We start from the raw sequence: 57,474 nt of genomic DNA, 5'->3' as shown, positions 1-57,474 counted from the left end.
CTAGAGCAAAAGTATCCAAATGCAATACCAAAACAACAGAGTAGTAATCCTTTGTCGAACTACCATCTAAAAAGGGGTTTGGACCTGCCAGTTGCAGGCTCTCCACTCCAAGAAATCTCTCCTAGCCCGGACCTAGGACACGTTGGCCTCGTTGGGGCTGATTACATCGGCCTAAAGCCTCGTATGCTCGTCGAAGAGGGCGAGGCTGTAGGCGCTGGAACACCAGTCCTCATGCACAAAGACATGCCTGATGTTCTATTAACCTCACCCATTTCTGGACGCATTAAAGCAATCAATCGCGGTGCTAGACGTGTTTTAGTCAGTGTTGAAATTGAAGCAAGCAATGACGGTTTAGAACCAGTTGACTTCTCTAGTGTTGGAAACATCGACACAAAAGAAGGTATCACTGAGAAGCTATGCAAGTCGGGGCTTTGGACTTCGTTTAGAACGCGTCCCTATTCAAAAGTGCCTGATCCAGCGACTACACCAACTGCAATTTTCATTACTGCAATGGATTCAGAGCCACACGCTCCCAAAGCAGACCTGATTATTTCACAAGCTGCTGATGCTTTTGAAAAAGGTGTAGATGTAATCTCCAAACTTTCTGGCAGTAAAACATATGTTTGCCACGAAAACGGAGCTGACATTCCAGCTGGTACATCTGAAAATGTTGAGAAAGCTAGTTTTTCTGGCCCTCACCCGTCAGGGCTGCCTGGTACACACATAAATATTCTAAACCCGCCAACAACTGAAAAGTTCGTTTGGACTATCTGGTATCAAGACGTTATCGCAATCGGGCGATTGGCGCTTACAGGCAAGTTGGATAGCGAACGCGTTATTTCATTGGCCGGGCCACAAGTTAAGAACCCTCGCCTGATTAAAACAGTATTGGGTGGATCAATAAATGATCTGACGACAAATGAAGTAGATGATTCAGTTCCTCTTCGGACCATCTCCGGTTCAATTCTGAGTGGACGCAGCACAGAAGGCCCAGATGCATATCTTGGCCGCTACGATCGTCAAATCACTGTAATTGAAGAAGACCGCAAGCAAATTCCAGGTGGCTGGATAAGACCTATGGCAAGTAAGTTCTCTTACCAGCCGGTCCTCCTTCCACAACTTGGAAAAAAAGTCTTCAATTTTACTTCCAACTTAAATGGTGGACGTCGTGCAATGGTTCCGACAGGAACATTTGAAGAATTGATGCCGCAGGATTATCTGCCAACACAACTTCTTCGTTCTTTGTTGGTGATGGACACAGATTCAGCTCAAGCACTTGGTGCACTTGATCTTGATGAAGAAGACCTCGCTCTCGTCGGCTTCGCTTGCCCGGCTAAATATGAATATGGTTTAGCGCTGCGAGATTGCCTGACCAAAATTGAAAAGGAAGGGTAAAGCTATGGGGCTGCGCAGTTTCTTTGATAAAATCGAACCGCAATTTCTAAAAGGCGGTAAATACGAAACCCTTTTCCCCATCTATGAGATGGTGGAAAGTCTTATGTTCACACCTAAGACTGTGACTACCGTTGCACCGCACGCTCGTTCTTATGTCGATATGAAACGCATAATGACATATGTCGTACTCGCAACAATTCCATGTATTTTGATGGCCTTCTGGAATACAGGTTTTCAAGTGAACTCTGCTTATGGGACATTTGAACCTTCAGGCTGGCGTGTTTGGATACTTCAAACATTGGGAATAGGTTTGGATGCCAATAATTGGTTCGCCAATATGGCCCATGGAGCCCTTTATTTCTTCCCGATCTATATCACGACACTTGTTGTTGGTGGTATTTTTGAAGTGTTGTTTGCAACAGTTCGCAAGCACGAAGTGAATGAGGGTTTCCTTGTAACTTCAATGCTTTATGCACTGATTTGTCCACCTGATGTTCCTCTTTGGCAAGCTGCACTGGGTATCGTATTTGGTGTTGTTATCGGTAAAGAAGTGTTTGGTGGTACAGGGAAAAACTTCCTAAACCCAGCGCTAACTGGCCGTGCATTCCTTTACTTTGCCTACCCTGCTCAGATGTCTGGTGACACAATCTGGACACCTGTTGACGGTTTCTCCGGCGCAACAAACCTAGGTATTGCCGCACGCGATGGTTATGAAGCTATCATCACTCAAGGCACAACTTGGATGGATGCATTTATCGGTATCGAACAAGGTTCTCTTGGTGAAACATCAGCCCTTGCTTGTTTAATTGGTCTGGCTTTCCTTCTATTCACTAAGATCGCTAACTGGCGTCTTGTTCTTGGTTGTCTTGGTGGAATGATCGCTTTCAGTTACCTATTGAACTTTATCGGCTCTGATACAAACCCAATGTTTGGTATGCCTTGGTATTGGCACCTTGTGACTGGTGGTTTTGCCTTTGGTCTTGCCTTTATGGTGACTGAACCGGTATCCGCCTCCCACACGAATATGGGACGCTATATATATGGTGCACTCATTGGTTTCATGGTGGTTATGATCCGCGTGATCAACCCAGCCTTCCCAGAAGGCATGATGCTAGCCATTCTATTTGGTAACGTGTTCGCACCTCTCATTGACTACTTTGTCGTTCAAGCAAACATTAAGCGCAGGGCGAAACGAAATGTCTGATTCAAACACAAACAACACTAAGAGCAAAAATCCGATCGCTCGCTTTTTTGCGCAACCAGCTGACGCACCAAGCAAGACAATTTTTGTAGCGGTGACGCTATGTCTAGTTGCTTCAATGATTGTGTCTGCTGCAGCTGTAGCATTGCGCCCAACACAAGAAGCCAACCGCCTGAAAGATAAACAGGTAAACGTGCTTCAGGTTGCTGGTGTATATGAAGAAGGCATCAACGTAACTGAAGCTTTCGCAGCATTTGAACCTCACCTTCTTGATATCAAGACAGGCGAATTCACAGACAAGTTCGACATAGCGACATTTGAAGAACTGGCCGCTAAAGATGATCCATCTGTTGTAAAAGACATTTCGGATGATCCAGCTGGCCTTGGAGGCAAACAACAAATGTATCGCGTTGTTTATCTACTTCGTGATGCTGATGGTGGCTTAGATAAGGTAATTCTACCGGTTGAGGGCTATGGTCTTTGGTCAACACTTTATGGCTTCATTGCCGTAGAAGAAAACGCCAACGACATTTTCGGCCTACAATTCTATCAACATGGAGAAACTCCTGGCCTTGGTGCTGAAGTTGATAATCCGCGCTGGAAAGATTTGTGGAAGGGTAAAAAACTTTTCACTGACAAAGGCGAACTTGCAATTACGGTAGCAAAAACAGCTCCTCCTGCAGGTAAAGATTACCACATAGATGGACTGGCAGGCGCAACACTAACATCTGTTGGTGTCGACAATCTGATAAAGTTCTGGATGGGCGAGCAAGGCTATGGCCCCTTCCTTGAGCGCGTGAAATCAGGAGAAATCTGATGGCTCAGACATATAGAAAACAACTCATAGACCCATTGGTCGATAACAACCCGATCACATTGCAGGTTCTAGGTATCTGTTCAGCGCTTGCTGTAACATCTTCCCTAAAAGTTGCCTTTGTGATGACAATCGCTGTGACTTTGGTGACGGCATTCGCATCCATGTTCATCTCAATGCTGCGTAATCACATTCCTAGTTCGATCCGTATTATCGTGCAGATGGTGATTATTGCGTCTTTGGTTATCCTCGTTGATCAGGTTCTTAAAGCTTATGCGTTTGAGATATCCAAAACACTTGCTGTGTTCGTAGGATTGATCATCACAAACTGTATCGTGATGGGCCGCGCTGAGGCATTCGCAATGAAGAACCCTCCCTTTGCCAGCTTTGTTGATGGTGTAGGTAACGGGCTAGGTTATGGTCTAATTCTAATGCTTGTTGGTTTCATCCGCGAGCTATTTGGATCAGGCACATTGTTTGGAATTACAGTACTTCCAACAGTAAACAATGGTGGCTGGTACCTTCCTAACGGACTGCTTCTTTTGCCTCCATCAGCCTTCTTCATTATCGGGCTACTCATTTGGGCGTTCCGCACATGGAAACCTGCTCAAGTTGAAGAGCGTGAACACAAGATCCAAACAATCGAGGCGCACTAATGCAAGACCTCATTTCACTTGCCGTAAAGGCGATATTCGTAGAGAATCTCGCACTTTCATTCTTCCTCGGTATGTGTACTTTCTTGGCTGTTTCCAAGAAAGTATCCACAGCGATTGGTCTAGGTATCTCTGTGATGATTGTACAATCCATCACAGTACCAGCAAACAATCTAATCCTCACCTACTTACTCGCGCCTGGTGCTCTATCTTGGGCAGGTTTCACTGAAGTTGATCTGACTTTCCTTGGATTGATTTCATACATTGGTGTGATCGCTGCGCTTGTCCAAATTCTTGAGATGATTTTGGATAAGTACTTCCCACCACTCTACAATGCGCTTGGGGTATTCCTTCCATTGATCACAGTGAACTGTGCGATCCTTGGTGGATCTCTGTTCATGGTGGAGAGAAGCTATGATCTGACAGAATCAGTCGTATACGGAGCTTCATCTGGATTTGGTTGGGCTCTCGCAATTACTGCAATGGCTGGGATTCGCGAAAAACTGAAATACTCAGACATCCCAGACGGTCTTCAAGGCCTTGGTATCACATTCATCTCTGCAGGTTTGATGGCTCTTGCCTTCATGTCCTTCAGCGGCGTTAAACTATAAGGGAGGCTTGGATATGGAAACTTTTAGTCTCGGAATTATCCTTTTCACGCTTATCGTTTTAGCGTTGGTTACATTAATCCTGACGGCACGTTCAAAACTCGTGTCTACAGGGAATGTAAACATCACGATCAATGGTGAGAAAACAGTTTCAGTTCCCGCTGGTGGTAAGCTTTTGCAAACACTTGCAGCTGAAAAACTATTTGTACCATCTGCCTGTGGTGGTGGTGGTACATGTGCTCAATGTCGCGTCAAAGTGCACGCAGGTGGTGGATCTATCCTCCCTACTGAGCAAAGCCATATCACAAAGCGTGAAGCCGCTTGTGGTGACCGCTTATCGTGTCAGGTTGCAGTAAAGCAAGACATGCAGGTTGAAGTCCCTGAAGAAGTCTTCGGTGTGAAGAAATGGCGCTGTAAAGTGCGCTCAAATGACAATGTGGCGACATTTATTAAAGCACTTGTCCTTGAGCTTCCTGAAGGTGAAGACGTGAACTTCCGTGCTGGTGGTTATATCCAGATTGAAGCACCTCCTCACGCGCTGAACTATACTGATTTTGATATCCAAGATGAGTATAAAGAAGATTGGGATCGCTTTAATCTATGGCAATACAAATCCACTGTTGATGTGCCGGTTGAACGCGCCTATTCAATGGCCAACTATCCAGACGAAAAAGGGATCATCATGCTGAATGTGCGTGTTGCTTCCCCTCCTCCTGGAGCAGAAGGTATTCCTCCTGGTCAAATGTCTTCTTTCATCTTTAACCTGAAGCCTGGTGATGAAGTGACTATCTCTGGTCCATTTGGTGAATTCTTCGCACGTGAAACCGAAAAAGAAATGGTCTTTGTCGGTGGTGGTGCAGGTATGGCTCCAATGCGATCACACATTTTCGACCAATTGAAACGCCTTGAAAACCGCGACCGTAAAATTAGTTTCTGGTATGGAGCGCGCTCCAAGAAAGAAATGTTCTTTGTTGAAGACTTCGACACTCTTGCCGAAGAATTTGACAATTTTGAATGGCACGTGGCGTTATCAGATGCGCTTCCTGAAGATGATTGGGATGGATATAAAGGCTTTATCCACAATGTCTTGTTTGAAGAATACCTGAAAAACCACCCTGCTCCAGAAGACTGTGAGTATTACATGTGTGGACCGCCAATCATGAACCAATCGGTCATCAACATGCTCCTTGAGCTTGGTGTAGACCGTGAAGACATCATGCTCGATGACTTTGGTGGATAGATAAACCAAATAAAAAAAGGCCGAACTCTCATCAAGGAGTTCGGCCTTTTTCTATATGCTTACAAAATTTGGGTAAAATTACTCAGGAAGAGTTTGATAACACACGACCAAATGCCCATCAAAATCGACAAAAGCCTGCTCAACAAATTTGAAGTCTTGTCCTTGTGATATTCTGGGTTCTATGATTTTCAGCCCAAGCGCTTCTAATTGAACAAATTTCTCTTCTAGATCTTCAATACCAATGACAAGCGCTGTCATATGCGGAGCTGATTGAGGCTTCGGCAATTGAATTCCTGTTGCTTCAGTTAAATTCAAAATTCTCTGTTCTGCCGCCTCATGCAAAGAGACAAATCGCAATGATGCATTCTCAGGAAAGTTGAATACCGGATAGCTGTATGAATCCTTGGGGCCTTCACGTACCTCACTCGCCCCTAATCCCAGTATATCGCGGTAAATCGTCAACGACCGCTCAATATCGCTCACAACCAGATTAGGTCGCTTCATGTGGGGCATTTTATGGACAGGTACCGCGCTAACAGTTGATTGCCCGGTATTCGTCGTCGTACAAGCCGCCGCTCCTGTCAGGGCAATCCCCGCCACGGTCACTATTTTAATAAAACTCGAAATCTGATTTTTCATCTCAACACCACCAAATGATATACCATTTACACGGTATATGTTTCATTCAATAGGTCAACTGTCTTGAGGATCAGAAATATCTTTGGCTTGAGTGAAAGCACGAAAAGCCACGATCGAATAATATTTTGGGAAGATTTCGCTATGTTAGAATTTTTCTGCCGAGTGTAATTGAATATTTTTAAATACTATATCGAACACAATACCAACATGTGATGCACAAGTTAGCCACATATACTTTTCTGTAACCCATTTTTCTTTTATGGAGTTAACGTTTAAAATCAAAGGGCTTCCTTCAGTCTCTTCAAATGAACTTACCATGCTTTCAAAATTTTCTGGCTTCACCTGAGACAAAACAAGTTGATCTACAACTGAGTATATTGCATCGCCACGAAAAGATGCTCTAACGACACCACTCAATTTAATCATCAATTCTCCGTCTTTTTCATGAACAATGCCAATTTCGACAAGCTCTTTTTTTATAGACAGGCTAGTAATTTCACAATCGTGAAGATTGTTTGAGAACCCCAAGATCCCATTTTCATCAAACGTTGTCATTTTATTTTCAGTCTTGAATATGAGACCGCCCCGGCGTCTCCATGATTTCTTCAATGTTCAGGCTCTATAGTAAACGAGACGTTATCCGGACTTTCAGCAATTCCAATTTTTGCTGAATTGATAAACAAACACCACCCAACTAAATCACCCGTAAATGTATTCTACATTCGTTTAGCTTGCTAATGCTGCTTCATCAAACCAGCCAGCGCGTCAACATCCACCCTACTCAATTCGGCACTTAAGTCGTTTTCTACATCCACTTGATTGACTCGTTCTATATACAATAGCTCTCCAAGTTCGGCCTCTACAACAAAATGCGCGACTAGTGAATTAGTCTTGATATGACCTGTTGAATTTCCATCCAAGACAATATCGACTTTACCGTCCTCATATTCAAAAACACAAAACTTCCAACTTGATGCATCAATTGGAATGCGTGCTTTTCCCCATGTAAACCGTCGTTCCCACTTTTTAGGAGGTTTAGCGGGCAAAAAAGCCCATCCAGATATATCAGGTGCCTGTCGTACAATTTTTTTGGTCAATTGAAGCGCAGCAGGATCTCCGGCTGGGGAGAATATGAAAGTGTTTGTTTCCCCGACAATATTGAGGCCGATCAATTCCCAACAGGAAATACCCAACTCATTGAGTTGTTTTTCGAAAACAACGAAGTCTTTTTCACTTGAACATTTGGTTCCCACTCGAAACACTAATTCCAAATGATTTGAAAACCAGCTCCAAAAATGTTGTATTTTTGCATCCGTACTCATGTACTAATTGTCTATCTTGCTTGCACAAAAAAATTCCTAATCATTTGAATGCATTATATAAAAAAATTATGCATAATCCAACGAAAATCAGAATGTATGCATAAAAATGAATTGTAGAAGTACGGTATACAACAAATAAGGTAACTCCCCCCAAAATGAGCCCGATTACACTGTAAGGGAATTCCATGGAAGTAAGTACCATTAAACCAATGGTCACAATTAAAAGTACTACTTCCAACCCAATCTTAAACAATCCGCTTTCCTTTTTTTCTCTAAGCAAATCAAATTGAAATCCATTCAAATCTCTTCGATAGCATGGCGCAAACTGCCACTAACAAAAACACAAATATAACTATTTGCGTTGACCTATCTTGTTTCGCCAGCTTCCGCCTTTCGAGCCTCACTACCGATTGGAAGTAAACACTTGATATTACAAGAAAAGGAGCCCACAAAACAGCAAAATCTATTACCTCCTGAGATTGGGCCATCAGAAGTACAAGAAGAATAAATAGAATGGGGTTCACGCCATGAAAGTAATGCCTCATTGGCTTGGGCATGCTGCAGTATAATATATCGATACAGCTGAAGTTGCGCCCATCCCAACCAAATCAATATCAGCGGCAGTTGCTATTTTAACAAAACACGAAATCTGATTTTTTATTTGAATATTCACCTCCCCCAACTCAACTTATGATTTGCCACACTTGGTACATCGTCTAGCGCATTCAACAAAACCAAATATTAAATAAGGCACAAATATACGTCGTCAAATATAGTTTGAAAGAAAAATGGTGCGCGGTACAAGGTTCGAACTTGTGACCCCTACGATGTCAACGAGGTGGTTAAATATTTCTATGTATTTCTTACCTTTTATAAAAGCATATATATCAACAACATAAAAAAATTTTCATTTCTCGGCATATCAAAATATATCTTGAAATTCACCATAAATGAGGGGATATTGAGGGGATGAAACATCTGCCCCCCTCTATATGAAAACGAAATTATCTCTTTCCAACCTCAAAGCGCTAAAGCCAAGTGAGAAGAAATACGTATGCTGGGATAGTGAACTCGCTGGCTTTGGTGCGCGTGTACAACCAACCGGCAAAGTTGTATTTTTCGTACGCCAGTCAAAATTCGCTTTAACTGGCACAACACTAGATATCACTATTGGAGCACTAGGCCAGCCTTGGACACCTGCTAACGCACGTAGCGAAGCAACCCGCCTACTTTTATTACTAAAACAGGGCGTAGACCCCAGAAAACAAATTGAAGATGTAAGCTATACCATCAATAGTTATTTTCAGGTTTTTAGTGACCAAACCAATAGTCGCAAAAAACAAAGCTCCATCGAATTAGAAACTTCATTATTTAAACGACACATCTCACCCTACCTGGGCAAAACAAAACTCAAAGAGCTAAACGCCACACACATTAGTCGCTTCATGAAAAGTGTAGCAAAGCCACGTACAGTGATTGTTGAAAAAACCAAGGCACGCGGCAAGGCAATTATTAAAGGCGGACGACCAACTGCAAATCGCGCATATGATTTGTTATCTGCCATGTTGAACTATGCGGTTTCTAACGACATCATCGATAAGAACCCAGCTAAACATATCTCGAAATATCCCACTCAAAAAAAGGAGCGCTTTCTCTCAGATGAAGAATTGAAGAGACTTGGTGTAGCCATAAGAGTGGAAGAGGCTAACGGAGCAAACGAATACCCGCTCATGGCGATTAAACTACTGCTTTTCACTGGAGCTAGAAAGAATGAAATTCTAAGCCTGAAGTGGACATACATTGACTGGGAAAGAGGAGTCGCCAACCTACCAGACTCGAAAACTGGCGCAAAAACAATTTTACTTTCACCGACCGCAATTGAACTAATGAAAGCAATTCCCAGACTTGAAGGTTCAGAGTGGGTTTTTCCCGCTTCACGAGGAAGTGGTCATTATACCGGCTTACAAAAAGTATGGAAAAAAGTCAGAGAATTTGCACAGCTGGACGATGTAAGACTGCATGACTTGAGACATACCTTTGCGAGTCTCGGAGCCAGCCGAGGTCACAGCCTTTATATAGTGGGAAAAGCATTGGGGCACACAAAACCAACAACTACACAACGCTACGCTCACTTGGCTGACGATCCTGTTGCGAGCGCTGTGATGGACATCAGCGCACACTTCGACAAGAATTTAAATTTCCATTAGCCATGGTGCCTAATGTGTTTTCTAAAACGCGACTAAATTCTAATTTTTTCGGATTCGACAAAATGAACGACCCTTCTTCATATGACGGCAATAGTCACAACGAACACAAATATATTTTAGAAAATGGAGACTCACTCAAATTAGCAGATCGCGTTTGCGAATATGCACAACAGATCAACTACTTGCACACGCTTCTCCGAAAATCAGAGAATATGAGTGATGAAGCTGAAATTCTGAAACAAAAATTGGCGATATCAATGGACGCTGTCACTTATTCTGCCAGGTTAATGAAGGATATCGGCGAAGAACTAAGAGCTCCAGATTTATTCCGCGTATTTTTACCGTTGATGGACAGCCTAAAGACTTTGCACGAAACGGGTTCAGCGCCAAAGCTGATTGCAAGCCGCAAGGGGTATGGGAACCGTCCAGCGGATTCTTTGCAAAAAATAATGTTGAAAGTTTACACCGTTCTGATTTTTAAACTTTACATAAAAGCTGGTTTACAATCTGGCATCGCACAGGAGCGGATTGTAAACATATACAAAAACAATCTCAATTCTCCAGAGCTGAATTCCCAGAGCACCCTCAAAGATTGGGTAAAATACTGCAAGCCCGACAAAAAATGGCATGAAGATTATAAGGCCATTAAAAAACATTTTTTGTTGCAGCAGCAGAAATCTAACAGCAAAGCAGTTCTCAATTTTGGCTTCGCTACTGAGATCTGCACCGACAACAGTGAAGAACTACCAATTTTACCAAAAAATAGAATAGACCAAATGCTAAAAACCGCCATAACAACCAAAAGATCTATTATTTCAAAAGACTAATTAGCCCCACTGTTTTCCGTCCACTGCTTCTGGAAATTTCCTAACATCCATCGGAATTAGCCGCTGGTGAAACAATTAGGAAATTACATGATTTCAGAACTGCTCAATACAAAACAACTCGCCGATAGAACAGGAATAGCCGAAATCACTTGGGCAAAGCGCCGTATGCGCGGCGAACCCCACACACCACCCTACCTTAAAATTGGTCGAAGCGTAAAATATCGCTGGGACGATGTAGAAAAATGGTTAGCAAGTAAATCGTGCTCTAGCACTTCGCAGGAGGTGTAGATGAAATACTTTTCTCCGCCCTCCGACGCTCCAATAATTGAATTTGAAGAATACAGCGTACTACCGAACTTAGATAACGACGACTGGACTAATGAATCATGCTGCCAAGACCTTATCAGCTACCTCGGAGGGTCTTTAGCAGAAGTGCATCAGACACTTCTGAGATCGGGTAATAGGGGGTACTTCCCGCAAAATTCTGAGGTCGTTAAATGGCGTTCAAAGGTGCCCACTCTCATTGCAATAGGGTTAAACATTGAAGAACAGCTCGTTTATTCCTCACACCCACCATATCAAACTGGCATCTTGTATACATTGCATTTCTCTTCAATCGAAGAGGAGAACATCAATGGCTAAGCGCAAACGTAGGATAAACGCAAAAGGTAGAAACGATACTGAGCAGTATCTCCCGATACCCTATTCAATGGCAAACCACCCTACCTTTCGCTCTCTCTCAGGTCCAGCTGTGAAGGTTTGGATCGAATTGAGAAGTAAATTCAACGGTTCAAACAATGGCAAACTATCGCTTAGCTTTCAGGACGCAGCGACCAAACTGGGACTAAGCAAAACGACGGTTGGAAGAGCCTTTAACGAACTGCAGGAAAAAGGGTTCATTGTTAAACAAAAAGCCGGGCATTGGTACGGACGAAAGGCAGCGGAATATCAAATAACCGATAAGCCATACAATGGATCAACAGCAACGCGCTCTTGGCAACAATGGAGGGCACCTAAAGAACGGTAAAATTAGAAATCGGTACTCTTGCGGCTCACTATCTTCGAATATGACCCAGATGAATACCGAGGATTAAATTTGCGAACCAACATGGTACCCGTCGGTCTATTCTAGACATGCTCGACGGAGCCATGTGAGTACTGCCTATATACTCCATACTAGGCTCCTTTAAGAGCCTTGAATGGGTCTGAGAAATACCAAGGGAATTATTCCAAGCAATTATAAAGTAGGCGAAGCATCCCCGAAGGGGATTACCTCACAACAATAGGGTCAAACTTGTAGGGTTCTATTAAAACCATCTACGGAAATCTTTATGATCAGATATACTTTGGACCACTAATTTCCTCAATAGTCCTGAAGTTATCTTCATGCGACATGAAATGGCCCTAAGTCGCCTGATTAACAGTGTTCAATCTTTGCAAATCTCATTTATTGAATTTAGTATTGTGGGGTCAATTAATTCAACTAGCGTTGCGGTGGCTTTTACGAAGACTATCGCAGAACATTTAGTTGTTTGCGTACCTTGAATTATTGCGGCTTTGACTTTTCCAACTCGATGACCAGTTGGTATGTCGCGTGTAAAACAGTGTGTGGCGTCGTTGTAGCTTTTTACGGAGCCATTTTCACAAAGAATGCTCCATTTTATATCCAATTGTACATTTTTATGAGCCGGACTAACCTTAATTCCATCAAAGTCGTGTTCAAATAATTCATCTTGCTCATGTTTAAAAATAGCTTCTCTATCTACAGGATGAAAACCTTGTGCGCTATACATTAGCCAATGCCTAAAAGCAGTAAATTCCTGCAAATACAATAGCTTTGGTGCTAAAACAGTTCCAACGGGGCTACATCGAATGAAACGATTGTAAGTAGCACATAATTCGTGATTTTCACGCGTGATATTATATTCAATCACATATGCATCAAAAGCGTTTGTTTTCCGCACTTGTTTGGAATTTTTGCTTAATTGTTCAAAGAAAACTTTTTGTTTTGTTTCTGCGCTCCACAAGGAGACGGAAGCAATCTTCTGGTCTAATGATAATTCGGAATTGCTTGGAACGTTCAATGGCACCTTACAGTCAGTGCATCCAATCAAACCCAAACCCAAAACACAGGATAAAACTAGCTTTTCTATCATATCTGCTTCCCCCACTATTTTAAACTAGAATAGGCAAATATATAGAAAAACAGCAAGATCAGTAGATTAAGTGATCTGTCCGCTTTTGGCGAAAAATCGCCCTTTGCCAAACTTCAGAGTATCCTCAAGCAACCTTCAAAAACCTATACAACGTCGCTACCCCTACCCCAGCTGCTTTGGCAGCTTTTTTCTTAGAAAGCCCTGCTTCCAAATACTGGACAGCTTCTTTGCATTTCCTCTCAGTTTCCGGTGATGCTTGCTTTCCTTTGTATTTGCCTTCTGCCTTAGCTCTTTCAATGCCAATGCGTTGCTTATCTAAGATTTCTTCACGCTGCATTTCTGCAACCGCCGCCAGAGTTGTCAGCACAAGTTTTCCGGTAGAACTGGTGACATCCAAGCTCCCCAGATCATCAACAAGCAACCTCACCCCTTTTGATTGCATCTCACGAATGAATGACAGAACTTCTTCTGTGTTGCGTCCCAACCGACTTACAGAGAGGACAACAACCACATCACCTTTGACCAGCATGCTTTTCAACTCATTGAAGACGGGTCTGTCCAATGAACGACCACTTTCCTGCTCTTTCAGCACCTTTGCATCTGAATGACTTCTCAATAGATGGTCCGCTTGCTGATCCACATTTTGATGTTGAGTTGAGGTACGGGCATAGATGTATTTCAAGGGGTAATCCTATCACAAAACTAGTCTTACGATAAATCTATCACATAGATGGTTTAATATCTATATGATAGATTATTACAAGTGAGCCATAGAACTATAGTCTTGTGATAGGAGTTGAGCAGAAAAACCACTCCACGAGCACTTGCTACTTATCGAGGCTCTCCGACTAGGAAGCTTTGGATACGCTCAAAATTCATATGGGTTGCCTTCAAGGCGAGTTCAGCAGTTTCTCTCTCAGGTCCCGGTTGAGCACTTTGATAGCGTTTCACGGCAATATCGTGAGCAGCATGATAGATGTGTATCGCTTCCTCCAATGGTCTCCCCTCTCGAACGGATAGCATTCCTACCAATACAACCATATAATTCTCAAGAGCGGCGGTACGTGCCGCTAATGCGTCCCTGCTATTCATTGAATAACTCCCAGCGTTAGTGTGAAGCGCCAGGCAAGATCATTTTGAGCATTCTTACATGCTAATTCTCCTTTTTCGAGAACTGCAATTATAAGTACAATGAAAGCGAGAGGTATCGTCCCCCAGCCCTGATGCCTCTTATTGGGTTGCGTTTAAAAGCGCAGCCCTTTCTGTTTGGGGACCGGATAAGTCTGGAATTCGCCAAAAGCGGACTGGTGAATAAATCGAGTTTGAAAGAGCTTTGTTGATGCCATAACTCTCTTCGCTACACATTCCATCTTGTAGTTTAAAGACTACAGGGCCTCAAAGTCTATCGCCGCAATTTTCATCAATTCACCGAGTGATATTTTGGGAACAGGTCGAGGTCGACGGTATGTTATTTTAATTGGTTTTAGTCTTAGGGGAGGTTCATACCCTATTGGTCTGTCAATAAAAGTTCGTTTTAGTGCAGAAGCTAAATCAGGTTGCTGTATATCAGTGGACAGATCAATGAGCCGAGAGGCCATATGATTGATCGATCCAAGTCCTTTCTTCACAAAATACCCGAGTTCTATATATTTTTCACAATAAACGTTTTGATGTTGCCAATCGCCACGCAAATATGGTGTTGGATTTGTGTGTGGTGCTCCTTTCATCAACAATTCAACTGCATGAAGTATATGTAGTTTTGCGATAGAATTTTGTTCCAACGTTACGGCTATATCAGCCATAAAAATGTGATACCAAAAGAAACGATATTCATAACCAGTATCACGCCATTTGCTGTTTTGGGTCCCCCAGCTTTTCCAGAGACGTCCTTTATTGTCGTACAAAGCGTTAGATTGGATAGCTGCAAAATAATCTTGTTCAAGTTGAGCTAACTGTTGAACCATTTGCTTCTCAGGAAGCCCAGCAGCATATGCATTTTTCAATGTTTTGGGTTTAACAACGCTTGCTTTATTTAAAGAAAGTTGGACTACATTGCAGGGAGGCGGGCCGCCCAGTCTCGCTTCAGCTTGGGGCGAATAGAATATCAGAATACAGAACAATATTATAGTTATGAACTTCAATGGTCTGCCCCCTAAAAAGGAGCGTAGGCCTGATATGACTTAAGATCAACTTTGAAGTATGTCTTACTGAATTGTTCATCAGGCAGTTTTGGGCCAATTACCGACTCTTCACTATTTTATTTTCTGCATTTCACCGACGCCTATTGCTCCAAGAGGAAGTGACATCTCCTTCATGCCATCTGGAGTTTGCAAGCGTTTATAAACACCTTGTGTGGGAGCCAGCCAGACTGTTCCAGTTCCCTCAAATGTTTGACACCCGAGACACTTGTTGCAACCCAACTTTTACTGCTCTTCTTGACCGAGAATTTGATCCCATCACTTCTTACAATCGCAAAGTTACCATCAACGGACAATCGACTATATATTAGATCAACTTTTTCTAGTTCATTGAATGGTACTGGAGAAAACAATATGGCTATTCCATTGCCTTGAATGGATGTTTGAATAAGCCCCTCACCGCCATAGAGAGCTGCAGAAATATGCTTTTGTACCACAGCAGAGATATCCAACTCTTTAGTGCTACCAAAGAAGGTTCCTTTATCCACGATAATGCCCTGCTCTTCAGCGTGGATATCATGAAGAAGAAAATGTCCAAACGTCGGTTCAAGAAGGATGACACCGCTTCCCTGTATCTCATTCACAAGGAAAGTTTCTCCAGACAGCATTTTTCTGGACAGCCCTTTAAGAATACCACCTCCACTGGAAGCTACGATTTCGAGATCTCCATGCATGTAGTACAAAGCCCCCCGACTCCAACCTTATTGACGAGTTATTGAGAGTGATCCTGATCATTTTGAGGGTCAGATCGACTTCCTTAGCGAAGAGCAAATCCCTTGGGAGGCTGATATGTGAAGACCCAGACAATGATTTGATCGATAAGACTTCTATCTTGGTACGATCTGAAACAACTTTGGTTTCAAGAACATCTGCAGTCTCAAACAACATATCGCCCTCTAATCCCAGTCTGAATCTAGATCATAACTAGAGCTATCAAGCTGACCAGAAATGTTGTTGACAAAATTTTCGATTGGAGCTGGGAAGGTCCCTTCTGGAGACATGACAACAGCCACATAGAGAATTCCTGCTAGAACCGTTGCAGCAATGGCAAACCAGATCAGGTCAAACAAAGGCTTGAATATGAAAGGCCCGACAATGGGTGCATTTCTCAAAAACGAAATTGCCAATACGACAACTACAAAGACAATAATCCAAGTCAATTTCTTACCTCTACATCCAAGAAGGTGGGAAGCAGCGGCATCACATGGCAAGCATGTATTGAACTCACGATTTCAAGCACAACTACCCCGACCCTGACTTCTAGTTTACAACAAATATAGATGTTAACTTTAAGTTCAGATCGGGTTTATGTCAAAACTTAATTTAGACTTCGTGGATCACCTTAAAATTAAGGTCGACCATAGGGTATGGAAACAGAGCTCAAAAATCATATCGCGGCGATTGTGCGGGCAGCACGTAAAGCTAAGGGTATTACTCAAGAAGAACTTGCAGGGCGCATAAAACGTACTCCTGAAAGCTTGAGTAATGTGGAACGGGGCAATACCCTACCATCCATAGAAACGTTGGTCTGTTTGTGTCAGGAGTTAGAAATTAATCCGAACTCAATCTTTCAGAGTAGATCGACATCAAAAACTCGTACCGCTAACGAACAACGGTTAGCTCAAGAGATACAGCAAATGATTGAAAGATTGGATGAAGATGCTCTTATTCTAGCAAAGGCACAAATAGCGGCACTTTTGGAATTTACTCAGAAGAGCAAATGAAGTTTCCATCTAAGATTTATTTCTGTTATGCGTTTGTCCATTTAGTCCGATGAACAAGCGATTTCGCGCCAAAATCGGACGCGGGGCTGCAACATGATGAATAATTTTTGCAGGAAACCCCAGTGTACTAGATTGATTATTGACAGGCTGATTAGAATTTTCTTCGTTATGTTTTACAACTGAACACCAACTTAGAAAATTATACTTTTTCGACTCTAGTTATTAGCACAAAAGGTCAGTAGTCTAGAATGTCTAGCTATACACCTATAGTTGCAAACTTATGTAGACGAACCGCATTATCCAGGTTAAAAAAATGGGTTTAGACCAATGGTGTTGGGAGCGGGCGTTTGTCAGTAACTACAGATCTAAGAGATATACTAGAAGCACATTTTGAATCCAGAGAACTTAGAGATTTCGATGAGATAAAAAAGGAATGCTGCCGTATACTTAGTAAATATTGCGATTTTCTATTTGTGTTTCGAGAGCAAAGATATTTTGAAACCGAACATAGTAGAGACGATCTTTATTTTCAGTATTTTTCTTTTGGAATAGAACTCCCAGGTAACATAAAGACTTATAAAAATCGAAACTCTTTAATCGAAAGTGTTTCTGAGTGGGACAAAACTGCCGAAAAAAAATATTCTTCAAAACACTGCCAGTTCTATATCAAAAATTCGAGCCTTTCTGACCATGAACAAGACAAGGTATTCAACCTCATAAAACGAATAGTTGTATTCCATTACCTCAACTCAGGCGCGAAAGCACATTTCCTAACAAGTGTGTCCCAAAGAATGATAAAATCATTTTGGAGAACCGATGTTGGAGATAGAGTGTACACAAAAGAAGCGGCCGTCGATTTTGTATGTGACGGTTTAGAGATTGATGCTGCGCTTTACGCTGTATATGATGAATTGCCCGATAAAGATGAACCAGTTATAGATTGTTTGCATTTAGTACGGGGCTCAAATTCAATTAGCCAGAACGTGATGCAGACTGCGTTGTCTGAATCTTCTATCCTTAGTGAAGACGCCAAAAAGTCAATCGAACGAAGGAATAAAACAACAGGTATATTTAAGAACGTTACTTATGGAATGTCAGTTATATCAGGAAACCATGTATATGTTGACGATAATGAAGAAGTTAAAAATCATTCATTGAGACCAGAGTACTTGATTGTTTTTTCCGGAAACAAAGAAATTTTATCCGTTGATAAAATTGAAATTGCCACGAGCTTTCTCGATTCTGTTATAAAGACTCTCGTAGAAATTGAAGAAGTTAATTCTCATAGAGAACTCGAATTCATATGCCAAGACTTGGAGCGGGAACTTGGTGAAAATCCAGTTCGAACAAGAGATGAATTTGAGAGGAAGTACATTTCACTGTTAGCAGAACACTTCTATATCGGCCTCTCAGCAATGGGAACAACCCCGTCATGTTTGCGCCTTTTCCGACCTTCTTCAAATTCACTACAAAAAATTTTCAGCACAGTTGATACAGACGAACAAGGTTCTGTACCAAATCATATAAATATTTGCGATAAAAATTCTGCAGCGGCAATTGCATTTCGAACAGACGAGACAATTTCTCTTTGGAGTCTGTCAAAGCTGACTCGACGAGAGTCTCTGATCGAAGCTGGCTACATTAAGTCAACACAGGAGTTTCGATATCAGCAGACTGTTGTTGGTAAAATTAAGAACCTTGTCTCTATGGTCGGGTGCTCTACAATTGCCATGCCCATTCGTATAAACGACATAATTGTGGGCACATTGGAAATTTCTTCACCCTCGCGCTCAGATCTTATGTCATATATCGAATCGTGTGAACAATTTGCAATGCAGTGTGGCGAATTTTACAGACGATTGGAACTTGCGAATGACCGTGGTTGGTTGGTTCGTATGCACTTTTTACATGCAGCACGTCACCGTTTGCAGCATATCGTAAGTCGCATATCAGAGAAATCTGAAGAACTTGGTGGAGAGCTTGGTGACTTAATCGCGGATTCAGTCGTTAATGAGCCCGGAGCGAGCAGTCAGAGCGACATTCTTAATTCAACCGAATGTAAAAATTTGTTGGACCAAAAAACAAACGAAGCATTCGTTAAACATCACGGATCTCACGCATCTGCACTCAAAGAGCTTTTTGTAGAACTTCAAGAAGTACAAAAAGTATCAAGACGAAACTTTATATTATTGACGGAAATCGTCGAAGCTTTGGCCGCAAACGTCAGAAAACACGGTTTTCAACCAGCTGGGCTAAAGGTTTTTGCTGGTGCGAGATGTGGCAACGTAAAGACGATTGTACTAACGTATCGTCCTAAAGATACTTATGAACAGAGCGAAAGAGCGAATCAGGTAGGGGTCTCCCCAATGCCAAGCTCGGCTGGTACCGAAAATGGTTATAGTTATGGACTCTTTCTTTTAGCCACACAGATCAGAATGTCAGGAGGTTGGATGATGTCCCACGCTGATGAGCCAGACGCATTTGGGCAAACCGAATTCGGCTTCACGATCATACTAAATGCTTCGATTCGAGAAGATGGGCACTTTGTGACGGAGGCTACCAATGAATAATAAGCTCAGAGTACTGTATGTTGATGATAGTAACAGTGATCTAGAAAGTTACGGTAAAATTTGGAAACAACTCCTGGCTGATCAAGGTTTTGAAGACATTGACCTCAGGACATCTTTGAAATTCGACCTAACGGAAGTCGACGACCAATTGCCACATTTGGTCATTGCAGACAATGTGTTGCTTGATTCTGAAAGCAACGTTGAACTGGATAATGAGGGTGCTCATTTTATTGCTGACTTAAAGAAAAAGTATGATCACATCGTCGCAGTGTTGTTTACTCATGCGACTTTTTCAATAAAGACATTGGGGCAGCTTACTCCAAACCCAGACTTACTCATTCCAAAAAATCACTTTAGATCAATTAACTATCGAAATGAATGGATTGGCCCCAAACTAAAGAATTTGCTTTCAAGACGCCCAATTGGCAACCTAAATTTTGTCACCCCTAAACTGATGACTGAGTATAAGGATATGGCGGATGGGATTTCCTGCATTTTAGAACAGTGTTTGAATGACGTAACGTATTACGAATCAAACGCTGCAGCTCAAATAAAACTATCAAAATTGACTGGTGGAGTATCAGGTGCATCAGTGTTTCTAATGCAAATCGCCGGTATCGAAAGGTTTCAAAACGTTCCGTTAGTCTTTCGCATATCTCAAAACAGGTTCATACGCGAAGAAGTACAGAATTATAAAAGGTTTGTTTCATTACAGGTACCCCATGACCTTCGTGTAGAGCTAGTTGGCTTCGGTGAACACCTCGATTCTGCTGGAGCCCTGTATGCCTTCGCTTTGGCAGATGTTGAACATACAACGACAGCACTAGCCTTGCTAAAAGAAAGCTCAAAAGATAGGCAAGAAAAGCTGGAGGAAATCCTCAAAAAGATATTTGATCGGGCTAACTTGGGTTGGTATAATAACGACTCTAACGGCAGCATGAAACTTGTTGAGTATTTTTCTCAAAAGGAAGAATACGATCAAAAGAAGGATCATCGGAGAATTAGAGGTATCTCAAAAAATCTGATCAAATTTAAGATAGAAGGTTTTGAAATTAACGGTGACTATATATCTAACCAAGATTTTCGATTGCAATTGCCAAGAAATATAATGGACAAGCTAGGTGATTTGGAGATTCCATTGGCGGTCGTGCACGGTGACCTTAACTTAAATAACATTATTGTTTCCAAGGCGGATTTGAGAATTGCTCTTATCGATTTCGAATATTGTGGAGTCGATCACCTATTTAAAGACTCGGTGAGCTTAGAGGTCTCGTCACTTGCTCTTTTGCAGAAATTTAACAATTTTGACGTTGCCTTTGATTTTTTCCGAAAGAAACATTCGGTGTCAAATGTTTGGGAAAAAAATCCAGATCTAATTCAAACTATCAGATACTTAGCTATCTCACAAGAAGACAAGAAACTTGACTGTTCGGAACTCGTCTATTTGCTCTGTCTTTCCTTTCACCTATTTAAAGTCGCTGCACTAGAAAATTTGGAACGAGATCACTTTGTTTCAATGCTTGGTTCGTTATGTGCTGCTCTTGAAACGCTGAATAATTCATTAGAGGCATAGATTTTGTTAACTAAAATCTCGGCAATAGGTCAAGATTCTTAATCCTTTTTGGGACAATAATATTGCTTTGTAGGTGTCCGTTATGTGGACCTGTTTTTTCCATTATTCGTTTAATGATTCACGGCTAGAACCCGCCGCATCACGATGTATTTCAAGCACTCATTCATATCGTTGTTTCAACAAAAACAGGTTGTCATTCGGCAAGTTCATTTTCACATGATGATACTGCCAATATTCCGTTTCCCGCAAAGACGCATCTACAGTCAATCTAGAAGTTTCCGGACATATCTGGATAAGATCTAAATCGAACAATGTGTGCAGCTTCCAAGACTTGGGAGATCTCGCACCCCGTTATCAAGCACCGAGTATTATACAATTTCAATAACGCTGACCGGAATGCTGGCTGCCCTTGTCGCTGGCGTACCAATGAATATCTTAGTGAAATTGAAGTACTCTTGTCTGATAGGGATTCTTGCTCAACCGTTGCAATGTCTCTTTGAGCTTCCTCAGGTCCCTCTAGCACAAAGTAAGGATTTGATAGTCAAATTACCCTTGCAAGCCCCACAACTTCATACAGCACCTTCTCAGGCTTCTTTTGACGCCTTATCAAAACTGCAACAGGTACATTATCTTCCATACATTTCAAAAGAGCCTTGTGAGATGGCAAATGCGTAGGTTCTCGTCCCTGTTGTTCTTCCTGACGATATCTAAGGGACCAATTCCCATTTCCATTCGTAACAAGTTCACCATCGTCATAGGGCCAATCTGGAAGACTCTTTACAGAACGTGCGTACTCCCAAGCTTTGGGAACATGAATAGCTTTTGCAGTTTGCGCTAGAAAGACATCAGTCCCTTCCAATTGCCGAGGAGGCGGAACTAAAGCCCCTTGTCTTCTTGCAAACCATTCATGTGCTCTTCTATGTAAGTCTTCCAAAATAGTCCCCTAACCTTCTTCAGATGCGTTCTACGGGATATTCAGATTTCAAGAAGACACCCAAATGTAATCCATATCCTTGTCTTCAGGATTGTAGAGAGAACGTGTTTCAACAAAACTCAATCCAGTCTCTGTCACATTTTCTGCACGCTCTATGTAGAACAATTTCCACTCAGGTTTGTCACCGGAGACTTGCCATACCCTTAACTCAAGTTGTTGATGCTTATTGATACCTAATAGATAAGGTGTCCAACGTCATCGCCAATGGCGAAAATTTAGATATAGGCGACGAGAAACTTTTCGCTAGTCTTTATTCTCACGAAGAAAAAGAAGAAAAAGAAGAAACAGAGTAAAACAACCAATAGCAACAGTTCCAAGACTTTTCTGCATTTGAAACTGAAGAAATGAAGTCTTTCAATTTGTATATCTAAATTTACTGAAATTTACTGTCACAGAGGGGATATAGAGGGGATTAAAGCATTTTCCGAAAACATTATATCCGCCTAAGTCATTGAAAATAATGGTGCGCGGTACAAGGTTCGAACTTGTGACCCCTACGATGTCAACGTAGTGCTCTACCACTGAGCTAACCGCGCTTCGTCAAATCTATTAGATTTGGAAGAGCGGTTTCTAGGGGTTTTAGGCATTGTTTGTCAATTGCCTCAATCCATATTTCAACGATTCTCTTCTGACAAATGAGATTAATGACTGGACGCAGCAATTAGGTTTGCGCATAACACTCGAGTTTATTGTTGAGTGAGACCGCCAAAGCTATGTCCAGCCAGACCTCTTATGTTGTGGTAGAAGATCTAAGCCACGCTTATTCCGGCTCAAACTCTCCCGCCCTTTCAGGTATCAACATCGCCATCCCTAAAGGCGCTTGCTATGGCTTATTGGGCCCCAATGGAGCGGGAAAGAGCACACTCATCTCACTTTTGACCGGTATGATTAAAATCCAGTCTGGTTCGATTTCAATAGATGCCCAGAATGTCGATATAAATGGCCATACGCTAAAATCTATTTCAGCAATTGCGCCTCAAGACCTTGCTTTTTACCCGCGTTTGACAGTGAAAGAAAATCTAAATTTCTTCGCAGGCAGCTATAATCTAACTAAGCAAACAACCACCGAAAACAAAGATTTTGCGGTTCAAGTTTGCGACTTAGATGCCTTTATGTCCAAGAAAGCCGAAACACTATCCGGTGGCTTAAAACGACGGCTTAACCTCGCAATTGCATTATTGAATAAACCCGAAATTCTTTATCTAGATGAACCAACAGTTGGTATTGATGCACGGTCTCGCCAAACCATCCTGGATGCCATCGCCAAAATGCACTCACTTGGAACAACAATTGTCTACACCTCCCATTATATGGAAGAAGTGGAGACCATTTGTGATCACATAGGCATAATTGATCATGGTCGATTAATTGCGCAAGATTCAAAAGAGAGCTTTCTCCAAAAAGCTAACAAGCAAACACTTCACATTACAATGGCGGAACCTTTACCCAGCTATGCCACTGATGAATTGACAAGTCGGCGTGCCAAGCTTCTCTCTCCTCGAGAGTTCGTGATTGAAGGCTTGAGCCCAAATTTAATGACTGATGTGGTCAAACTGGTTGCAGAACTTGGTGGAGAGATTGAACAATCTCAATATGGAAAGACACGTTTGGAAGACGTTTATCTGGACCTTCTTAAGTTGAATGAGGGAAAGTAATCACATGACACCCCTGTTCGCTGCCATAAACAAAGAACTCATATTGTTAAGCCGAGACAAACACGGACTGGCACTGCTGTTTATTCTGCCTATCGTGTTTATTTTGATCATGTCTCTTGCTCTTCAAGGAAGCTTTGAAAGTCATGGCGGAAAAAACATCCAAGTGACGGTTATTGATGCGGATCAAACTTCTACCTCGACATCTTTGGCCGACCGCCTGAATGCCAATGCAGCATTTAACGTGCAGCATCAAACAACAGCTTCACTGCCTGAAACACCGACCCTACTCCTGAAAAATTCTCAACTCGGTTTCGTCGTAACTATTCCAACCGGTTTTGAAGAAAATCTACTGGAAACCAAAGATGATCAAACTCCCATCGGAATAGCGGTTTCTTCAAAATCGGACCGCCGCACATCCATTATCTTCACCGCATCGGTGAAAGAAGCAATTGGCAGGCTCAAAACTGAAACCATGATTGATAGCATGATGGATGAAGCAGAAGATTTTGGGGTTGAAGAAGTAGACGCCAGCGAATTGGAAGCTCCGGTCACCGTAAGCTATGCTCACTCAGGTGTAGAAGATACTCCCCCCACTTCCGTTCAACAAAATGTACCTGCTTGGTTGGTCTTTTCTATATTTTTTGTGGCCATTCCTTTTTCAAACACGTTCATCAAAGAACGCGATTTGGGAATGCAAAGAAGATTGAGAACAACTCATTTGGGGGCGTTCTCACAATTTGCTAGCAAGCTTATACCCTATTTTATCGTCAATCAGATCCAAGTTGTTTTAATGCTCGCAGTGGGCGTCTTTGTCGTCCCTCTCTTCGGTGGCGAAGCTTTATCACTTCAAGGACACCCTCTCGCTTTAATTTCTTTATCCGCAAGCATTAGTTATGCCGCTTTGGGAATGGCATTGTTGATTGCGGTCGTTTCCAGAACAACTGAACAAGCAACAATGCTGAGTGGATTGGGAAACATCCTACTGGCTGCGATTGGCGGTGTCATGATACCAAAATTTGTCATGCCGGAAACAATGCAAATGTTCGCTGGCCTCTCCCCCATGTCATGGGGATTAGATGGTTTCCTTGAATTGTTTCTCCATGATGGAAATGTTTCAGATATTTCAACCTTCCTCCTAAAATTAGTAGGATTTGGAAGCGCAATGCTGTTATTGTCATTGCTGGTGCAATCGCGCCAACGCACATAATCATGTGTATGACTATGAATGGGGTAGATCATGGCCGAGCTGGATAAAGACACTTTAATGGCTGAACTCAAAGAAATGATTGTTGAGGAATGCGATACTGAAGTGGAAGCTGATGAAATAGCCAACGACATCCGCTTGGTTGGTGAAGGGCTGGAACTAGATTCCCTAGATGCTTTGCAAATTTCTCTTGCGATCAAAGATAAATACGGCGTTCGTATCGAAGGTGGCCCAGACTCGCGTGAAGCTATGGCAAATGTTTCCTCACTCGCTGATTTTATCATTAAGGCAAAACAGGCTAGCTAGTCCGTCATGTCTTTTAATGTATTCCTTTCTGGTGCAAGCCTACATACAAGCTTAGGTTTTGGCTTAGAAGAACACGCCAATGAGTTGCGTTCACCCTCTGCAGATCTTTTGGCTTTGCCAAACAAGATTAAACTTCCAATTCAGCTTGCAGATGAAGATGCCCCGGAAGAAATCCCCTATCATCTGGTTGCTAGAAAACCTCTAAAAGATACAGAAACACGCTATTTTGAAATATTGGAAAAAGTAGTCGAAAACTGCCTTTCTACATCAGGACTATCTGAAGAAGAGCTTTCACATACCGGCCTTTATCTAGGAACATCATCATCAGACGTGTGCTTAATCGAACAGAACTATCTTGATGAACTCAAGAATGATGAAAATGCGCAACCGCTGAACCTTTATTGTAGCATGGATAATCTTGGTGCCCATTTAAGAAAAAAGTTCAATTTGTCTCCTCTGGGTATGTCAGCGAATACAGCTTGTACCGCCAGCGCAAATGCATTGCTTTATGCTGCCGCCGCAATCAAGTCAGGCCGTCTAAAACACGCCATCATTGTTGGTGCTGAAATTCTCAACATAACGACTGCCTATGGTTTTCAAGGCTTGGAATTACTGACCCAAACAAGAATGCGCCCTTTTGATGCGCGACGTGATGGCCTCGTTTTAGGTGAAGCCGCCAGCGCAGTCATTTTAAGCGCACAAAAGCCCTCTTTTGCTTCTATTGAGCTGCTTGGCGGTGCCACTTTGAGTGATGGCTACGGCATGTCTGCCGCCAATCCTGACGGTAGCTCCATTGCTCGCGTCATAAGACAGGCTCTTAAACAGTCCAATGTTAGTGCGGAAGATATCAACGCGATCAAAGCACATGGCACAGCCAGTCTTCTTAATGATGAGGGAGAAAGCGAAGGCTTAAAACAAGTTTTTCAAACCCTCCCCACCATCACAGCATTAAAGCCATATATAGGCCATACTTTCGGCGCGAGCGGACTTACCGAACTTCTTATATTGAATGCTTGCCTAGATGCTGGCTTCATACCCGGAACACCTGGCATTTCCGAGCAAGCATGTAGCAAACTTGGCATCACGTTAAACCAAACAAGCCAAAATATGGAAAACCCAGTTATTCTCTGTAACCAATTTGGCTTTGGTGGCAACAACACATCCTTGGTGGTGCGCTATGGATAGGAAAGCAATCCCAATTATTGCGGCAAGCGGTATTGAATACCCAGCAAATGAAGAACCGGATTTCAAAGCTCAAATCAAACAAGTTTTTGGCAAACAAATTCGACGAATTGGGCCATTTATCCAGATGGCATTAATTGGTGCCGCTGATAGCGTGCGCGCTGCCCCCCTTCCTGAAGCGACTAATGTGTACTTCACATCAGGTTCAGGCGATATGGATGTAACCATCGATGTGCTTCACAGAACAGTGCGGGACAGACAAATCCCAAAACCACTTTCTTTTGTGAATACAGTATCAAATGCAGCATGTTTTTATCTGACAAAGTACTTTTCCATTGGAGGCTCAACTAGTTTTGTTTCAACCCGTGAATTCGCACTCGAGTCTGCCTTTTTCCAGGCCATGACTGATATGTCGGTGCTAGATGTTGAAACCGCCTTGGTTGGAAGTGTCGACATTCTCACCACACCAGATACCACGCACAGAACGCGCGTTGGTTCTGCACCAGCTGAAGAATTAGCCCAAGGCTCACATTGGTTCCGATTAGCTCGAAGTGATACTTCGGCTACTCCAATAGGCTATTTAGTTGATACTTCAATTTTTAAAGATGCGGGTTCACTCATCGATCACTTGAAACCGCTGCTAAGTGCAAACTGCTTTATCACATTCGGTAACCGCGCAGACAGTTCTAATTCCCAAAAAATGATCAATGAATTAGGGGCGCAAGAGTACCAAGCCCAAAAACAACCTGCCGGCCATTACGGCACCAACTGTGGACAAATATTTCGAGATTATCTCCATCGTGAAGATACATCCGCCTCGCAGCTTTTATATGTCCAGCAAAATGAGCAAGGCCACTTGAGCGCAGTTCTTTTAGCTAAAGACTAAACTGCGCTCTTCACACCTTTAAGCATATCCCAGACCTCTTGCTCTTTTGATGCACACACATCAAGCAATCCATAAAGAGCATCTGCATTCATTTCTTTGCGGCCGCGGCACATCTTGGTGGCATTCAATGCAAAACGGCGCCATTCATCACCCGCATCTGTCATGGCATCACCCGCTTCAGCTAATTGATTTGAACCGAGCATCTCTGCGCTTTCTTTTAGAAATGCTGCATAGATAAATCGAAAGCCAGCCCCTCCAGTTCCAATCTCTTCCTGCATCCGCACAATGTGGCCAAGGTATTGTTTGAGATAATCAGACTTGGAAGGATTCTTCGCCAATTTCTGAATCTGACGCCCCATATAACGAATGCCTTTAGTCCCTACCATTGGCACAAATGGCGCTTTCATCAGCTTACGATTACGTTCAATCGCTGCAGGAATAGCTGTTTTATAATCAATATTGTTTGGAGCCTCTAAGAGCTGATACATACGCCCTTTAGGAGCCATTACTCCTTTTACAAAGCGTGCTTTTTTCAAAGAAGCAGCATCTGTTCGCTTCAACTCCGGAAAGACTGGATCTGAAACCACATATTCATCGCCCTCTTTATGAGAGACGACCAAATTATGCGCATTGAAGTGAAATCGCATGTCTTCCGGGACATAAGGAAGCCAATAAATGCTTGTCTGAAGACCAACAGGCTTTCCCTCATCCAATGCTCGGTCAAGTGCCGCCATCCCTTCATCGGGATTGGAGAAAGTTTGTGACTCCCATTTGGCATTCATAGCCTTGGCAGAACCTTTCATAATGCTTCCCGGCAACATGCGATAAGCAATCAAAGGCATCCCAGCCATTTTCACCATTGGTAGATAGGCAAATATCAAACTTGAGGATAATCCAAAAGCCATCGGCTCACTCATCTGGACACCAGAAGCCGTTACCAGATTGGACACCACACCGCTTTCACAGTGCGCCGATTGACGGTGCTCAAATTGTGTCATGAATTTAGCTTTCTGAACTTTCAGATGATTGTTCGGGCAAACTTTTCAGCGTTTGCAGATCAATTCCCATAGCCTCGCAATAAGGCTCTAATTTTTTGTCTGGCAAAGCATTGAATATATTTGGTTTCAAATGACGTTTCACCCGCCACGCACCATAACCTGTAGAAGATGTCAAAGTTGCCATATCCATGCGCTTATCAAACATATGAAACTCTAGAGGAGATGTTTCACCTGCAATGCCGCGCTTTAGTGCAGCATCACGTTGAGCCTCCAACGCCTCAACCGCCGCCACCGTTGCATAGGTCTCAACTTCCCATCCTGACGATGAAACTCCCGTATATTTACCGTCATCATCAACGGCGTACATGAGCTTGCTTTCGCCACCATAAGTGCGGGACTTATCCTGAGGGACATCATCCTTCTTCATAATGGCTCCTTTTCAATGCAAATTATACGACAGTGAACAACATAAATGCGGTGCTGAAACGTCCACTTTCTGGAACCCAGCACAATATTTTTTCACCAGATTTCAGTTTGCCTGATTTCAGCAATTCATCAAGCATGATGTAAATCGATGCTGACCCTGTATTTCCCTTTGTGGATAGGTTTGTGAACCATTTTTCCATAGGAATTTCAAAGCCACCTGCTTTAAGTGCATTAAACAAACGCTCACGGAAATAACCCGAAGAATAATGCGGGACAAACCAATCGACATCATCAGGCACAATGCCATGTTTTTCTGCGACTACAGGAGCAGGCTTTTGGGCGGCATACATCATGATGTTGTCATTAAGCAGCTTCACATCCTGCTTCACTGACATAACAGAATCCGCGTCACGTTCCTTTGATGTCATGCTAGTCCAACCACGAGTGGAACCGTCTTCATTCTTTACAGCACCCGCATACATGCAGGTTTCCATCTCGCCAGCATATGAATAGATATCGATCCATTCCACTTTCAGGTTCGTTGCACCATCACGTGGTTCACTTTCCAGCATCAATGCGCCAGCACCATCTGATAGCATCCAACGAATGAAATCTTTTTCAAACGCGATCTCTGGATTTTCTTCTAACGCATCAACTTTGGCATCTAGCTCGGCTTCAAAATTATGAGCAGCAAGAATAGCAGATGCATTTTCAGAACCGGTTGCAACAGATGCTTCTGCTTCCCCAGACGCCACAGCCATATAGGCATATTTCATTGACGTTACACCCGCCAAACACACACCTGATGTTGCAGAAACCTCAATAGGTGGGAGCCCCAACTCCCCCTGCACCATAACGCCATGGTTTGGAAACACTTGATCAGGCATTGATGTTCCACAGGCGAGTACATCAACCTGATCTAATTTCGTACCTTCATCCAGACCACGAACAGCCTCAGCCGCCAGCTGCGCATTCGAATGCGTTGGCTTACCTGTTTCACGATCAATCGCGTAGTGACGTGACACAATCTTGTTTGATCTTAGGATCATGCGGCGCGCCCGCGAAGGACGTCCACCAGCTTGGCCTAGAACAGATTCCATCTCATCATTGGAGATTGCATCACCCGGCAAATAAGCTGAGCTGCGAGTCACATATACTGGTCTCGTCACTTTACTCTGTCCCTTTTTCGAGCTGATCATCTAGCTCGGTATTCAATAATTCTCGTCCTTCACCCGACGGACGGGCGAAATAAGCAATCTGATTTGCCACCTTTTTCTTAGTGAAAGGTGTGAGCAATTTTTTAATAACCGCCAATATCGGCATAACTGTCAAAACTATAATCGCAAGGAAAGTGAAATAGACAATAAGGATACCTTTGCGGGCAAGTGCATCAGGATTACCAAATTTTCGCATCAATCCCCCCCAAAGGCGGAAATTTCGTTTAGCAACTTTCTCAGAAGCAATAAGTCCAGGCGAAATTTTAACGGCTCCAAGCCCTGCCATCATAGGCGAATTGTCCTCTGGGGCACGATCGGGCAATTGCTTGACAATCGCTTCTCCAAACCTTGAAGCGTCAGAGATTTGCTCTTCCGTCAAACCAGCCTTGGGAACGCGTCCATTGAAGTATGGTCCCTTATTTCCAGTCAACATCCAAATCGGGGTTGAATAAAACGTATAGGCCGCATGTGCTTCATCCACGAGCGCGACATTATCAATCAGACGCCCACCTAAATCATCTAGGCGTTCTTTGATCGCTTCTTGCCCCATCAGCCACATATTGCGACACCCGATCAACGTTATAACGGGCTTATCTTTAATAATACGAGCTGCCATTTTTGACTTTAAAAATGATACGATTGGCGGACAAGGAGACAAAAACCAAGTCTGGTATGACAAAATTACAAGATCAAACTCTGCATCATCCGCAATACCATCGGGTTCTATTGCAGGAGCATCTTCATATACGCACTCCGGCATCGTATCGAAGAATTTGAAAAACGACCAAGGAAATGGGAATTCTCTGTGCGTTTCCAAATCAATGCGCGTGAGTTCGATGTTATCAGCTTCAACTAATGGAGCCAAAGTGGAATCCATCAACCGGCTCAACTGGCCAGTTTGGGAAAACCCAACTGCTAATACTCTAAGCATCCCCTTTAGTCCCTCAATCTTCAATATCGCTTGCGTCGCGATATCTCACTCAATCTATCAACACTAAGGCTGGTACAAGTCAGTTCTACTCGTACAAATAGCCATTCGCTAACAATCTGTCAGATTAAATCCTGCTAATAGGTGTCATGTAGCAGTTTAAATTGAATTCCCAACCCCTACGTCCAAGAATTTCAATAGATTGCCACAAAAACAACTTCCACAATCACAAACTCAATTGGCAGATTGCTTTACCACCACATCCAAACGGCCTTTAAGATAGATCTCTTCCTGCCTATACACACTCACATTCCAACAATCAGCGGAAACGTCTTCAACCTCTATCGTAAATTCAGTCTCGATAGGAACAGGAGCGATGAATTTCACCTTCGATAAACCAACACAAACATACTCAACTTGATCTCGATTAATGTTCGACACTATTTCATCCAACAATAATGCCCCTGGTACCATTGGGTTTTCGGGGAAGTGCCCCTCTAAACATGGATGACTTGATGAAATAGTGTGATATCTACGCATTGATTTTCTCAACTCAGACATTTTGACCATGACAGCTATATCAGAATTACTTCCCCACCAAGGTAAAATGGTCTTAATCGATACAATCGTTTCTTGTGATGAGAATTTCATAGTTTGCAAAACACGCTCTCATCAATCACAGAGCAATCCATTACGCAATAAAACTGGCCTACCCATATCGGCGTGCTTAGAATACGGCGCACAGGCCTTAGCTTTACACGGTATTATGAATCGAAGCGGAGATACACGCCCAAAACAGGCAAGCATCATCGCTATCAAAAAAGCAAATTGGTCCCGCCAATGGCTACACAATATCGATCGCGAATTGATCATCAGTGCCAAATTGGAAACGAAGCTCGATACAGTCGCGAAATACTCATTCAGCATTAAGACTGAAAACTCAGAAAGCCCAATCTATCAAGCCGAAGTATCTGTTTCACTTAGCTAGCTTCAATTGCTTCCAAAAGCTTCTTCAGATCATTTGCATCTTCGAGAAATAACGTATCTCTCGCATCATAATTACGTTGACGCGCTTTAAGATATTCATCCCAATTTGCTGTCTCAAGAAACTCGACCAACGCATCTGCACTTGCTTCTGGCAACACATGTCCAAGTTTATGTTCACCAACATAATTTGCGCTCTCCTGCCCTTCAATCGTCAACGGAACAACGCCAAGTGCTCCCCCTTGATACACACGATTTGGAAGTAATAATGGAGAGTTACCTTCTGGATCAAAATAGTCTGGGCACCAATTGAAATGAGCAGGACCATAAATCTCTTCAAGATCATCGGGGGTGCGATATTCACCGCCAAAATCTACATTCTCGATTCCAGCAAAAGTCTTTTCAAACAATTCAGGATATATCGTCTGCTTACCGCGCAAATAGAATCTAACTTTCGATCCCATACGTTTTGCAGTTTCCGCTAAAATACCCATCGACTTTGGGCACCGCAAAGTGCCATGCCAACACACCACCCAAGGGCTTTGGGTGGTAAATGTATTTGCACGGTGACGGTCCATTTTGTCGCTTGTCGGCATTTCCCCCATTTGCTCAGAAAGGAGTTTATTTTCCCAAACAAAATGCTTGCCTTTGAAATTTTGAAATTTCTCAAAGTATCCCCGCACAAAGCCCGGCGATGTCACAACCAACAAAGAGATCTGACTTAAAATGATTTTCTCTAGAAAGCGAAAAACTTTCCCTTTTGCCCCGGAGCCAAAGAAAAATTCCTGAACATCCGGCACATCATAAACCAGTTTTGCTTTACTTCCTGTCAAAACCTTCGCAAGCATTCCAATGAACATCATGTCGAAATTACGTGCCATAATGAATTTTGCGGCGCGTAAATCCTTTTTATGATCAACAAGAATTTTGAGACCTTTAAGCAATGCTGGGACACGCTTTAAGTAGTTATTGTCCGCTGTAACTCCGAGCTCAACATTCTCCCACTCGGGTTGATAATCGGCATTGTTTTTTTCGCGACGAAAAAAGAACCCCTTCAATTGTACACCAGCACTTTCGAGCGCCATAGTCCGCTTTCGAGCATCCACATGCGTACAATCATGACCAAGAAAGACACCTTTTCCAAATGGATATTCAGTCATGCTTTGGCTTTCATTGCGTGAAGCTTCGTTTTGCTTGATGGTTTCTTTGGTCATCTAGATCTCTGAATGCGAAGAAAAGAGGAATTTATTATCCCGCCAAATGCAATCGGTACGCCATTCAGCTGAATAAACTTCAAAAAAGCGTAGTCAATTTGAGTGTATTTCTTCTTCAACTGGCAAAATATCACCAAAAAAGCCAATCATCTGCTCAATTCATAAGTTTTACACTATGAAATCATCGACATATCAGTATCGCCCGTTAAATTGTGTTCAAACTATTAGGTTTTAGAACAAATAACGTTCACGCGGGGAGCATTTCGTGGAAAAAATTGTTGAAATTATTGAGCTTGTGAGAGGGCTCATTTGGGGACAAGTTGGGTTAACGCCTTTTGGTATAGGTTTTCTAGCTGTATTCTTACTAGGAACAGGTATCTACATGATGATCCGCTTAGGTGGACGTCCTTTGAAACGCTTTGTGCCAGCCTTGAAAGAAGTATGGGATGGACGCAAAGGTGAAGACGGAACCGACGGTGCGATCACTCCTTGGCAAGCTCTTTCAACTGCTCTTTCAGGGCAAGTTGGAACAGGAAATCTCGCCGGTGTTGCTACTGCCCTATCCATAGGAGGACCGGGTGCAATTTTTTGGATGTGGATTACTGCCATCTTGGGCATGGCTCTGGCATTCTCAGAATCCAGTCTAGCGATCAAATACAGAGAAACAGATGAATATGACCGCATAAATGGTGGTCCAATGTACTACATTAAGAATGGTTTGAGCAAAAATTGGGGTTGGCTCGCTGTACTGTTTTGTCTTGGTACATTGGCATCTGCTCTAGCAACCGGCTCAATGATCCAAGCAAATTCTATTACTGAAGCTGCTCAGGAAGTCGCAGCGTCTAGCTTTGGGTTCCAACTTGAAGGATGGATTGTTGGAATAATCCTTGGTGCGTTGGTATTCGCTGTAATCATCGGCGGTATTAAATCCATCGGTTCCGTTGCAGGTAAAGTTGTTCCAGTTATGGCTGGGCTTTACGTCCTTATCGCCTTCATCGTTTTGATGATGAATATCACCAAAGTGCCTGGAGCTTTTGCCGAAATATTCGCCTACGCATTCGGTCTACAGCAAGCTGTTGGTGGGGCTGCAGGATATGGTGTAATGCGCGCAATTAGTTATGGTATATCCAGAGGGCTATTTTCAAACGAAGCTGGACAAGGTTCAGCACCAATAGCTCACGCTGCGGCTCAAACCAAAAACCCAGTACAGCAAGGTGAGATTGCCATGATCGGTGTATTCATCGATACGATGGTGATCTGTACTATGACGGCACTGGTTATCCTCACGGTACAAGGTGATTTCCGTAAAAACTCAGCTACCGTTGCTGCAGATGCTTGTTTAACTCAAGGACATATTTCCCTGCCAACTCACTCAAACCCTGATCTTGCTTATTCAAGAGACAACCTCTTCCCTAAAGCTAATCAGGTTGGCCGTAATTCAATGCTTGCACACAATGGTGCCAAAGCGAGAGAGTTACTCTTAGAATGTCAGGCAAAAGCACCTGAGCTCGTTTCAAACGAAGCCTTGATTGCTTCTTACCCTGCAGTCTTCTCCACAATTTCAGGTGAAGATTACGACATTCTAGTTGCTGCGAAAGCTGATGATGCCACTGACCCAACACTACTGAAGGCGACAATTGACCGTCTGGCAGACATAGACGCACAGGTAGATGAAACATTGACCGCAGTATCTCATGCTTGGAAATCAGATGCTTCATCGTCAGCGATTACAACGCGTGTGTATGGCGAAGCATTACCGGTCATAGGTGTGTGGATTGTTCCGGTCGCACTTTTCTTCTTTGCGTTCACTACAATTATCGGTTGGTCCTACTATGGCGAGCAAGCGATCACATACCTGATTGGTGAGTGGGCTACACACCCATTCCGGTTTGCTTGGGTGGGTGTTGTATTTGCTGGTTGTTTGGTCACTAACACTGACGCTTTGTGGCGTCTGGGTGATATCGCGAACGCATCGATGGCTTTCCCAAACCTAATTGCAATTCTTGCTCTTTCAGGTGTGGTGATCGCCATGCACAAAAAGAATGGTGATGTTGATACTGATGAGATCAACAAAGACTAATCGGTTTTAAAACTGATTTAGATCAAAAAAAGCCGTGCTGGTTATAATCAGCACGGCTTTTCTTTTATTCTCAGTTTGAAGAATTTGGATTACTTCTTAGCATCCCAATCCAAACGGTTGCGCACAGAATACTGTTGAGGGCGCTCAAAAGTTGTCTGCGTCGTTAATGGAGCTACCTCTTGCGGGGCTACCTCCTGCTGATGAGCAACTCCATTTCCTGCAATTTCAGATGCATAAGCTTCAAAATCATTCGCCATGCTTGCTGCACGATCTACTGTCTCAGTCTCATGCAACACTTCTCGTACTGGAGATTGATAAGCATTGTGGCGAACCGCGACACCCTCTTCCATCATCACTTCATTGCTTGAGTAAGCTGATGACGTGGAGTGCGTGGAAACTTCTGAACGGTATGAATGACCTTCAGCATAATTCGACGTGGACGTGTGCGAACTGTAACGATCAACTGATGGAGAAGAAGCCAATCCCAACATGCGCAATGTTTCCATTGTCACAAAACCTTGGTGAGGCAATCCATTTGATTCTTGGAATTTACGAACAGCCAATTCGGTTTGTGGACCAATAATGCCATCGATCGGACCATTATAATATCCTCGGTCTCTCAGAGCTGATTGCAAATCAGTGATAGAAGATGTTTGTGCATTCGTGTCACACAATACTTCCACCCATTCAAAACGCTCAGGTGTACGCAGAACAGTACGTTCCACCACTTTTGTTTGTGCTGGTGTGACAGAAGATGTTGTGTGCGCAGAATTCAAAATTTCCTGCGTGGCAACTGTTTTATATTCGGCCTCTGTCGGTGTTTCAGTGACACCACCCCGATCAACCAACACTTGCTTTTGAACTGTCACATATTGAGCTTCAACTGGCACACGTTCAATGCGTTCTGGCTCGACCAACACGCGGCGAGAAACTGTTTTCGTTTTTGCTGGAACGTCAACAAGACAATAGACCTGTCCTGTTTGTTCATCCACGCGGCGGTGAGAAGAATGCGTGGCCCCTGCTTTCCAAACCTTGCGCGCTTCTTCAATAATGATTGTTTCAGTGACAGTTTCAAATCGAGCTGGAATAACTTCCAAGCGTTCATGAGCAGGCTTTACCAATACTTGCTCTGTAACTGTTTCATAAACAGGCTGGCGCACTTGATAGCGCACCCCTTCATCCTTCACCTGAACATCTCTAGAGGATGGACCAAATTGCGTTTCATTGATCGCCAAGCGTTCAAATGCCTCTTTAACGACAACCGTCTCTGGCACAGTGTCGTAGACCGCCGGTAGTGTTATGCGTGCAAAACATTGCCCTGCCTGTGCATCCGGCAAAGCACCCGCTGGGTTAAAAGCATTTGGACCACCAGCGTGCGCTGTGCCTGCAAAACCAACAACAATCGCTGCTGCTGCTAATAAATTCTTCTTCATTCTAAACCCCAATCAAGTTACCGAATAAGCCACCATTTTCGCCCAAATCGCGAATTTCTCCTAATTGCAGCAAATTCGATGCCACCAGAATATTTGTATCCTAGTCGCTAATTCTCTAATTTTGGTGAATTAAACACTTATCTTATTGGGATATGGATAACGCATTAGGAATAAGTTTTTTCGTAAAATTAGTATCTCAACAATAGTTTAGTCGATTACACTAATAAGATATTTGCAGTCTGACCTTTGTCAGGTTATGTCCTAACAACAGAAAAGATAAACGGGATATCGGGAGTATTATATGAGCACGCCAAACCTAGAGCCACGCCAGGATTGGACAAAGGAAGAGATTGCAGCAATCTATGAATTGCCGCTGCCTGACCTTTTCTTACAAGCTCAACAGGTTCGCAAAGCAAATTGGCCGAAGGGCCGCATGCAGAAATCTCAACTCCTATCAATTAAAACAGGTGGATGTGCAGAAAACTGCGGTTACTGTTCTCAATCATCACACTTTGATACAGGCATTCCTGCATCTAAGCTTATGGATGTAGATGCAGTTGTTGCCGAAGCCCGCAAAGCGAAAGAAAATGGTGCAGACCGTTTCTGTATGGGAGCAGCTTGGCGTTCTCTTAAAGATCGCGACCTTCCAAAAGTTTGCTCTATGATTGAGGCGGTAAAAGACGAAGGCATGGAAACATGTGTGACTCTTGGTATGCTTAAAGAAGGTCAAGCAGAAGCATTGGCTGATGCAGGGTTAGATTATTACAACCACAACCTTGATACATCTCGCGAATATTACGAAAGTGTCGTCACAACACGTACATATGAAGATCGTATCGAAACACTAGGCAAAGCGCGCAATGCTGGTCTAAACCTTTGTGTCGGTGGTATTCTTGGCATGGGTGAAGGACGTGAAGACCGTGTCGGCCTTCTGCATGAGTTAGCTCAACTGACACCCCACCCAGAAAGTGTTCCAATCAACATGCTTGTACCCGTTGAGGGAACTCCACTTGGCGAAGCTACAAAATCAAAACCGCTTGAAATTGTTGAACTCGTTAGAGCAATTGCCACAGCGCGTATCATATTCCCTCGCAGTTGGGTTCGCCTATCAGCGGGACGTGAAGCTATGACTTCTGAAGGGCAAATGCTCTGTATACTTGCGGGTGCAAACTCTATCTTCGTGGGCAACAAGCTTCTGACAGCAGACAACCCAGAAATGAGTGAAGATGATATGCTCCTCGCTGCCATGGGTGTGGAGCAAGGCACTATTGCTGATAAACCGCCTTCTGCGTGTTCAGTTCAACCGCCTGTTACTGCTCCGGCTGCTGAATAAGAATTTGAGAACATCAAAATAGAAAAAGCCCTGCCAGAAACGGTAGGGCTTTTTTATATTCTAAAAAATCAATTGAAGATCAGTCTTTGTTAAATACAATCACAGAGGCCAGCACGACTTTTGATGCCCCCTTCCCTAATTGTTTATCGACAGACCTTTGCATTCTAGCACGCAAAATATCGAGATCCGGCACTGCGCCTTCCCGATAAGGGCCATTCGCATATCCTGTTACTGCCATTCGCAAATTATCCATTATACGTGGACGAATTACTTCCACATGCTTTCGGATTTTAGATTTTTCGATATGCAAGCCCGCATCTACCGCCATAAAGCCGGCGACCGAAAAACCAGAAGTGACTGATGCTCTGATACCAAAAAATGGCACATAATCTTGAGAACCAGATATCTTTTTGGCAGATGAGTCAATCTGTCCAGCTGATGGCTTTTTCGCCGGAGGCGCAGCGTGTGCCATTGAGCCAGCCAACGCCAGCACAATCAAAGCAGCAAATGAAGCAAGTCGTGTAGATAAATGTCTCATGCATCACAAACTACCCCAACAGACTTAAGCACTCCTTACTTAACCGAGACTAAAATATGACAATGTTAGATCAAAACAGGTCATCTTCTCTTGTAATCGTCCCCAATAGGCCTTTAGTGAAGTATTAAATGAATTTGGAATGATTTGTGCTTTACTCGTTGCAAATCATTTTCCCGAGGAGAAGCAAAACATGCAAGCAGTGCTCAATGTCGTTCTAATGGCACTACAACTATTGGTCTGGGTATTAATTGCTCAAGCTATTCTTTCATGGCTCATCGCATTTGGGGTAGTGAACACAAACAATCAGTTCGTTGCTACAGTTTACCGTATTACGCACAGCATCTCTGATCCACTTACGAAACCCATACGTCGTTTCGTGCCCCCTCTAGGTGGTCTTGATCTATCTTTTATTGTGCTAATTTTCGGAATCTATTTCGTTCAACAAATCATCATTATCTACTTATACCCAATGGTCATTAGAATGGGTATATAGCCTCTTCGTGACCATGTTTTGGAAAACGCACGATGATGATCTGTATCTCGTCGTGCGTGTTACTCCGAAAGCTTCCAAAGATGCGGTCGAGAAACCTGAACAGGATTCCACTGGCCGATTTCATTTAAAAGTCAGGGTGCGAGCTATTCCGGACAAAGGAAAAGCCAATAAAGCTGTAGAAACCCTACTCTCGCGACACTTTGACATTCCTAAATCCAAACTAGCTGTGGTCAAAGGCGCTACAGATCGGTTAAAGACCATACGTATTAGCGATGGTGCAAGTTTTACCAATCGACTTCAAGACATTTATGGAGGCTCAAATGGCAACTAGAATTGATGGAAAAGCTATTGCGGCTGATGTACGAGCAAACGTAGCCAAAGCAGTTGCAGAGCTACCCTCCCAACCAACTTTAGCGGTTATTCTAGTTGGTGAAGATCCTGCTAGTCAGGTCTATGTAAACTCGAAAGTTAAACAAACCGAAGAAGCTGGCATGCGGTCCCTACACCGCCTACTTCCAGCTGATGCCACGCAAGAGCAAGTTGAAAACGAGATAGCAGCACTGAACAATGATCCAGAAGTTGATGGTATCTTGCTACAGCTACCACTTCCTAAAGGTTTGGATTCTGATGCTGCAATTGAAAAAATCAGTCCTGACAAAGATGTTGATGGCCTGACAGAAGCATCTGCAGGTCGCCTTGTTCTAGGTAAGCCTGGTCTGCGTCCATGCACGCCAAGTGGATGTGTAATTCTCGCTAAGCGAGCTCTTGGAAATGACCTCTCAGGCAAAAATGTAGTTATCATTGGCCGCTCAATTCTAGTTGGTAAACCAGCCGCCCTGCTCTTCCTTGCCGAAAACTGCACAGTTACAATCGCTCACTCTCGCACAAAAGACCTAGCAGCGGTTTGTCGCGAGGCAGACATTCTGGTTCCTGCTGTTGGTCGTCCACAAATGATTACAGGCGATTTTGTCCGCCCCGGCGCGACTGTCATTGATGTTGGTATCAACCGCATTGATGCGCCAGAACGTGGTGAAGGAAAAACCCGCCTCGTAGGTGATGCTGAATTTGAAAGTTGTGAAGCAAAAGCCGAACACATCACACCAGTGCCCGGTGGTGTCGGCCCAATGACAATTGCATGCCTGCTACAAAACACAGTATTAGCTGCCTGTGCGCGTCGTGGGTGGAACACACCTGCCGTGCTAACAGCATAGCATTGGCAAACACCACACATAGGCACCCCTTACCTTCTGCATGGTTCCAAGAATTATGGGCGTCTCAGAGCGGCAAATGTGCATTGTGTGGTGAAGCAATGCCTAGAACGAGGTTTAAGACGCCTCATAGTAATGTATGGAAAAAGTTACGGCCAACGTTTGACCATATCTGGCCGATATCAAAGAATGGAAAAGACGAGCTAAGCAATCTTCAGCTTGTCCATGCAGATTGCAATAAGCGCAAAGGCAACTCGACCTGACCGCTCTACGAGACCGAACAACCAGTTTCCAATCAAAATTCGGTTGCTCACCTCATAAGACACTGCCATAATTTCTCTAGCCTAGTCTTGCGAGGGAAACGCCATGACACGTGCCTTACAACCCAAAAGCCTGGATGAACACCTATTTGGCGAAGGCCCCAAACGCATTCTTGCGCTTGATGGCGGCGGTGTCAGAGGTATCCTTACCTGCGGAATACTTGAACAAATAGAAGCTAAACTTGCTTCTCGTTTACCGGCTTCAGACCAAGCTAATTTCAGGCTTTGCCACTATTTTGATCTCATCGCCGGAACATCCACTGGCGGTATTATGGCCACATTATTAGCGCTCGGTTACAAAGTCAGCGAGATCAAAGCCCTCTATCGCACACTGGCCAGTGATGTATTTGGAGAAAAACGACACGGCATCATTGGTATGGTGCCCAAATTTGATTCTAAAAACCTCACGAAAGTCATCAATAAATGCTTTGCAGATTTCCTGATCAGCAAAGGGGAAGATCCACGCCAACCATTATTGTTGGGTTCCCCTCATCTGCAAACCGGCCTGATGATTTGCTCTAAACGAATTGATAAAGGTAGCCCGTGGATTTTAACAAACAACCCGAAATCCAAATACTGGCAATGGAATTCGCCGCACTGGCATGGATATTACAACGCAAATGGTGGTCCTGGGCCAGAGTACAAAGCCAATAGAGATTACATACTTCAAGAAGTGGTGCAGGCATCTGCATCTGCCCCGTTTTTCTTAAGTCCGGTTGAAAAACAAATTTCGTCAGAAGAAAAAGGATTGTTCTTTGATGGCGGCGTTAGCCCTCATAACAATCCAGCCATGCAGGCATTTTTAGTCGCGACATCCAAATGGCGAGACAATGCCAAACCTTGGCCAACATGGGATGGCGAACCCAAGTCTCCTTTCGGATTTGGATGGAAAACGGGCCCTGAAAACATTTCAGTCCTATCATTGGGAACAGGTGCCTTCCGTCCCACTTTCAGCGTAAAAGATTTCAAAGGAAAAATGGCAGGTTTAAAAGCTATTGACGCTTTACGCGGAATGATCCCGGACACATCCACAAACGGCCTCACTTGGCTGCAAGCCATGTCAGATCCAGCTTTTCCGATAAAGATCAATTCTGAACTCGGAGACATGGATGATCTTGGGATTATGAATGATGCCCTTCTCCACTTTCAACGGATCGACGTTGATTTGGATGAAGCTGCGCTAAAAGAACTTCTAGGAAGCGACTTATTCAATAGCGAAGATTTTTTAGGAAGCTTTGAGCGCAAAGGAGCTGACGGGCTTCTGTCTTCGTTACGAGCCCTTGAAAACTCAGCCACTACGAACATGAACCGTCTTCAAACTATTGGCGAACATGTCGGACAATATTGGTTTGGATTGGACCGATACGGCCGCAAACCTACACCGTCACGTGGTGATCCCAATGCTGATCCAGCTGCCTTGATTTTACCAGAACCCTTCAATCATTAAAAACATACTTTCCTATTTCGTGTATTTATGAAATAAGGCGCAGAAATCCAGAACTGGATAAACGGAGTCTGCGTATGAGTGTTCAAAAATGGGCAAAAGCCAGCCTTGGCTGTTTCTTGCTTTCCTGCAGTTTTACTTCTCATGCTCAAGCAGAAGCCCCTTTCCGGTTTAACAATTATCTACCTGATAATTTCAGCATTAGCGGCGAAACTCGTGCGCGCTATGAAACACTGGATGGACAGTTCAGGGCCGGAGGTTCTGGTAGCGATCAGATGCTACTCTTTCGAACGCTAGTACATGCAAAACTGGACACAGGCCCCATTATATTCGGCTTAGAACTGCAAGATAGCCGTACATATTTGGATGACAAAGATTCCCCGAACTCAAACTCCATCACTAACCCACTCGACATTCTGCAGCTCTACGCCCAATTCCAGACACCCGGATTGCTGGGCGCTGGCTCGGAAATGGATATCAAGCTTGGGCGTCAAACTGTTAGCATTGGTTCCAAGCGCCAGATTGAACGCGTCTCTTTTGCAAATGTGATCAAAGCCTATACCGGTGTTCACGCTATCTCTAAAAATGAACGCGGTGATGAACTGCACTTAGCCTATGTCGTCCCTATTGATCGCAACCCCGCCGACAAAGCCAACGACCTAAATGACAATGCTTTATCTGGTGACAGTGAAGAATGGGATCGTAGGATTTGGGGTGTTCATTATAGGCGTGCAGATTTCATCCCTTCAATCGCCAGCGATGTGTGGGGAGAAATCTTTGTTTACGGTCTCAATGAAGAAGACAATGAAATAACAGCCACACCAAATCGAGATTATGTAGGCCCTGGGTTTAGATTGTATCGTAAACCTAAAGCAAACCAATGGGATATGGATATAGAAGGCGTTTGGCGTACCGGATCACGTCGAGCCACCTCATTGTCCTCAGACACAACAGACCTTGATGTAGATGCCCAAATGTTATTCTCAGCTGTCGGATATACATTCGATGCGCCTTGGAAGCCGCGCCTAGCATTAGAGTATTACTATGCTTCAGGTGATGATGACCCAAATGATAATAAGTTTGACCAATATGAGCGTCTCTTTGGATCACGCCGGACTGATTTAAACAACACTTCCATTCATGGCCCCCTCACCCCGGCAAACCTATCCGCACCCGGTGCGCGCATTCAGGTAAAACCCAATGATCGGTGGGATGCACGCCTTGCCTATTCAGCAGCTTTCCTTGCTTCAGACACAGACAGTTGGGTGATCGCCAAGCAAAGAGATGTAACAGGTCAATCAGGCAACTTCATTGGCCACACACTTGACGGTCGCGCGCGGTATTGGGTTGTTCCTGAAAGTTTGCGTCTGGATTTGGGTGCCTCTCTCTTCCTGAAGGGCAACTTTGCAAAAAATGCTCCCAATGCATCTGATGAAGATCAAACCCTCTTTGGGTATTCAGCCCTGATATTTCATTTTTAAAACCATCAGGAAAAATTGCCTAAATCGACCATTTATATCCCACTTTTTCTTCGGAAAGAGCCCACAATTCTTTAGCTGCTTCTTCATCAAGCGCACATGGGTCCAAAGAACACTCTCCAACAGGCCCAACTGTTTCTGCTCTTTTTGTTGGACCATAAAACTTTTGAGATTCCAGCTCTTCTTCCGTCGCGCACATCACTTCTGGCCACGCCCCTCTTTCAGCGGACTGAGCAATAAGCGGTAATATGGTCCGGCTAAGTATTCGATCTCGTAAGCTAGCTGTTTCATTAATGAGATTAGTCCGCGACGCCCCGGGATGACAAACTTGAACTACCACTTCTTTTCTTGCGGCAGCCACTCGGCGCTGCAACTCATAACCAAATATCATTTGAGCTAGCTTGCTCTGTGCGTAAGAATTCCAGGCCGTATAATCTTGTTCATAGTTTATATCTTCAAATCGAATTCTTTTCTCACCCATTTTGTATCCTTGGCTACCAACCATAACGATACGACCAGATGATTTTTCGATGCATTCAAACAACAGGCTACATAGTAAAAAATGTCCCAAATGGTTCACGCCTAGCTGGCTTTCAAATCCATCGATGGTCAATGCCTTCTTAGCAATCTGAGCGATCGCTGCATTGCAGATGAGAGCATCAATTTGAGATGTTTTTCCAAGAAGATTAACCGCCGCTTCCCTTACCGATTGCAGTGAAGCCAAATCCAAAACGACCAGACTAACTTTTGCGTCTCTTCCAAATTCCCTGTGAAGCTCCGAAATTGCTACGTTTGATTTATCAATACTTCGATTCATCATAATAACGCTGGCACCTTTTTTCAAAAGTATTCGCGTCGCTTCAAAGCCGGCTCCTGAATTCGCCCCTGTAATTACATAAGTTTTGCCTTCGAGTGAACTTATACGATCTGGCGTCCAACCTCTGCGACCAAATTTGTTTGTCTTTTTCATTTTGCAACTCCAGCCAACCAAAGGGGGCTTCAATATAAGTTATTTAGTAATCTCAAAAGCAATTATGATCTCACAACCAGATTAAAACAGCCAAATTTGTCTTTAATACTTGCCTATTTGTATCGGTTTAATTGATTTTTGTATTATTCGGGTGCTAATATTTGATACATGAACAAACCATCGGTAAAGCAACTCATTGAACGTTTAATACCAAATCCCGGAATGTTTGGGATCGGTGTAAAAGGTGTTCAACTTTTTCACGTCATTGATTCCATCAGATGCGCTCCAGCGATTTATGAGCCTACAGTGATCGTAATTGTAAACGGTGAAAAAGAAGCGATTTTAGATGGTGAACATTATGTATATGACCACAGTAAATACATGTGTTGCCCCATTACGATGCCGGTCGAAGCAGGCACACCTAAAGCGTCAAAAAACAACCCACTTTTGGGCATTTCCATTTCATTAGATACAAAAATGCTCACTGAGCTTTCAATCGAAATGGAGACAACACCCAATAGCGTGCGTAAACAAATCAACACTTCAGTTGCTCCCAATCTCACTCTTGCAAATTGGGATAAACCATTCACCGAAGCTTTATATCGACTATTACAATTAACGGACAATACATCAGACATGGCGGTATTGGGACATGGACGATTGAGAGAGCTTTACTATGCCATTCTAAAAGGCCAAGCAGGTCATGCTATTAGGAGCGCCTATGGAGTGGGCAACCAAATTGCGCGTACAATTGAATTTCTTTCCACACGTTTAGACGAACAAATCACCATTGATGATATGGCAGAAAAAGCAGGGATGAGCCGCGCCGTATTTCATCGAAAATTTAAACATGCGACTAGAATGTCTCCCATTCAATTTATAAAATGTATGCGGTTAAATACAGCGGCTATGAATATCGCTAATGGCATGAATGTGAGTGAAGCTGCGATAGAGGTTGGATATGTCAGCTCTTCTCAGTTTAGCCGCGAGTTTAAAAGATTATATGGGCAATCGCCTAAGAATTGGCGAGAAACTCCTATATCTGATGCAATACGAATTTGAAACTTTACATGTAAAATCCCGTTCGGGATTTGCTTTATTCTCAAAGTATTCACTTGTTGTGAACCCATATCGCGCTTACATGGGTGTCTGGTGGTTTGCTGCGGCGTTTGTGTAGGGAAGTTATATTCCAGCGACCTTACATTTTCATTAGGGAGCTGGCTCTGGTCTGGATCGTGGTCCTAGCTATCTGGCGCCCACCTAGCTTGCTGGGTCGATGGGAATACACATGCCCCACGGCGACTGTGGCGCCACCTCAATAATTGCTGAATGGGAATTGATTTTGGCCTCTCCAACTGCTCAACAAAAAGATCTCCTCCGCGCCCACATGAAAGAAATTCGGGCTGAATCTGCCGCGCGAGATCCAGATGCAGCGGATAAATTAGCCAAACGTTTCCCGCTAAAACTGCTTGATCGTTTTGGCCCAGTGGTTGCTGGTTACCGCGCGATAAATGATGAGCTGGACCCCCTTCCTTTGTTAAACTGGCTCCGCCGTAAAGGTGCCAAAATCGTTCTACCCCGTGTGGAATCATCTGGGGAAATGACATTCCGCTTGCATGAAAAGCCCGAGGATCTCGTCAAAGGGCCGTTTGGACTATTACAACCAGCTTCTGATGCGATCGAAATTCGTCCAAAACTCGTGCTTGCTCCGCTGTTAGCATTCGATGCGCGAGGAACTCGCCTTGGATATGGAAAAGGGCATTATGATCGCGCCATTAAAGGATTGCGTGAAGAAGGCCCGTGCTTCTTTGTTGGGCTTGGATATGCACAACAACAAGTAGATGCTGTTCCTTCAGAGCCTCATGACATTGCTCTGGACTGGGCAGAAACACCCCATAATTCAGTGCCTTTGTTTTTAGCAAAAGCTGCTCCACAAAATCCAGAAAACTAGCGTTATACAGTCTTTCTACGGCCAAGCTATTCACTTTCACGGCACAAAAGCGTAACACCCACCGGTTCAAGCTTAGGGATACAAAATGCGTTTAGCTTTTTTCGGCGATATAATGGGTAAATCTGGCCGCGCAGTGGTCATGGATAATCTACCTGATGTCAAATTTGATCTTGGCCTCGATTTCGTTGTTGTAAACGGTGAAAACGCAGCCGGTGGTTTTGGCATGACCGAAAAAATCGCCAATGATATCTTCGATGCAGGTGCAGATTGTATAACTCTTGGCAATCATTCATGGGATCAGCGCGAAATGCTGACCTATATCGAACGCGAGCCCCGCATTATCCGCCCCTATAACTACCCGCAAGGATTAGATATTCCAGGCCGTGGTGCGCAACTCTACACACTTCCTGATGGACGCCGCGTATATGTGATCCAGATCCATGGCCGCGTATTTATGGATAGTTTAGACGACCCTTTCCAAGGCGCATTGCGCGCGCTTCAAGAAGCTCCGCTAGGCGTTGTCGCCGATGCAGTCATCATTGAAATGCATGCTGAAGCCACTTCTGAAAAAGCTTGCCTTGCACATTTTGTTGATGGGCAAGCTTCGCTTGTCGTGGGTGCACACACCCACATACCATCAGCTGATGCTCAAATTTATCCGGGTGGAACGGCATATCAAACCGATGCTGGCATGTGTGGTGATTACGACAGTGTGATCGGCATGAAAAAAGAAATCATCATCCAACGCCAAACTTCCCGCCTACCCAGCCCACGCATGGAACCAGCAGAAGGTCCGGGTACTATGTGTGGTGTTTTTGTAGAAACAGATGATGCAACAGGTCTTGCCACTCGCATCGAACCAATCCGCATTGGCGGTCGCCTTAAGGAAACCTTCCCTAAGGTCTGATGCAATTCAGATAAAAAAGTGCTTTCCTACTCGAAACATTATGAATTTCTCACTTGCGGCGATTCAGGCTCTGCGCTTTCATAGTTAATGTAGAGTTTTGCCAAATATGGCGCGGAGGGTCAGTGTGGCTAGCAATACCACAAATAGATTTGGTCGATTTTGGTCTTATCTCATGGGACAAGGTGCCAGCCTTGTCGCTCTGGCTGGTTTTATTGTCGTCTCTGTTATTGCGACTGCGATGGGTTTTTCAGACCTACGGATGGCTAACGCCGGCAAAACCTCCCTCTCTCTGACGGAAGCAGCTCCCATTTGGGGCATTACAGTATTTGTGGTTCTCACAATGGTTGCCGGCCTAAACGCTGCGCTCGGCGTTGGTATGAAACCCATCAAAGAGAAAGCTCATACTGGAGATCGAGAAACCGATGATAATGCTCCCATAAAAACATATTGGGGTCGCCTGTCTATTCGAGTTCTGGCATGCCTTTTCTATCTCTTCTTTGCATTTTGGTCTGTTGGTTTCGGATACGGTTTCTTTTGGAAAGAACTGGCCGGTGAAGAATTTACGCGTAACCAGTTCTCAGACGCCATCGAGCGTGTCTCGCAATCTGTTGATACGGCCAATGAGGCTTTAGCCACAGTGGAAACGTCCGTGATAAGTGCATCTTCTACCGCACGAGAACGTGCAGACGAGGAAGCTGCGCAAGGTGGCACATGCTCTAATCGTCCCGGCTCCATTCCCGGAGATGGCCCCCTCACCCGTGCACGATTTGCATTCGCCGATCGCGCGCAAGCACTAAGTGATGATGTCTCCGATCGATGGATTGGACGCCTCACCACAGACCGGACAATTCTTCAAAGACGTATCATCGCGCTTTCAAGCAACATCACACCCACAGGTGTATCTGACGAGAATGAAGCAGAATTACTTGCAAAACTCGCAAGGGCGTCTCGTTTATCCTCCGAAGAAAGAGAACGCGTCTTTACTCAAGTGTTTGATGACGCCCGTTCTTTCACCGCAAAAGCTAACGGGCTCAAAGCGTCCAATGCCGAATTGTTTGCAGGCCGTTTAGAGTCACTGGCTACGAATGTTGGCCCGTCTCCAAGCAATCCAAACCAACCAGATCCACAGCGTGTTGATGATGTATCGTACTGTTGGGACACAGTTCTTAATGAGAAACTCTTGGCATCAGCTCAATCACTGCGAACTATCAAGGATATGCCCGCACCGGAATTTGAATTCACAGAAGGCCCCAAGGCCACACGTGCGGCCTTTTTCAGCCTCGCCAAAGCAGCGACCCCTCCGTGGGGTAATAATGAAGCCAAAGGCATTCAGTTTGGCGAGAAAGAATTCATAGCTCTTTTTGCCAGTATAGCAGTGGACTTAGGAATCTTATTCCTAACCATTATTCGTGCAATGATGGAAAAGCGAACAAAAAAACGGGTTGCCAGACGCCCGCAGGTGTTGCGATTGGCTGATATTCAGCAGGCAAAAACGCGCGCATTAGATAGTGAAAGAAAGAAGTCTATTTAAGCGGTTTGGCTATAGGTTGTCCGCGCGAATAACCTCGAAATCCATCAAGCTTTTTATTATGCTCCTTCTTGAAAACGTAGTTTTCGCTCTCGGTAGAAACAAATACTTCGCCTTGATCTTGGTTTTGCGACGCGAGATTTTTTCCCGATAACAAAACCCCATGCCCGCGTGGCTGATCAGCAAACCAAGCTCCAACCCAAGTCAATACTTGGTCGCGTCCAACTCCAAAGCCGGCACGCTCCCCACTTATAAATTGCCCAGCATATTCTTGCTCTACACCTTTAAAAGTTTGAGTAAGCACACCAAACCCATGAGCGTCCACGCCGTCCGTTTCACCTTCATAGCAAATTTTGGTAACAAAATCATCGTCATCCCAAACTATCCGGCCCAGATACACCCCCCGATCATCTGGCTTAGTATGAGAGAAAAAACGCCCCATCTCTGTGCGTGCGCGCTCGGCAGCTAAATTTGCGCGACGTTGAGAATAACGCGCCGAAATAAAAGCTTGGCCCGCTTCATCCGTATAGTCTTGAGCCTCAACCAATCTTTTATATTCAATACCTGCATTATTTGCGAAATTTTGGACAAAGCGGCTATTGCGATCATATTCTTCTTGACGAACCCCTTCTTCGATTTGATCGAAGTCTAGGTCCATATCCAGCACATCATCGCCTTCTTCAAAGATTTGCTGCGCTCGGAAGGTAAGGCTCATCATCCCTATTTGACGGCCAATCACATGCAATAATGAGCTCCATTCTTTGGTGACGCCCGACATATCAGCTGTTGTGATCCTAAAAACACCCGTTGCAACATGCTTGGGAGGATCATTGTCCAAAACAACATACGAAGCTCCTTCAGCAGTTGAAGGGTCCATAATTGCAAAGGTTTCAGACTTTTTCCCTAGTAAAATCAAATCCGGTGGAAAATGTAACGAACTTTCGTCAATCTCTTCAGTTCTTACCTCCAGTCTACGCATCCAGGTCAGAAACTCATTTGTAAGCTCAAGGTCAGTTTCATCGCACATATATGTCAAAGGACGCGCAGTAGACATGATTTCACCTTTACAAAGAAAACTAAACGGGAGGATTAACCATCAGAAGAATCTAGGCTGAAACCACCTAATATGGCCAGCCCCGAATTCATGACAGGATTAAAAAACTCAGCTTTACATGCCTTGTCTTGGATTATTTGGTTCCAACGGCACACCTTCTGATGGGAGTTCAGCATTGTCAGCCTTGCGTACTGAATTTTTCTGATATCCATACTTTCTCAGCAACCCACGAAACTGGTTATAGCTTAGCCCCAAATGCTGCGCGGTGTTCTTTTGGTGTCCGCCACATGCTGCAAATGCATCATCTATAAGCCGCTGCTCAAAAGCTGCCGTTTGTTTTTCAAAATCAATTGGCGCGTGGGCAAGATGATGCTCAAGTGCCTCGCGGAGATAGTCAGTTTCCGCCAAATCTTGTGTTTTTTCATGAAGCTCGCCACCCAGCTCCATCGCTGGCCTAAACCCAGAAGCAAACGGATCAAGCGCGTCCATATTCAAATTTATAGGCAAATCAATTTCGTGAAGCGCTCTCATTGAAAGGTCGCGATAGACTGCACGTTCTGCCGTATTCTTCAGTTCGCGGACATTACCCGGCCAATCATGAGCCTTCAAAGCTGCAATCGCGCTGCGCGAAAACCCCGGAAAGACAAAATCTATTTCCCTCGCCATCCGAGAACCAAAAAATTCTGCTAGCTCAGCGATATCCTCACCACGCGCGCGCAATGGCGCAAGCGTTATCACATCAAAGGCCAATCGATCGAGCAAGTCAGCTCGAAACCGACCATCCCTTGCACGAGATGGCAAATCTACATTTGTCGCTCCTACGACGCGAACATCACACGTCAAGACATCCTCACCGCCGAGACGTTGAAACTCCCCATATTCAATGACGCGCAGTAATTTCTCCTGAACCTCCATGCTGGCAGTCGCAATCTCATCAAGGAAAAGCGTTCCTTTATCCGCCAACTCGAACCGACCCGCCCTACGTTTGGTCGCCCCAGTAAAAGCGCCCTGCTCATGACCAAACAGCTCAGAGTCCAGCAGGTCTTCAGAAAGCGCCGCGCAATTGACCTTCACAAATGGTCCATCCCATCGCTTAGACAGAAAGTGGATACGTTCTGCTATCAATTCTTTACCTGTCCCCCGCTCTCCAACGACAAGCAAGGGGCGATCAATCGGTGCCGCCAAGGACACGTGCTCTAAACTCTCCAACCATGCCGGAGATTGGCCAATTAATTCTGGTGCAGGTCTACTCATAATATGTATCTTATACACAATATGTATAAATTGTACATTTATATTTTGCACTATTTATACATACATATTAACCCACAGATCCATATTAAAATTATAAATTTAATAAAAACAACAATTTATAAAATTAACAAAAAACTGGCACAGCAGTTGCAAAGTACTTGGCATACACGGCGACACTAGGGGCCGCTAACAAATGGAGAATAAGCGCATGTACACTGAAAAGGATCACACAAATTCACCGACCGAGGACACACTTAAGCGAGTGGGCAACTGGCTTAAATCACGCCCAATTGAAAACTGGGGTTTCTTCGCTGCTGGTGTGATCTTAGCGCGTATCCTCTTTTAATTTTATCCCCGAAAAGGACACCGAAAATGGGAATTTTTTCTCGCTTTAGCGACATCATCAACTCAAACCTAAACGCCATGCTCGACAAGGCGGAAGACCCTGAAAAAATCGCGCGTCTTATCATTCAAGAAATGGAAGACACTCTAATTGAAGTTCGCACGGCTGCAGCCCGCACTATGGCCGACAAAAAAGAACTCAAGCGCGAAATTCGTGAATTCGAAACAGCCCGTGACGATTGGGCAAGCAAAGCAGAACTAGCGATTGAAAAAGATCGTGAAGACCTTGCTCGTGGCGCTCTTTCCGCAAAACAACGCGCTGAACGTGAAATCGAAGGCCGCAAATCAGCCCTTGCAGCCGTAGACGATGCAGCGGCCAAACGTCAGGACGATCTAGGTAAGCTTCAAGCTAAACTTGAAGAAGCCAAAACAAAACATCGCGCCCTTATGGTTCGCCGTGAAGCTGCTGAAGAACGCATCAAAGTTCGTTCACGCATCGACGATTCAAAAGTTGAAGATGCTCTACACCGCTATGCCGCTGTTGAACGTAAAGTGGATGAATTAGAAGCATATGCAGACACTTACGACATGAAAAGCAAAACTCTTGAAGACGAGTTTGCAGACCTTGAAGCAGAAGAAAGTGTCGAAAAAGAATTGAAAGCTTTGAAAGCACGCAAGAAGTCAGGGTCTGAAGAATAATGGATCAAGAATTCCTCATACCGATTGTCGCAATTCTATCAATTTTTGTGATCTTCCCCTGGATGTGCATGCACTACTTCACCATGTGGCGCAGCAATAAAGGCCTCTCCGCAGACGATGAGCGCATGCTCGAAGACCTTTGGCGGTCAGCCCGCAAAATGGAAAGACGCATAGAAACTATTGAAAGATTGGTTGAACCAGAGGGGCGCGACACAGACGCCCCACCACGCCGCAGACGAGACGATCTGCGCGATCTAGATGGCTAATCAATCTTCAACAGAAAGGAACAGTATTAAAATGGACGAGTATTCAAAATATAGAAACCCCAAGAGATTTTTCCGCCCAAAGAATGAACGTATTCTAGGAGGTGTTTGCTCAGGAATTGCTGAGCGCATGGGGTGGGATCCAACTTTGGTTCGTATCGCAGCGGTTGTCTCAATGGTCACAGGTGTATTTTCAGGAGTAGTCTTTATTGGATACCTCATCACCTGGGCAGTTACACCTAGTCGCCGCATACGCCGCGACCTTTCAGAAGAAGAAGCCAGCTTTTGGATGGGTGTTTCGGATAGACCAAAGGTAACACTATCCAATATTCGCTACAAATTCATGGACTTAGAAGACCGCATGCAAGGCATTGAAAAAGCCGTCACATCAGACGAATGGCGTCTTCGCAAACAATTTCGTGACCTAGAAAAAGGTTAGCAGACAAATTGAGGCCAGCCCGCCGGATCAATAAAACAAAATAAAGATCCGGTCGCGCTAAGGCCTTTTAGAGAGGGATTAGAATAATGTCACTTCAGTTTTCAACACGCATAATTGCCGCCGCTGGCTTGCTTGCAGCAGGATTTATTGGATTAGCTGCCGCAGCTCAAACCGGCGAAGTCAGCCTAAAAACTGCTGGTCTAGAATTGAAAATCTCTCACTCGAACACGAGTGAAGGTCAGGAAGTAGAAATCAATCAAGAGCAATGCCCACCTAATTGCCCTCTCTTCGATATCAATTGGAAAAAATACGCAGATACAACAAGCTTGAAATTTCTGCGTTAATCCTGAAGTATACTATAACTAACTTGCTGAAACCCATAGGAGAGACACACAATGGAAGATGGACAAATAATGGTTGTCCTTATCGTCGCAATCGTAATGATTGCCAGCATTATAAAAGCGAAAATCAGGGCTGAAGGCGGCGAAAATCTAAAGCACAGCAAGAAACACAGACGCGCCCAACAAAACGAACGCCTCGAACGAGATGAAGTTCTTTTCAAAATGAACGAACAATTGGACCGCATAACACAGCGTTTAGCCGCACTCGAAACAATTGTCACAGACGAAGATCGCGAACTTAAAAGAGAATTTCAGTCATTGAAATCAGATGTTTCACAATCTCGCCAGTCACTGAACTCTGAACGCTATTAGGAACTAAAATTATGGATGTATTTGTTTTTGTTGTTATTATTGTCGCGATTGGGTGCGGTACAGGTATTGTAACTTCCTATTTTGAAAGCAAAGCAAAATCAGGAAATGGCGCATCTGAAGCTCAATTAGCTGACATTGCTGCAAAGCTGGATAAAACAATCTCCCGCGTAGAAACGCTTGAAAAACTAGCTTTAGATAGCGACCAGCACCTGAAACGAGAATTCAGCAAATTGTAAGGACTACACTTATGGACGTATTCACCTTTATTCTGCTGGCCGTGACAATCGTTTTCACAATTATTGGGATCACTTCATATTTTGAAACCAAAGTGAAGGCAGGCAGCCAAGTCACTGAAAAGCAGTTTCAAGAAATCTCAGATAAACTAGATATCGCTCTATCTCGTATCGAAACTTTAGAACGCCTTGCTACTGATGAAAATGAAGCGCTAAAGCGTAGATTCAAAGATATAAAGAAGAGCGCTTAAATTTCCAACTTACTCTTTCTTAGCTCGTTTAAGTGTTCGCATGTAAAAACGAGCTGGTGACAATAACTCCCGCCCCCCACGCCCTGTCGGTAATGGCTCATCAAAAATTTCAGCCGCAATGTATTGAGCCAAAAACGGTGCCCAGGTCAGCCCCCGCGATCCCAATCCACCAGCTACATATACGCCCTTCTGATAAGGTGCTCTCCCAGTATTTAGTCGTCGCCCGGTTCGCAAATCCTCGCCATACATCTTTTTGTATTTCTCGAAATCGGGCACCCGCCCGACAATAGGCAATTGATCGTTTGTGACTGCCCTTACTGCCGTGCGTGATTGCAATTCCAAATCTGAAACGTTTATCTCAGGCGCAATCTCCGCAACAGCTTTTATGTTTTTCTCTCTAGCTGATTGGGATAGTTCGGGGACATCATTCTCGCAATCCTCATACGTTGCTCCGAACACAAGCGTCTCATCTGCCCCAACTATGTAATGCCCCTTTGAACGCGCGAGCGCAGATACTGATGTATTTGCATACTCCAGCTGACCACCTCGCCCACGCAATGGCACTCCCTCCGGAGACGTGAGATGCTTGATGCCCAACCCTGACGCTAGAATAACCAAATCCGCATCAATATCGTTTAGATCTGAAACCGACACACCCCACTCAACCTCAATATTTGAGAGCAATTGCTTCCTTAGATCTGCAGGCTTTACTGCCACGCCGCCCTTATACTTTAAGCCTTCACCATTCAGCAAAACACCCAACAACCCATCATCAAATGGAGGATCTTCAATCACACGTCTCTGACGTTGTTCTTCTGTCTCCGAATTGGCAAAATGCTCAACATCTACAAACCATGCGTGATCCGGGAATTGCCTGTAAAAACGACGAGCAGCCAAATAGGCATCAATTAATAATCTTGCTTGCGGTGTATCGGCCCCATCCAATCGAGGAGCCACCAACCCCAGCGGATTAGCTGAAGCGCCTTCCTCAACAGAATTGGCTTGATCTAATACTCTGACATCACAGCCACGCTGTTTGAACGCATGCGCTAGACATGCCCCCATGATGCCAGCCCCGACAATTGCAACGCTTTGAGGAGCAGCTTCTTGGCAATCTAAAAGTAAGGGGTCAGCCTCCTTTTCTAAATTCGCAGGCTTACCCTTAAAAATAGCCTCTAAACGTTCGCGTTTTTTGCCAAACCCCGGTTGTTTAGAAACCTCAAAGCCAGCTTCACTGAGAGAGCGACGCACATGACCAGCCACCGTATAAGTGCCTATCAGCGCCCCTTCAGAAGAGTGACGCCCTACCTGCATCATGACATCACTCGACCACATGGCGGGGTTCTTAGCGGGTGAGAACCCATCAAGGAACCAAGCATCCGCTTCAAATTTCGCATTTTGCAAGGCTGGCAGAATTTCATCTTGATGTAGGATCAAGGACATCCCATTCCCCAAATCCAACCTTTGCACACCTCGGGCACGCTCAGGCCAATTCGATAGAAGAATCTCTGCTTCTTCAGCCAATTCAGACCAAGCTTTTAGAGCTGATCTCGCACTATCCACATGCATCAACCGCCCTTCAAAACTGACAACATGAAGCTTGGCCTTTTGAGACGGTCTATATTCCCTCCACAGCTTAATAAGCGCGACAATATTCAGCCCTGTTCCAAAACCGAGCTCAGCAATGGTAAAGTCACCCTGCCCTTGCCATCGTTCAGGCAATCCACATCCGCGAAAAAACACTTCCCGTGTTTCCTCTAACCCATTGGAAACACTAAAATACACATCATCATTGATTTGGTCGCGCGGCACACCGTCTTCACCCCATTCCAGATCGGGACGCGGAGGCAATCGGCTGATTTTTTGCTTGGGTTTATCATTCATGCAGATACAAATACGCCGCCCCAACCAAACTGGCGAGACGGCGCGCTGAATTTATTTTAGTTTTGTTTAAACCTCAGGAGCTGCACTCAATGCTTCTTCCATCTGTGTAAACGTTGGCTGCAGAGCTGTTGGAATAGAACCACGCCCTAGCTCAACTGAAATTTGAGCCGCATTTCCGTGAAGATGAGATACAAGCACATCTTTAATAATCTTGTAGAACTGACCTTCTTCTTCCAGCACTTCACCCATACGAGCAGCAAATGGACCAACAATACCGTACGCGATAAAAATCCCTAGAAATGTACCCACAAGCGCCGAACCAATCAATTTACCAAGATATTCTGGCGGCTGAGAGATCGCACCCATTGTTTTAATAATACCAAGCACCGCCGCAACAATTCCTAGCGCCGGAAACGCATCCGCAAGGTTCTGAACCGCATGCGCTGCACCATGTGCCTCATGGTGGTGCTTTTCAATTTGTTTTTCTATGGCGTCTTCCACCTGATGCGGATCTTCCATATTCATCGTCATCATTCGAAGCGTGTCACATATCAGATCACACGCGAAATGATCCTTCAGAATTTTCGGATAATTCTGGAAAATATTGGAATCCTTGGGGTTTTCAATGTGCGGCTCAATGGCCACCACCCCCTTGGTTTTCATTGTTTTGGTTAAGACAAACAATAAAGCGAGAAGATCTGAATAATCTTGCGCCTTCCATTTAGGGCCAGAACAAGCTTTACCAAAACCACCCAACGCCCCTTTAATTGTACCCATAGAGTTAGAAATTAGAAAAGAACCAACACCAGCCCCACCAATCATCATCATCTCGAATGGTGCAGCCTTAATAATAACGTCGAATGTACCCCCGGCGAGCGCAAAGCCACCAAAAACCATCCCAAACACGACCAACAGGCCTACGATCTGAAACATAAGAGATATCCACCAATAGGTTTAACTTCATTTGATACCTTTATGCCCTGTTATCCTTAATGTTACGTGTGACCATTCAAAAAAACAGACGCATTAAATTAGGATTTGCTTCACAACATTTCCTCATTTCGTTCATCTGCGGTTGTGTTGTGTACCCGTATTTTTGGTTAATTCGAGTTAAAAAAGCGCCGCAAACTGCGGAATGACCTAGAAAATGACACAAGCATACTCTATCAACGTCCATTAGATGTAATCGCCTGACAGAGTATACGATGAATGGGGAGCCCCCGATGAGAAAACTGATTATTGCTACAAGCTTGACCTGCCTTCTATCAGCACCAGCTTTTGCAAATGTTGGTAGTTGTGAAAAACCAACCGAACTCTCAGTACCCGCAAATGTTGATCAGCTTTCATTTGAAGAATTTCAATCACTACACGCTCAAGGCCAAAGCTATATGAGCAATGCTCGTGACTATTTGAAATGTCTAGATGGCATCATCTACTCTACTGTACCCGAAGACCCAATCGTGTCGAAAGCCGGTAAGGCGCACAGCACATATGGCGAAGAATGGGGAATTGTTTGGGGCCAATTAAACTTGGCATGC

General features: G+C 44.1%; 63 protein-coding genes, 1 tRNA gene and 1 other RNA gene (1 of these 65 only partly in view). 41 read left to right on the top strand and 24 right to left on the bottom strand.

Annotation, left to right across the window (positions count from 1 at the left end; translation table 11 throughout):
* Positions 1-51: 51 nt before the first annotated feature.
* From F551_RS0111250 to nqrF, 6 genes are read left to right on the top strand one after another with little or no spacing between them, the layout of a single operon-like run.
* Positions 52-1,395, top strand: a complete 1,344-nt coding sequence (locus tag F551_RS0111250; protein WP_026296799.1) for a Na(+)-translocating NADH-quinone reductase subunit A — start codon at positions 52-54, stop codon at positions 1,393-1,395.
* Positions 1,396-1,399: 4 nt separating this feature from the next.
* A complete protein-coding gene (locus tag F551_RS0111245) occupies positions 1,400-2,599 on the top strand; it encodes an NADH:ubiquinone reductase (Na(+)-transporting) subunit B (RefSeq protein WP_018997613.1) in 1,200 nt (399 codons plus the stop codon).
* Positions 2,592-3,413, top strand: coding sequence for a Na(+)-translocating NADH-quinone reductase subunit C (locus F551_RS0111240; protein ID WP_018997612.1), 822 nt, complete (start codon positions 2,592-2,594; stop codon positions 3,411-3,413). The genes F551_RS0111245 and F551_RS0111240 overlap by 8 nt, the downstream gene beginning before the upstream one ends.
* Positions 3,413-4,066, top strand: coding sequence for an NADH:ubiquinone reductase (Na(+)-transporting) subunit D (locus F551_RS0111235; RefSeq protein ID WP_018997611.1), 654 nt, complete (start codon positions 3,413-3,415; stop codon positions 4,064-4,066). Before F551_RS0111240 ends, F551_RS0111235 begins: the two co-directional genes overlap by 1 nt.
* Positions 4,066-4,674 carry an NADH:ubiquinone reductase (Na(+)-transporting) subunit E gene (nqrE, locus tag F551_RS0111230; protein ID WP_018997610.1) on the top strand — a complete coding sequence of 203 codons (609 nt, stop codon included), beginning with the start codon at positions 4,066-4,068 and terminating at the stop codon, positions 4,672-4,674. Before F551_RS0111235 ends, nqrE begins: the two co-directional genes overlap by 1 nt.
* Positions 4,675-4,687: 13 nt before the next feature.
* Entirely contained in the window at positions 4,688-5,911 is a 1,224-nt protein-coding gene (nqrF, locus tag F551_RS0111225; protein WP_018997609.1) for an NADH:ubiquinone reductase (Na(+)-transporting) subunit F, read from the top strand.
* A gap of 78 nt (positions 5,912-5,989) precedes the next feature.
* On the opposite strand, the gene F551_RS0111220 is transcribed toward nqrF, so the two are convergent.
* The 3 genes from F551_RS0111220 to F551_RS0111210 form a co-directional block, all read right to left on the bottom strand.
* Complete coding sequence (locus F551_RS0111220) at positions 5,990-6,550, bottom strand: VOC family protein (protein WP_155825929.1); 561 nt, start codon at positions 6,548-6,550, stop codon at positions 5,990-5,992.
* Between the two features lie 144 nt (positions 6,551-6,694).
* Entirely contained in the window at positions 6,695-7,105 is a 411-nt protein-coding gene (locus F551_RS0111215; protein WP_018997607.1) for a hypothetical protein, read from the bottom strand.
* Positions 7,106-7,284: 179 nt separating this feature from the next.
* Positions 7,285-7,872 (bottom strand): hypothetical protein, encoded by a 588-nt coding sequence (locus F551_RS0111210; RefSeq protein ID WP_018997606.1) that lies wholly within the window; start codon positions 7,870-7,872, stop codon positions 7,285-7,287.
* A gap of 992 nt (positions 7,873-8,864) precedes the next feature.
* Here F551_RS0111210 and F551_RS0111195 point away from each other — a divergent pair.
* The 4 genes from F551_RS0111195 (at position 8,865) to F551_RS16655 (ending at position 11,933) form a co-directional block, all read left to right on the top strand.
* Positions 8,865-10,079 carry a site-specific integrase gene (locus F551_RS0111195; protein WP_018997603.1) on the top strand — a complete coding sequence of 405 codons (1,215 nt, stop codon included), beginning with the start codon at positions 8,865-8,867 and terminating at the stop codon, positions 10,077-10,079.
* A 62-nt stretch (positions 10,080-10,141) separates the two neighbouring features.
* Positions 10,142-10,906 carry a hypothetical protein gene (locus F551_RS0111190; RefSeq protein WP_018997602.1) on the top strand — a complete coding sequence of 255 codons (765 nt, stop codon included), beginning with the start codon at positions 10,142-10,144 and terminating at the stop codon, positions 10,904-10,906.
* Between the two features lie 87 nt (positions 10,907-10,993).
* A complete protein-coding gene (locus F551_RS0111185; RefSeq protein WP_018997601.1) occupies positions 10,994-11,194 on the top strand; it encodes a helix-turn-helix transcriptional regulator in 201 nt (66 codons plus the stop codon).
* Positions 11,195-11,540: 346 nt separating this feature from the next.
* On the top strand, positions 11,541-11,933 hold the full coding sequence (locus F551_RS16655) for a helix-turn-helix domain-containing protein (RefSeq protein WP_018997599.1): 393 nt from the start codon (positions 11,541-11,543) through the stop codon (positions 11,931-11,933).
* 400 nt (positions 11,934-12,333) lie between these two features.
* Here F551_RS16655 and F551_RS0111170 read toward each other — a convergent pair whose 3' ends face one another.
* From F551_RS0111170 to F551_RS0111145, 6 genes are all read right to left on the bottom strand, one after another.
* The gene (locus tag F551_RS0111170; protein WP_018997598.1) at positions 12,334-13,062 is read right to left on the bottom strand and encodes a hypothetical protein; all 729 of its coding nucleotides are present in this window, start codon (positions 13,060-13,062) and stop codon (positions 12,334-12,336) included.
* Between the two features lie 124 nt (positions 13,063-13,186).
* Entirely contained in the window at positions 13,187-13,744 is a 558-nt protein-coding gene (locus F551_RS0111165; RefSeq protein WP_026296796.1) for a recombinase family protein, read from the bottom strand.
* Between the two features lie 149 nt (positions 13,745-13,893).
* Positions 13,894-14,154: a hypothetical protein gene (locus F551_RS0111160; RefSeq protein ID WP_018997596.1), complete on the bottom strand. Its 261-nt coding sequence runs from the start codon at positions 14,152-14,154 to the stop codon at positions 13,894-13,896.
* Between the two features lie 293 nt (positions 14,155-14,447).
* On the bottom strand, positions 14,448-15,203 hold the full coding sequence (locus F551_RS0111155; protein ID WP_155825927.1) for a hypothetical protein: 756 nt from the start codon (positions 15,201-15,203) through the stop codon (positions 14,448-14,450).
* 170 nt (positions 15,204-15,373) lie between these two features.
* On the bottom strand, positions 15,374-15,943 hold the full coding sequence (locus F551_RS16950) for an AIM24 family protein (protein WP_267878890.1): 570 nt from the start codon (positions 15,941-15,943) through the stop codon (positions 15,374-15,376).
* Positions 15,944-16,156: 213 nt separating this feature from the next.
* Positions 16,157-16,420, bottom strand: coding sequence for a hypothetical protein (locus F551_RS0111145; protein ID WP_155825925.1), 264 nt, complete (start codon positions 16,418-16,420; stop codon positions 16,157-16,159).
* A 207-nt stretch (positions 16,421-16,627) separates the two neighbouring features.
* Between F551_RS0111145 and F551_RS17185 the strand changes: the two genes are divergently transcribed.
* From F551_RS17185 to F551_RS0111130, 3 genes are all read left to right on the top strand, one after another.
* On the top strand, positions 16,628-16,984 hold the full coding sequence (locus F551_RS17185) for a helix-turn-helix domain-containing protein (protein WP_018997593.1): 357 nt from the start codon (positions 16,628-16,630) through the stop codon (positions 16,982-16,984).
* A gap of 791 nt (positions 16,985-17,775) precedes the next feature.
* Complete coding sequence (locus tag F551_RS0111135) at positions 17,776-19,554, top strand: hypothetical protein (RefSeq protein WP_169334134.1); 1,779 nt, start codon at positions 17,776-17,778, stop codon at positions 19,552-19,554.
* Positions 19,547-21,127: an aminoglycoside phosphotransferase family protein gene (locus tag F551_RS0111130; protein ID WP_018997591.1), complete on the top strand. Its 1,581-nt coding sequence runs from the start codon at positions 19,547-19,549 to the stop codon at positions 21,125-21,127. Before F551_RS0111135 ends, F551_RS0111130 begins: the two co-directional genes overlap by 8 nt.
* 541 nt (positions 21,128-21,668) lie before the next feature.
* Here the strand turns inward: F551_RS0111130 and F551_RS0111125 are convergent.
* Together F551_RS0111125 and F551_RS0111110 are read right to left on the bottom strand one after the other, a co-directional pair.
* Positions 21,669-22,061 (bottom strand): hypothetical protein, encoded by a 393-nt coding sequence (locus F551_RS0111125; protein WP_018997590.1) that lies wholly within the window; start codon positions 22,059-22,061, stop codon positions 21,669-21,671.
* Positions 22,062-22,582: 521 nt separating this feature from the next.
* Positions 22,583-22,657: transfer RNA gene (locus F551_RS0111110), tRNA-Val, on the bottom strand.
* A 177-nt stretch (positions 22,658-22,834) separates the two neighbouring features.
* Between F551_RS0111110 and F551_RS0111105 the strand changes: the two genes are divergently transcribed.
* From F551_RS0111105 to F551_RS0111085, 5 genes are read left to right on the top strand one after another with little or no spacing between them, the layout of a single operon-like run.
* Positions 22,835-23,776: an ABC transporter ATP-binding protein gene (locus F551_RS0111105; RefSeq protein ID WP_018997588.1), complete on the top strand. Its 942-nt coding sequence runs from the start codon at positions 22,835-22,837 to the stop codon at positions 23,774-23,776.
* Between the two features lie 4 nt (positions 23,777-23,780).
* Positions 23,781-24,983, top strand: a complete 1,203-nt coding sequence (locus tag F551_RS0111100; RefSeq protein WP_018997587.1) for an ABC transporter permease — start codon at positions 23,781-23,783, stop codon at positions 24,981-24,983.
* 30 nt (positions 24,984-25,013) lie between these two features.
* Positions 25,014-25,286: a phosphopantetheine-binding protein gene (locus F551_RS0111095; protein WP_018997586.1), complete on the top strand. Its 273-nt coding sequence runs from the start codon at positions 25,014-25,016 to the stop codon at positions 25,284-25,286.
* A gap of 6 nt (positions 25,287-25,292) precedes the next feature.
* Entirely contained in the window at positions 25,293-26,471 is a 1,179-nt protein-coding gene (locus F551_RS0111090) for a beta-ketoacyl synthase N-terminal-like domain-containing protein (protein WP_018997585.1), read from the top strand.
* On the top strand, positions 26,464-27,354 hold the full coding sequence (locus tag F551_RS0111085; protein WP_018997584.1) for a hypothetical protein: 891 nt from the start codon (positions 26,464-26,466) through the stop codon (positions 27,352-27,354). The genes F551_RS0111090 and F551_RS0111085 overlap by 8 nt, the downstream gene beginning before the upstream one ends.
* Here the strand turns inward: F551_RS0111085 and F551_RS0111080 are convergent.
* The 5 genes from F551_RS0111080 to F551_RS17180 all read right to left on the bottom strand — a co-directional run bounded on the left by F551_RS0111080 (position 27,351) and on the right by F551_RS17180 (position 31,463).
* Complete coding sequence (locus F551_RS0111080; protein WP_018997583.1) at positions 27,351-28,352, bottom strand: BtrH N-terminal domain-containing protein; 1,002 nt, start codon at positions 28,350-28,352, stop codon at positions 27,351-27,353. The two genes, F551_RS0111085 and F551_RS0111080, sit on opposite strands and share 4 nt — an antisense overlap.
* A gap of 4 nt (positions 28,353-28,356) precedes the next feature.
* Complete coding sequence (locus F551_RS0111075; protein WP_018997582.1) at positions 28,357-28,779, bottom strand: hypothetical protein; 423 nt, start codon at positions 28,777-28,779, stop codon at positions 28,357-28,359.
* 22 nt (positions 28,780-28,801) lie between these two features.
* Complete coding sequence (locus F551_RS0111070) at positions 28,802-29,947, bottom strand: beta-ketoacyl-ACP synthase III (RefSeq protein WP_026296795.1); 1,146 nt, start codon at positions 29,945-29,947, stop codon at positions 28,802-28,804.
* Position 29,948: 1 nt separating this feature from the next.
* Positions 29,949-30,926, bottom strand: a complete 978-nt coding sequence (locus F551_RS0111065) for a hypothetical protein (protein ID WP_018997580.1) — start codon at positions 30,924-30,926, stop codon at positions 29,949-29,951.
* Positions 30,927-31,157: 231 nt separating this feature from the next.
* Positions 31,158-31,463: a hypothetical protein gene (locus F551_RS17180; RefSeq protein ID WP_155825921.1), complete on the bottom strand. Its 306-nt coding sequence runs from the start codon at positions 31,461-31,463 to the stop codon at positions 31,158-31,160.
* A 28-nt stretch (positions 31,464-31,491) separates the two neighbouring features.
* Between F551_RS17180 and F551_RS16635 the strand changes: the two genes are divergently transcribed.
* On the top strand, positions 31,492-31,911 hold the full coding sequence (locus F551_RS16635; protein WP_051089156.1) for a hypothetical protein: 420 nt from the start codon (positions 31,492-31,494) through the stop codon (positions 31,909-31,911).
* Here F551_RS16635 and F551_RS0111050 read toward each other — a convergent pair.
* Positions 31,904-33,121, bottom strand: coding sequence for a glycosyltransferase family protein (locus F551_RS0111050; protein ID WP_018997577.1), 1,218 nt, complete (start codon positions 33,119-33,121; stop codon positions 31,904-31,906). The two genes, F551_RS16635 and F551_RS0111050, sit on opposite strands and share 8 nt — an antisense overlap.
* 265 nt (positions 33,122-33,386) lie before the next feature.
* Between F551_RS0111050 and F551_RS0111045 the strand changes: the two genes are divergently transcribed.
* Positions 33,387-35,201, top strand: coding sequence for an alanine/glycine:cation symporter family protein (locus F551_RS0111045; protein WP_018997576.1), 1,815 nt, complete (start codon positions 33,387-33,389; stop codon positions 35,199-35,201).
* 89 nt (positions 35,202-35,290) lie between these two features.
* Here the strand turns inward: F551_RS0111045 and F551_RS0111040 are convergent, their stop codons facing one another.
* A complete protein-coding gene (locus F551_RS0111040) occupies positions 35,291-36,634 on the bottom strand; it encodes a peptidoglycan-binding domain-containing protein (protein WP_018997575.1) in 1,344 nt (447 codons plus the stop codon).
* Positions 36,635-36,935: 301 nt separating this feature from the next.
* Between F551_RS0111040 and bioB the strand changes: the two genes are divergently transcribed.
* On the top strand, positions 36,936-37,967 hold the full coding sequence (gene bioB / locus F551_RS0111035; protein WP_018997574.1) for a biotin synthase BioB: 1,032 nt from the start codon (positions 36,936-36,938) through the stop codon (positions 37,965-37,967).
* Positions 37,968-38,046: 79 nt separating this feature from the next.
* Here the strand turns inward: bioB and F551_RS0111030 are convergent, their stop codons facing one another.
* Positions 38,047-38,505 carry a hypothetical protein gene (locus F551_RS0111030; protein ID WP_018997573.1) on the bottom strand — a complete coding sequence of 153 codons (459 nt, stop codon included), beginning with the start codon at positions 38,503-38,505 and terminating at the stop codon, positions 38,047-38,049.
* A gap of 190 nt (positions 38,506-38,695) precedes the next feature.
* Here F551_RS0111030 and F551_RS0111025 point away from each other — a divergent pair, with 190 nt between their 5' ends.
* From F551_RS0111025 to F551_RS0111000, 6 genes are all read left to right on the top strand, one after another.
* The gene (locus F551_RS0111025; RefSeq protein WP_026296794.1) at positions 38,696-38,998 is read left to right on the top strand and encodes a YggT family protein; all 303 of its coding nucleotides are present in this window, start codon (positions 38,696-38,698) and stop codon (positions 38,996-38,998) included.
* Between the two features lie 13 nt (positions 38,999-39,011).
* Positions 39,012-39,329 (top strand): DUF167 family protein, encoded by a 318-nt coding sequence (locus F551_RS0111020; RefSeq protein WP_018997571.1) that lies wholly within the window; start codon positions 39,012-39,014, stop codon positions 39,327-39,329.
* A complete protein-coding gene (gene folD / locus F551_RS0111015) occupies positions 39,319-40,209 on the top strand; it encodes a bifunctional methylenetetrahydrofolate dehydrogenase/methenyltetrahydrofolate cyclohydrolase FolD (RefSeq protein ID WP_026296793.1) in 891 nt (296 codons plus the stop codon). The genes F551_RS0111020 and folD overlap by 11 nt, the downstream gene beginning before the upstream one ends.
* On the top strand, positions 40,134-40,469 hold the full coding sequence (locus tag F551_RS17595) for an HNH endonuclease (protein ID WP_324603031.1): 336 nt from the start codon (positions 40,134-40,136) through the stop codon (positions 40,467-40,469). Before folD ends, F551_RS17595 begins: the two co-directional genes overlap by 76 nt.
* Positions 40,470-40,572: 103 nt before the next feature.
* On the top strand, positions 40,573-41,973 hold the full coding sequence (locus tag F551_RS0111005; RefSeq protein WP_018997569.1) for a patatin-like phospholipase family protein: 1,401 nt from the start codon (positions 40,573-40,575) through the stop codon (positions 41,971-41,973).
* A gap of 74 nt (positions 41,974-42,047) precedes the next feature.
* Positions 42,048-43,451, top strand: a complete 1,404-nt coding sequence (locus F551_RS0111000; protein WP_018997568.1) for an alginate export family protein — start codon at positions 42,048-42,050, stop codon at positions 43,449-43,451.
* A 19-nt stretch (positions 43,452-43,470) separates the two neighbouring features.
* On the opposite strand, the gene F551_RS0110995 is transcribed toward F551_RS0111000, so the two are convergent.
* Entirely contained in the window at positions 43,471-44,418 is a 948-nt protein-coding gene (locus F551_RS0110995) for an SDR family oxidoreductase (protein ID WP_018997567.1), read from the bottom strand.
* Positions 44,419-44,586: 168 nt separating this feature from the next.
* On the opposite strand from F551_RS0110995, the gene F551_RS0110990 reads away from it, so the two are divergent.
* From F551_RS0110990 to F551_RS0110975, 5 genes are all read left to right on the top strand, one after another.
* On the top strand, positions 44,587-45,480 hold the full coding sequence (locus tag F551_RS0110990; RefSeq protein ID WP_018997566.1) for an AraC family transcriptional regulator: 894 nt from the start codon (positions 44,587-44,589) through the stop codon (positions 45,478-45,480).
* A gap of 92 nt (positions 45,481-45,572) precedes the next feature.
* A non-coding RNA gene (ssrS, locus tag F551_RS17310) (6S RNA) lies at positions 45,573-45,733 on the top strand.
* A 27-nt stretch (positions 45,734-45,760) separates the two neighbouring features.
* Positions 45,761-46,369, top strand: coding sequence for a 5-formyltetrahydrofolate cyclo-ligase (locus F551_RS0110985; RefSeq protein WP_033404988.1), 609 nt, complete (start codon positions 45,761-45,763; stop codon positions 46,367-46,369).
* Positions 46,370-46,454: 85 nt separating this feature from the next.
* Complete coding sequence (locus tag F551_RS0110980; protein ID WP_018997563.1) at positions 46,455-47,276, top strand: TIGR00282 family metallophosphoesterase; 822 nt, start codon at positions 46,455-46,457, stop codon at positions 47,274-47,276.
* A gap of 124 nt (positions 47,277-47,400) precedes the next feature.
* Complete coding sequence (locus F551_RS0110975) at positions 47,401-48,807, top strand: hypothetical protein (protein ID WP_018997562.1); 1,407 nt, start codon at positions 47,401-47,403, stop codon at positions 48,805-48,807.
* On the opposite strand, the gene F551_RS0110970 is transcribed toward F551_RS0110975, so the two are convergent.
* Both F551_RS0110970 and pspF read right to left on the bottom strand, forming a co-directional pair.
* The gene (locus F551_RS0110970) at positions 48,800-49,858 is read right to left on the bottom strand and encodes an MORN repeat-containing protein (RefSeq protein ID WP_018997561.1); all 1,059 of its coding nucleotides are present in this window, start codon (positions 49,856-49,858) and stop codon (positions 48,800-48,802) included. The two genes, F551_RS0110975 and F551_RS0110970, sit on opposite strands and share 8 nt — an antisense overlap.
* Positions 49,859-49,972: 114 nt before the next feature.
* Positions 49,973-51,112: a phage shock protein operon transcriptional activator gene (gene pspF, locus F551_RS0110965; protein ID WP_018997560.1), complete on the bottom strand. Its 1,140-nt coding sequence runs from the start codon at positions 51,110-51,112 to the stop codon at positions 49,973-49,975.
* Between the two features lie 208 nt (positions 51,113-51,320).
* Here pspF and F551_RS17445 point away from each other — a divergent pair, with 208 nt between their 5' ends.
* The 8 genes from F551_RS17445 to F551_RS0110925 all read left to right on the top strand — a co-directional run bounded on the left by F551_RS17445 (position 51,321) and on the right by F551_RS0110925 (position 54,052).
* The gene (locus F551_RS17445; protein ID WP_169334133.1) at positions 51,321-51,458 is read left to right on the top strand and encodes a hypothetical protein; all 138 of its coding nucleotides are present in this window, start codon (positions 51,321-51,323) and stop codon (positions 51,456-51,458) included.
* A gap of 26 nt (positions 51,459-51,484) precedes the next feature.
* Positions 51,485-52,153 carry a phage shock protein PspA gene (gene pspA / locus F551_RS0110955; protein ID WP_018997558.1) on the top strand — a complete coding sequence of 223 codons (669 nt, stop codon included), beginning with the start codon at positions 51,485-51,487 and terminating at the stop codon, positions 52,151-52,153.
* Positions 52,153-52,419, top strand: a complete 267-nt coding sequence (gene pspB / locus F551_RS0110950; protein WP_018997557.1) for an envelope stress response membrane protein PspB — start codon at positions 52,153-52,155, stop codon at positions 52,417-52,419. Before pspA ends, pspB begins: the two co-directional genes overlap by 1 nt.
* A gap of 31 nt (positions 52,420-52,450) precedes the next feature.
* A complete protein-coding gene (locus F551_RS0110945) occupies positions 52,451-52,855 on the top strand; it encodes a PspC domain-containing protein (RefSeq protein WP_033404985.1) in 405 nt (134 codons plus the stop codon).
* An 86-nt stretch (positions 52,856-52,941) separates the two neighbouring features.
* Positions 52,942-53,199 (top strand): hypothetical protein, encoded by a 258-nt coding sequence (locus F551_RS0110940; protein ID WP_018997555.1) that lies wholly within the window; start codon positions 52,942-52,944, stop codon positions 53,197-53,199.
* A gap of 51 nt (positions 53,200-53,250) precedes the next feature.
* Positions 53,251-53,568, top strand: coding sequence for a hypothetical protein (locus tag F551_RS0110935; protein WP_018997554.1), 318 nt, complete (start codon positions 53,251-53,253; stop codon positions 53,566-53,568).
* An 11-nt stretch (positions 53,569-53,579) separates the two neighbouring features.
* The gene (locus tag F551_RS0110930; RefSeq protein ID WP_018997553.1) at positions 53,580-53,804 is read left to right on the top strand and encodes a hypothetical protein; all 225 of its coding nucleotides are present in this window, start codon (positions 53,580-53,582) and stop codon (positions 53,802-53,804) included.
* An 11-nt stretch (positions 53,805-53,815) separates the two neighbouring features.
* Positions 53,816-54,052, top strand: a complete 237-nt coding sequence (locus tag F551_RS0110925) for a hypothetical protein (protein ID WP_018997552.1) — start codon at positions 53,816-53,818, stop codon at positions 54,050-54,052.
* 9 nt (positions 54,053-54,061) lie between these two features.
* Here the strand turns inward: F551_RS0110925 and mnmC are convergent, their stop codons facing one another.
* Both mnmC and motA read right to left on the bottom strand, forming a co-directional pair.
* On the bottom strand, positions 54,062-55,936 hold the full coding sequence (mnmC, locus tag F551_RS0110920; protein WP_018997551.1) for an FAD-dependent 5-carboxymethylaminomethyl-2-thiouridine(34) oxidoreductase MnmC: 1,875 nt from the start codon (positions 55,934-55,936) through the stop codon (positions 54,062-54,064).
* A gap of 66 nt (positions 55,937-56,002) precedes the next feature.
* Positions 56,003-56,869: a flagellar motor stator protein MotA gene (gene motA, locus F551_RS0110915; protein WP_018997550.1), complete on the bottom strand. Its 867-nt coding sequence runs from the start codon at positions 56,867-56,869 to the stop codon at positions 56,003-56,005.
* A 290-nt stretch (positions 56,870-57,159) separates the two neighbouring features.
* Here motA and F551_RS0110910 point away from each other — a divergent pair, with 290 nt between their 5' ends.
* On the top strand, positions 57,160-57,474 hold the 5' portion of the coding sequence (locus F551_RS0110910) for a hypothetical protein (protein WP_018997549.1). The gene runs 72 nt beyond the window's last position; 315 of the gene's 387 nt are visible here — the first part of the coding sequence; the start codon lies at positions 57,160-57,162; its stop codon lies off the right edge, out of view.

This window comes from Hirschia maritima DSM 19733, from assembly GCF_000378345.1.
Classification (GTDB): Bacteria; Pseudomonadota; Alphaproteobacteria; order Caulobacterales; family Hyphomonadaceae; genus Hirschia; species Hirschia maritima.
Note: the sequence above shows the minus strand (reverse complement) of the source record. Positions and strands in the feature narration are given on the sequence as shown.

Coding starts and splice junctions, on each gene's coding strand:
- F551_RS0111245 (WP_018997613.1), top strand. CDS start 1,400: ATGGGGCTGCGCAGTTTCTTTGATAAAATCGAACCGCAATTTCTAAAA.
- F551_RS0111240 (WP_018997612.1), top strand. CDS start 2,592: ATGTCTGATTCAAACACAAACAACACTAAGAGCAAAAATCCGATCGCT.
- F551_RS0111235 (WP_018997611.1), top strand. CDS start 3,413: ATGGCTCAGACATATAGAAAACAACTCATAGACCCATTGGTCGATAAC.
- nqrE (WP_018997610.1), top strand. CDS start 4,066: ATGCAAGACCTCATTTCACTTGCCGTAAAGGCGATATTCGTAGAGAAT.
- nqrF (WP_018997609.1), top strand. CDS start 4,688: ATGGAAACTTTTAGTCTCGGAATTATCCTTTTCACGCTTATCGTTTTA.
- F551_RS0111220 (WP_155825929.1), bottom strand. CDS start 6,550: ATGAAAAATCAGATTTCGAGTTTTATTAAAATAGTGACCGTGGCGGGG.
- F551_RS0111215 (WP_018997607.1), bottom strand. CDS start 7,105: ATGACAACGTTTGATGAAAATGGGATCTTGGGGTTCTCAAACAATCTT.
- F551_RS0111210 (WP_018997606.1), bottom strand. CDS start 7,872: ATGAGTACGGATGCAAAAATACAACATTTTTGGAGCTGGTTTTCAAAT.
- F551_RS0111195 (WP_018997603.1), top strand. CDS start 8,865: ATGAAAACGAAATTATCTCTTTCCAACCTCAAAGCGCTAAAGCCAAGT.
- F551_RS0111190 (WP_018997602.1), top strand. CDS start 10,142: ATGAACGACCCTTCTTCATATGACGGCAATAGTCACAACGAACACAAA.
- F551_RS0111185 (WP_018997601.1), top strand. CDS start 10,994: ATGATTTCAGAACTGCTCAATACAAAACAACTCGCCGATAGAACAGGA.
- F551_RS16655 (WP_018997599.1), top strand. CDS start 11,541: ATGGCTAAGCGCAAACGTAGGATAAACGCAAAAGGTAGAAACGATACT.
- F551_RS0111170 (WP_018997598.1), bottom strand. CDS start 13,062: ATGATAGAAAAGCTAGTTTTATCCTGTGTTTTGGGTTTGGGTTTGATT.
- F551_RS0111160 (WP_018997596.1), bottom strand. CDS start 14,154: ATGAATAGCAGGGACGCATTAGCGGCACGTACCGCCGCTCTTGAGAAT.
- F551_RS17185 (WP_018997593.1), top strand. CDS start 16,628: ATGGAAACAGAGCTCAAAAATCATATCGCGGCGATTGTGCGGGCAGCA.
- F551_RS0111135 (WP_169334134.1), top strand. CDS start 17,776: ATGATAAAATCATTTTGGAGAACCGATGTTGGAGATAGAGTGTACACA.
- F551_RS0111130 (WP_018997591.1), top strand. CDS start 19,547: ATGAATAATAAGCTCAGAGTACTGTATGTTGATGATAGTAACAGTGAT.
- F551_RS0111105 (WP_018997588.1), top strand. CDS start 22,835: ATGTCCAGCCAGACCTCTTATGTTGTGGTAGAAGATCTAAGCCACGCT.
- F551_RS0111100 (WP_018997587.1), top strand. CDS start 23,781: ATGACACCCCTGTTCGCTGCCATAAACAAAGAACTCATATTGTTAAGC.
- F551_RS0111095 (WP_018997586.1), top strand. CDS start 25,014: ATGGCCGAGCTGGATAAAGACACTTTAATGGCTGAACTCAAAGAAATG.
- F551_RS0111090 (WP_018997585.1), top strand. CDS start 25,293: ATGTCTTTTAATGTATTCCTTTCTGGTGCAAGCCTACATACAAGCTTA.
- F551_RS0111085 (WP_018997584.1), top strand. CDS start 26,464: ATGGATAGGAAAGCAATCCCAATTATTGCGGCAAGCGGTATTGAATAC.
- F551_RS0111080 (WP_018997583.1), bottom strand. CDS start 28,352: ATGACACAATTTGAGCACCGTCAATCGGCGCACTGTGAAAGCGGTGTG.
- F551_RS0111075 (WP_018997582.1), bottom strand. CDS start 28,779: ATGAAGAAGGATGATGTCCCTCAGGATAAGTCCCGCACTTATGGTGGC.
- F551_RS0111065 (WP_018997580.1), bottom strand. CDS start 30,926: ATGCTTAGAGTATTAGCAGTTGGGTTTTCCCAAACTGGCCAGTTGAGC.
- F551_RS17180 (WP_155825921.1), bottom strand. CDS start 31,463: ATGCGTAGATATCACACTATTTCATCAAGTCATCCATGTTTAGAGGGG.
- F551_RS16635 (WP_051089156.1), top strand. CDS start 31,492: ATGACAGCTATATCAGAATTACTTCCCCACCAAGGTAAAATGGTCTTA.
- F551_RS0111050 (WP_018997577.1), bottom strand. CDS start 33,121: ATGACCAAAGAAACCATCAAGCAAAACGAAGCTTCACGCAATGAAAGC.
- F551_RS0111040 (WP_018997575.1), bottom strand. CDS start 36,634: ATGAAGAAGAATTTATTAGCAGCAGCAGCGATTGTTGTTGGTTTTGCA.
- bioB (WP_018997574.1), top strand. CDS start 36,936: ATGAGCACGCCAAACCTAGAGCCACGCCAGGATTGGACAAAGGAAGAG.
- F551_RS0111030 (WP_018997573.1), bottom strand. CDS start 38,505: ATGAGACATTTATCTACACGACTTGCTTCATTTGCTGCTTTGATTGTG.
- F551_RS0111025 (WP_026296794.1), top strand. CDS start 38,696: ATGCAAGCAGTGCTCAATGTCGTTCTAATGGCACTACAACTATTGGTC.
- F551_RS0111020 (WP_018997571.1), top strand. CDS start 39,012: ATGTTTTGGAAAACGCACGATGATGATCTGTATCTCGTCGTGCGTGTT.
- folD (WP_026296793.1), top strand. CDS start 39,319: ATGGCAACTAGAATTGATGGAAAAGCTATTGCGGCTGATGTACGAGCA.
- F551_RS17595 (WP_324603031.1), top strand. CDS start 40,134: ATGCCTGCTACAAAACACAGTATTAGCTGCCTGTGCGCGTCGTGGGTG.
- F551_RS0111005 (WP_018997569.1), top strand. CDS start 40,573: ATGACACGTGCCTTACAACCCAAAAGCCTGGATGAACACCTATTTGGC.
- F551_RS0111000 (WP_018997568.1), top strand. CDS start 42,048: ATGAGTGTTCAAAAATGGGCAAAAGCCAGCCTTGGCTGTTTCTTGCTT.
- F551_RS0110995 (WP_018997567.1), bottom strand. CDS start 44,418: ATGAAAAAGACAAACAAATTTGGTCGCAGAGGTTGGACGCCAGATCGT.
- F551_RS0110990 (WP_018997566.1), top strand. CDS start 44,587: ATGAACAAACCATCGGTAAAGCAACTCATTGAACGTTTAATACCAAAT.
- F551_RS0110980 (WP_018997563.1), top strand. CDS start 46,455: ATGCGTTTAGCTTTTTTCGGCGATATAATGGGTAAATCTGGCCGCGCA.
- F551_RS0110970 (WP_018997561.1), bottom strand. CDS start 49,858: ATGTCTACTGCGCGTCCTTTGACATATATGTGCGATGAAACTGACCTT.
- pspF (WP_018997560.1), bottom strand. CDS start 51,112: ATGAGTAGACCTGCACCAGAATTAATTGGCCAATCTCCGGCATGGTTG.
- F551_RS17445 (WP_169334133.1), top strand. CDS start 51,321: ATGTACACTGAAAAGGATCACACAAATTCACCGACCGAGGACACACTT.
- pspA (WP_018997558.1), top strand. CDS start 51,485: ATGGGAATTTTTTCTCGCTTTAGCGACATCATCAACTCAAACCTAAAC.
- pspB (WP_018997557.1), top strand. CDS start 52,153: ATGGATCAAGAATTCCTCATACCGATTGTCGCAATTCTATCAATTTTT.
- F551_RS0110945 (WP_033404985.1), top strand. CDS start 52,451: ATGGACGAGTATTCAAAATATAGAAACCCCAAGAGATTTTTCCGCCCA.
- F551_RS0110940 (WP_018997555.1), top strand. CDS start 52,942: ATGTCACTTCAGTTTTCAACACGCATAATTGCCGCCGCTGGCTTGCTT.
- F551_RS0110935 (WP_018997554.1), top strand. CDS start 53,251: ATGGAAGATGGACAAATAATGGTTGTCCTTATCGTCGCAATCGTAATG.
- F551_RS0110930 (WP_018997553.1), top strand. CDS start 53,580: ATGGATGTATTTGTTTTTGTTGTTATTATTGTCGCGATTGGGTGCGGT.
- F551_RS0110925 (WP_018997552.1), top strand. CDS start 53,816: ATGGACGTATTCACCTTTATTCTGCTGGCCGTGACAATCGTTTTCACA.
- mnmC (WP_018997551.1), bottom strand. CDS start 55,936: ATGAATGATAAACCCAAGCAAAAAATCAGCCGATTGCCTCCGCGTCCC.
- motA (WP_018997550.1), bottom strand. CDS start 56,869: ATGTTTCAGATCGTAGGCCTGTTGGTCGTGTTTGGGATGGTTTTTGGT.